Origin of the sequence: uncultured Allobosea sp. (assembly GCF_945957345.1) — a bacterium.
In the GTDB taxonomy this organism is placed as follows: Bacteria; Pseudomonadota; Alphaproteobacteria; order Rhizobiales; family Beijerinckiaceae; genus Allobosea.
This window is the reverse complement of the sequence record NZ_CAMFKW010000026.1, coordinates 1-53,929: the sequence shown is the minus strand read 5'-3', so window position 1 is coordinate 53,929 and position 53,929 is coordinate 1. Positions and strand designations below refer to the sequence as shown.

The window sequence follows — 53,929 nt, the reverse complement described above, 5'->3', positions numbered from 1 at the left end:
ATCGGCCGGCCGGGCCTATTACGAGGGCTTGTACGGGTTCAATCAGGATCTCGTTCTCGTTCCGCTGCTTGCGGAGAGCCATGAGGTTAGCAGCGACGGGCTTGTCTATACCTTCAAGCTGCGCCAGGGCGTGAAGTTCCACGACGGCACCGATTTCAACGCGGATGCGGTCAAGGTCAATTTTGATCGGGCCTCCAATCGCGACAACAGGCTTGCCCGCTACAACCAGTTCAACCGCATCGCGAAGACCGAGGTCGTGGACCCGACGACGGTCAAGGTCACGCTGACCGAGCCCTTCTCCCCCTTCATCAACGCGATCGGCCACCCGTCGGCGATGATGATCTCACCCGCTGCGCTGCAGAAATTCGGCAAGGACATCGGCTTCAACCCGGTCGGCACGGGCCCCTTCCAGTTCGTGGAGTGGAAGCAGACCGACTATCTCAAGGTCAAGAAATTCGACGGCTATTGGCGCAAGGGCTACCCGAAGGTCGATACGCTGACCTTCCGTCCGGTACCGGACGCCAATACCCGCACCGCAATGGTACAGACCGGCGAGGCCCATTTCGGCTTCCCCGTGCCGTTCGAACGCGCGCAGCAGCTCAAGGATGAAGGCAAGGTCGACGTGATCGACGCGCCGTCGATCAGCGTTCGCTATGTCAGCATGAACGTCTTGCAGAAGCCCTTCGACGATGTTCGCGTCCGCCACGCGATCAACTATGCCGTCAACAAGGAAGCGTTCGGCAAGGTCGTCTATGCCGGGCATGCGCAGCTTATGGACGGTGTTGTGCCGAAGGGCGTGGACTTTGCCCATGTCTCCGGCCCATGGCCGTACAACCCCGCCAAGGCGCGCGAGCTCCTGAAGGAGGCCGGCTATCCCAACGGCTTCGAAACCTCCCTGTGGTCGGCCTATAACGACAGCACCTCGGCGAAATCGGTGCAGTTCCTGCAGCAGCAGCTCGCTCAGGTTGGTATCAAGGCCAGCCTCGAAATTTTGGAACCCGGCCAGCGTGTCCAGCGTGTCTCTCAGGCCCCGGACCCGAAACAGGCCGGCGTACGCATGCTCTATGCGACTTGGTCGGCTTCGACGGGCGAAGCGGATTGGGCGCTGCGCCCGTTGCTGGCGTCCGAGGCCTGGCCGCCGCAGCTCAACAACACCGCGTATTACAAGAACGACGTGGTCGATGCGAATATCGCCAAGGCTCTGCGCGTCACGAAGCGTGAGGAGAAGGCCGAAATCTACAAAATTGTTCAGGAGCAGATCTGGAAGGATGCACCGTGGGTCTTCCTGAACACCGCCAACAACGTCTATCTGCGTAACAAGAAGCTCTCGGGCGTCTATGTCATGCCCGATAATGGGCTGTCCTATGCCGACATCGAAATGAAATGATGTCCTTGCTCGCGGGTTTTCTGGTGAGCTGGGGCGCCCGCGAGCGATCCACTTCCGAGTTGCTGAATATCCAAGCTTCTCCACTCTGGAACATGTGATGCCGAGTTATCTCCTTAAGCGCTTGCTGGGCATGCTGCCGACGCTAATGATCGTGGTTCTTGTGGTGTTCCTATTCGTCCACATGATGCCCGGCGATCCCGCGAGGCTTGCGGCCGGCCCGGATGCCAATCTGGAGACGGTCGAGCTGGTGCGCAAACAACTGGGACTCGATCGGCCGCTGCCGGAGCAGTTCCTGACCTATGTCCTGAACCTGGCGCAGGGCAATATGGGCGTCTCGCTGCGCACGAAGCTGCCGGTCACGACCGAGATCAGCACCCGCTTCATGCCGACGATGCTGCTAACCTTGACCAGCATGGCCTGGTCGGTGGTGCTGGGGATGCTGGTCGGCATCATGTCAGCGGTGTTCCGCAACCGGTGGCCGGACCGTGCCGGCATGACGGCTGCGGTGTCGGGTATCTCCTTTCCTAATTTCGCGCTCGGCATGCTGCTGATGCAGATATTCTCGGTGAATCTGGGCTGGCTGCCGACGGTCGGCGCCGATAGCTGGCGCCATTACATCCTGCCCTCGATCACGCTGGGCACGGCTGTCGCGGCGGTGATGGCCCGCTTCACGCGCTCTTCCTTCATCGATGTGATCCACGAGGATTATGTCCGCACCGCGCGGGCCAAGGGCGCGAGCGAACCCAGCGTGGTCGGCCACCACGCATTGCGCAATGCGCTGATACCCGTCGTGACGATGATGGGCCTGCAGTTCGGCTTTCTGCTCGGCGGCTCGATCGTCGTGGAAACGGTGTTCAACTGGCCTGGTCTGGGGCGCTTGCTGGTCGATGCCGTCAACATGCGCGACTATCCCGTCATACAGGGTCTCGTGCTGCTCTTTTCGCTCGAGTTCATCCTGATCAACCTGATCGTCGATGTGCTCTACGGTCTGATCAACCCCACCATTCGCTACAAGTGAGGGTCCGATGACCGCGATGGACACTCCTGTCTCCACCTCCTCCCCCAAGCGCGTTCGTACGCCGCTGAACGAATTCTGGCGTAAATTCCGCAAGCAGCGCATGGCGATGGCGGCTTCGGTCTTTATCGTGCTGCTGATACTGGCCGCTGTCCTGGCTCCTTGGATCGTTCCTTACGATGCCGAGTATTCCTTTGATTACGATGCGCTGAACACGCCGCCCTCTGCAGCGCATTGGTTCGGCGTCGACGCTCTGGGGCGTGACATCTACAGCAGGATCCTGATGGGCGCGCGGATCTCGCTGACGGCGGGGCTGCTTTCGGTCCTGTTGGGGGCCGTGGTCGGCACCGTCTTCGGCTTGCTCGCCGGCTACTATGAAGGCTGGTGGGACCGCATCACGATGCGCCTGTCGGACGTGCTGTTCGCCTTTCCCGGCATGCTGCTTGCGATCGGCATCGTCGCCATCATGGGCTCCAGCATCGTCAATGTCGTCGTCGCGGTCGCCATATTCAGCATCCCGACCTTTGCCCGCCTGGTCCGCGCCACGACGCTGGGGCTGAAGCACAGGACCTATGTCGAGGCTGTGAGCAGCATCGGTGCGTCGGATTTCACCATCATCTGGCGCCATATCCTGCCGGGCACAATCTCGCCCATCGTCGTCTACGCGACGATGCGGATAGGCACCTCGATCCTGACCGCCGCGAGCCTGTCCTTCCTCGGCATGGGCGCACAGCCGCCGATGCCGGAATGGGGCGCCATGCTCAATGAGGCGCGCGCCGACATGGTGACCGCGCCGCATATCGCGCTATTCCCGGCATTGGCGATATTCCTGACCGTGCTCGCATTCAACCTGCTCGGCGACGGCTTGCGCGACGCGCTCGATCCAAAGGTCGACCAGTTGCGGTGAAAACGGCGTCGGCGACCACTGCCCCGGAGGTTTGAAGTTCATGCGGATTCTGATTTCGACCGATATCGAAGGTGTTGCCGGCGTCTTTCACGCCGAGCAGGCGCGGCCCGGCAACCCGGAATACGAACGGGCCCGCGTCTGGATGACGGCGGAGGCGAACGCCGCCGCTATCGGCGCGCTCGATGGTGGCGCGACCGAGGTCATCGTCAATGATTCCCATGGCGGCTTCCGCAATATCCTGTCCCATCAGCTCGACCCGCGGGTGCGCGTCGTGCAGGGCAAGCCGCGCCGGCTCGGCATGATGGGCGGCCTTGAGGAGGGCTGCGACGGTGTCATGCTCGTCGGCTATCACTCGCGGGCGCAGGGGCGCGGTATCCTGGCGCATACGATCAACGGATTCGCATTCTCCCGCGTGTTCATCAACGGACAGGAGCTCGGCGAGGCTGGTCTCTACGGCGCGCTGGCCGGCGAGATGGACGTGCCGGTGCTTATGGCGGCTGGCGACGACGTCTTTATCGCAGAAAACCAGGGGCTTTTGCCCGGCACCCGCTGGGTGCAGACCAAGTCGGCGCACGGTCAGGGCAGCGGCGTCTCCCTGTCTCAGCAGCAATCCTGCGAGGCGATTGCGACGGCCGCGCGCTTGGCGCTCGGTGAGCGAGCCGCCCTGCGGCCCATGCGCATAGCCGCGCCGATCGAGTGCCGGCTGCAGGTCCAGACGACGGCCCTCGCCGATCTGTTTTGCCTGTGGCCGACGCTCGAACGGATCGACGGCGTGACCCTGCGCTTCACGGTCGAGAGCATGGCATCGGCGATCCGCGTCCTGAACAGCCTCTCGGCCATGTCATACATGCTGCGCTGAGGGATTTGGGCGCGGTAGCAGGGAAAGACGACAAAAATGAATCCGGTTCTGGTCGAAGCCTGGCGTGGTCAGCATGTCGAGTCGGCTCATACGGGCGCGGTGGCGATCGTCGATGCCGGCGGCAAGGTCGTGTTTTCCCTGGGAGAAATCCAGCGGCCGATCTTTCCGCGCTCGGCTGTCAAGGTGATGCAGGCGCTGCCCCTGGTGACCAGCGGCGCGGCCGATGCGTTGGCGCTGAGCGACGAGGAACTGGCAATCGCTTGTGCCTCCCATACCGGCGAGCCTCGCCATGTCGCGACCGCTTCCGCCATGCTGGCCAAAGCCGGGGTGGATGTCGGCTCCCTCGAATGCGGCGCGCATTGGCCGAGCAATGAGCCTGCGGCCCGTGCCTTGTCATGCGATGGGGGCGAACCGAGCGCCTTGCACAACAACTGCTCGGGGAAACATGCCGGCTTCGTCTGCCTGGGCTGCATCATGGCGCGTTCGTTGGGGCATGATACGCGCGAGTACCTGCGCGGCTATGTCGGCGCCGATCATCCCGTAATGCGCGAGGTTGGCCATGCCCTGCAAACCGCGACGGGCGTCGATCTGGCGAAGGCGCCGGTCGGCACCGATGGATGCTCGATCCCGACCTATGCGATGCCGCTATCGTCCATTGCGCTGGGCTTTGCCCGTATCGCGACGGGGCAGGGGCTCGGTCCCGACCAGGCGCAGGCAGCCACCCGACTGCGCGAAGCGGTCGCGCGCGCGCCGTTTATGACGGCCGGCACTGGCCGTTTCGGCACGCAGGTCATGGAGCAGTTCGGCCTCCGCGTGTTTTGCAAATCCGGGGCGGAAGGGGTGTTTTGCGCTGCCCTGCCGGAGCTTGGACTGGGTGTTGCCCTGAAGATCGACGATGGCAATTCGCGTGGCGCGCAAGTCGTGACGGCGGCGGTCATCGAAACGTTGGTTCCGATGGACGATGCTGAACGCAGCTTCATTGGAAACCTGCGTGCTCCCTTGCTGAAAAATTGGAACGGCATTGCGGTGGGGCGGCTGGACGCCGCCCCGGCCTTGGTCAAGAAGCTCTCCCTCCGGTTCTCCAAAATGCACTAACCGTTGGGCCTCCAAGAGAGCCGGTTCGGGCGATCTGGCCGCCAACTCTACGTTCACTCTGATCCTTGGACTTGTCTCGCACGACCAAAGATTTCTTCCGAAAGGAAGGAGGAGCATTGCAGAGCAAGCGACTGCGCCGGTTTTGGATTTTGCGGGCTTTCTGCCTGTTGTGCACGGCGGAGAGAAAACCATCCAGGGAAGCGCCGGCGTTTGTGCTGGCGCGGGCGGCATAAAACCCGCCCACTGGATAGGCTGATCCCTTTTCGGGGTCGGCGGGGATGTTTGAGGTCTACGCGGCGGTTCCGGATTTCGTTTTCACTCAGGGGATAAGCCGCCGGGAGGCGGCGCGGGTGTTCGAGCAGAGCAGCGAGACGATCGTGAAGATGTGCCGGTTCTCGAGGCCGCCGGGATATGTGCGGCCGAAGCCGGTCGAGAAGCCGAAGCTGGGCCCGTTGCTGAAGTTGATCAACGCGATCCTGGAGCAGGACCGGACGGCACCTGTGAAGCAGCGCCATACGGCAAAGCGGATTTACGAGAGTCTTCGGGGGCTAGCTCGCTTTGCCGGCGGCTACACGGCTGCGAAGGATCGGCCGGGCGCGTGGTTGCGAGACTGATCCGAATGGACCTTCTGCGCGACCTGTCGCTGACCTCAAGCCTGATCGGGACTGTCAGGATTTCCGTGTGCGGGCGGCCATAATGGACCCGAAGGAGGTTCCCGATGGCACGACGCAAAGCTCCCCGCATTCCTGACGCGCTCCTGGACCAGTTGCTGGCCGGCGCCGATCCCAAGACGGCATTCGATGCCAATGGCCTGCTCGACGATCTGAAGAAGGCCCTGGCCGAGCGGGCCCTGAACGCCGAGATGGATCATCACCTGGCGGGCGATGAGGCCGGCAACAGCCGCAACGGCTACGGCCGCAAGACGGTGACGACCGAGACCGGCCGGATCGAGCTGGAGATCCCGCGCGATCGACAGGCGAGCTTCGATCCACAACTGATCGCAAAATACCAGCGCCGGTTCCCAGGCTTCGACGACAAGATCGTGTCGATGTACGCCCGCGGCATGAGCGCCCGGGAGATCGTCGGGCATCTGCGCGAGCTCTACGGCATCGAAGTCTCGCCCGATCTCATCAGCGCCGTGACCGACGCGGTGCTGGAGGAAATCGCCGCCTGGCAGGCGCGGCCGCTGGAACCGGTCTATCCGCTGGTCTTCTTCGACGCCCTGCGCGTCAAGGTCCGCGACGAGGGCATCGTCCGCAACAAGGCCGTCCACATCGCGCTCGGCGTGCGCGCCGACGGCGCCAAGGAGATTCTCGGCCTCTGGCTGGAGCAAAACGAAGGCGCGAAGTTCTGGCTGCGCGTCATGAACGAGCTGCGCAACCGCGGCGTCGAGGATATCCTGCTCGCCGTCGTCGACGGGCTGAAGGGCTTTCCCGACGCGATCCGGGCCGTGTTCCCGGAGGCCATGGTCCAGACTTGCGTGGTTCACCTGCTGCGCCACAGCCTCGACTTCGTATCCTACAAGGATCGCAAGCCCGTCGCCGCCGCGCTGAAGATGATTTATCGCGCCGTCGACGCCCAAGCTGGCGAAGCTGAGCTAGGCGCCTTCGAGGACGGCCTCTGGGGCCGCCGCTATCCGGCCATCGCCCAGAGCTGGCGGCGCGCCTGGACCGAGGTCGTGCCGTTCTACGCATTTCATTTCGACGTCCGGCGCATCTTATACACTACGAACGCCATAGAAGCCCTGAACGCCAAGCTGCGCCGCGCGGTCCGGGCCAGAGGTCACTTTCCGACCGACGAGGCCGCGATGAAGCTCCTCTTCCTTGTCTTGAACCGCTCGGAAAAGGAGTGGAAGATGGCGCCCCGTGAGTGGGTCATGGCCAAGGCCCAGTTCGCCGTCATCTTCGGCGAGCGCTTCACAAGGGCCATGGCGGCCTGATGTTCAACCCGCCGCCCGCACACGGAAATCCTAACAGTCCCTTGCTGGAGCCACCTGCGCCGGCGCTTCGCCAAGCTCGCGCGCAACACCAAATCGCCGATCGCCGAAGCGGCGATCCGCCAGATCGCGGCGCTCTATGCCATCGAGGCAACGGTTCGCGGGACAGCGCCGCAACTGCGGCTCGCCGCCCGGTGGGAGCATTCCGCGCCGATCATCGCCGCCCTCAAGCCGTGGTTCGAGAAGCAACTCTCGATGATCTCTTCCGGCTCCAGGCTGGCCGAAGACATCCGCTATGGGCTCGCCCACTGGGAAGAGCTCACCCGCTTCCTCGACGATGGCCGCCTCGAGCTCGACACCAACCCGGTCGAAAACGCGATCAGGCCAATCTGCCTGACCCGGAAAATCGCCCTGTTCGCGGACCACGAGGTCGGGGCGGAAAACTGGGCGCTGCTCTCATCCCTCGTCGCCACATGCAGACTCAACGACGTCAATCCCGTCGCCTATATCGCTGAAACCCTCGACGCCATCATCAACGGCCACCCGCAAAGCGGCGTCGAAGATCTCATGCCGTGGCGCTTCCGGAAATCCTCAACCCCTAATCCATAGGGTGCTGGCGTGGCGCTTACCCTCGCGGCGCAGTTCCTTGACCTCGTCAGATGTCGCCGCCCGTGCCGTGTCGCCGGCCAGCCGGCGCTTGCCGGCGTCGAGAAACCCCTTCGACCAGCCGTAATACATCGACGCGGCGATGCCCTCGCGTCGGCACAGTTCGGCGATACTCTCTTCGCCGCGCACCCCTTCCAGCACGATGCGGATCTTCTCTTCCGCCGAAAACTGCCGCCGCGTCGCTCCCTGCTCAGCCGGTGCTTTCTCCGGCCCGGATTTCTGTCTCATCTGCGCTCCTGAATGGCTGCGATGATCTAGAAATCCCCCTTCCCGAAAACCCCTAAACTGTCTCAAGGGCGCTGACGGCGGACACTTCAGAACCTCCTGCGCCACCAGCGCCAACGAGGCGAACCCCTTGCGCATATCGGTGTGGCCCGTCGCCAGCCAAACCTTCACGCCGACAGGGACCGGGATCACCTGAGCGCCTCGAGGCCTCGCGCCAACCTGAGCATCACATCGACATCGACGCCGCCCTCGGCGATGACGCGCCGACCAGCGGACAACACGATCTCGACCCGCTGCGGGCGATCCAGCATTGCTGCTGGACTGTGATCCTGACTGCTCTGATCCAGCACCGGTGCCGGACTGAGCGACACGGAATCTGACGCGATCGACACCGGCAGAAACGCGGTCGCACTTTGCGGCTCACCAATCCGCTTGCGCCCCCGGTAGATCTGCTGAGCCTGGATCCCATGGCGCTTCGCCGTCGCGATCACGTTCCCGCTCGACAGCGCCTCGGCCACGACCACGCGCTTCTCCTCCACACTCCAGCGGCACAGCTTCGACACCGACGATTTCGAGATGCGCGTCATCCCCATGGCCTGCACCAGTTCATCGACCTTGCGGGTCGAGACGCCGTTGATCCAGGCTTCCTGGATGACGGCGACCAGCGCCTTCTCCACCTTCTTTCTCGGCTCCAGGAAGCCGGGGAAGTAGGCTCCGCTGCGCATCTTCGGGATTTTCAGGTTCAGCTTGCCCAGCCTGGTGTCGAGCGTCCGGTCTCGGTAGCCATTGCGCCAGGCCTGCCGGGCCTCGCCGCGCTCGTAGCGCCCGGCCCCGATCAGGCCATCGACATCGGCCTCCATGATCAGTTGCAGCACGCTCTCGGCAATCGTCCGCAGAAAATCAGGGTCGCCGCTCTTCGCGGAAAGCTCGGCAAGCGCTAATCTGTCCTCGGTCATCGGTTCTCCGTTTCGGTCAGGTCGAAGTCTCGCAACTCCACCTTCTCAAACGGGCCCGGTGCCCACACCGGCTCAGGCCAAAAACGCAGCGGATTCTCCACTGCCGTTTCCACGGGAAGCGCTCCCCGAAATTACACAACCTGCGCGGACGCGAACTTCGGCAGCCATAGGCCTTAGATGAACTTCGTACCGATCTCATATATCCAGGTATGATGACGACGGGTTGGCATGAACGTGGCGAGGCGACATTGGCTGCGGTTTCTGTTGCGCGTTATGGCGAGCGTGACGGGGTGATTGCGGGGCTTTCCGCGACGCTTGGCGTTGCGGCGCAGACATTGCGGCGCGAAGCGGCTGCGGTGCGTTTTCTGCGCGACGACTTCGACGGCCCCGGCGAACTGGGCTCGCGGCTTAGGCTCGCGCCGATGGCGTCGGTCGAGTTCATCGCGCGCTGGCAACGGCACGATCGGCAGGGCGCGCTGGTGGCGGCGCGGCGTGTGGCGGATGGCGAGCTCAGCGTGCGCGCGATCGCGCAGGCGGAGCGGGCGGCGCGTTCGAGCGGCGCCGATCAGCCGAGCCCGGACAGGCGAGCTGACCAGGTTTTTCGGGAGGCGGTCGCTGCGAGCTTTGCGGCGATCGGCGGCAAGGTCGAACGCTATGTCGTCGGCGGGTTCGCGGTCCCGTTCGATCTTTGCTGGTGGGTTCATCCACGATGGCCGGTCTTCGTCATCATCGTCGGCCCCTACGGCGACCGCGAGCGCTACGATGGGCGGCGGGTCGACTGGTGCCTGCGGGCCCATTTTCACAGCCGGCAGAGCGAGGCGCTGATGGTCCTGGCGGAGCCCGGCGCGCTGGCGTCCTACGAGGCGTTCAGGGATCGCAACGGGCTGAGCTTCGATGTCATCGCATCGACCACGGGACGTTTCGGGATCGGCGCCGGCCAGGATGTCAGGTCGGTCTCGCGCGGACGGTGGAGCCAGGCCATTGTCCCTTGCGCCGTCTGATTCGATGATAACGACCGTCCGATAATAAGGGGCGCCCAGCGGCGTCGGTCGAGGTCAGCCATGACGAGCCTTGTCGAAACCCATGCCCGGATGGAGCGTCTGCTGGCGCTGCTGCCCGAGAGAACCCCCTCCGAAGGGACGATGCGCCAGTACCGTGGCGTGCATGAGCGGATGCGCCGGGCGGGCTGCTACGACCCGATGGCCTGCGCCTGTCCGGCGAGCTACAACCGGGCACGGGCTGCGCTGCACTTCTGCGCCCGCGAGACCCTGCTGCGGCTGAAGGCCGACCTCGAAGCGCGGTCGCGCGCCGGAGAGCGTAAGGCTGCGAGCCTGACCGCGGAGGCGCTGGCGCTCTACCTCGATCGGGTCGAACCGGCGATCCTGGCGCACCCGCCCTGCGCCGATCCGGACTACCGCGCCGCCTCGCCGTTCCGCGCCAAGCCGGACGCGCCCCGCCGTGGCGCCGGCTCGAAGAAGCACAGCCTGAAAGACAAGCCGGCCGACTGGCGCGAGCAGGTCTTCGCCGCGACGCCGGAAACCAGCCCCTACAAGGCCGCGATCGCGGCGATGTGCCTGTCGACCTGCCGCGTCGGCGAGTATGCCGAGACCATCCGGGACCAGCAGTACTCGCCCGGCGTCAGGGTCATCAAGCGCGACGGGCTCTTGGAGATATTCACGATCGCGCAGAAGAGCCATGGCGGCAAATACGGGCTGAGCATGTCGGGCGTGACGGTCGCCATCGCGCAGGGTGGGGCGCCGGCGGCGCATCTTGCAACGATGTGCGACGAGGCCGGCGGCGCGATCGAGATCGCGGTCGAGAGCACGGAGGGCTTGCGCAAGGCGGTCGGCCGGATCGCGGCGAGGCTCGGCTTCAGCAATGTCTCGCCGAACTCGTTTCGCGCGCAGTGCATCGCGGACGGGAAGGTGACGCTTCCCAACGCTGAGATGGTCGCCGCCGGCGCAGGCCACTGCAGCATCCGCAGCCAGTCGCGCTATGGCCGCGCCGAGCATGGCAGGCGCGGCGGCGGCGGGCTGGTCGGAACCTTCAGCGAGCGGCAGCCGCGGCCGGCATCGGTCGAGCGCATGGTTCGGTTCGAGGCGATGCGGCTGACGCGCGCGATCGAGCGCGGCCGCGCGCCGCCGCGCTTCGCGGCCTGATCGTCACGGACTGCCGGCAGCCCCGGCATCGCCCGCGCCGGCCGAAAGCTGCAGGCGCTCCATCAGCGGGCGCAGCACCTTGAGCTCGCCCTCGCAACGGACGATCTTGTCGCGCAGTTCGGTTTGCTGGTGATGGGCGGCGCGCAGCTTGCCGGCCGCCTCCTCGAGCTTGCCGCGCGCCTCGGCAAGCCTCGCCTCGCCGACCTCGACCTGCGCTTCGAGCGCGCGGATCGCGCCTTGCGCCTCGTCAAGCATCTCCCTGGCCGCCTTGCGCTCCTGCACCAGCTGGCCGTTAGCCAAAAGCACCGCCTCGCGCCAGAACTCGGCCGCGAAGGAATGTCCGGTCTCGATCAGTTTCTCCGGCAAGGGTGGCGCAAGATCGAGCGACTTCGGCCGCCAGGTCGCGCGGAACGCGGTGATGGTGGTGTAGGAGCCCTTGCCCAAGAGCTCGCGGATGCCGTCATGGGTCGGCTTCTTGCCCTGCGCGTTCAACGCGTCGCAGGCGGCATGAACGTGGCGCTCCTCGACGCGCTCGTCCTCGGTGGGACCCTCGGTGAAGGGCGGCGGGTTGATCTCGGGCTGGTCGTCGTCGGTCGGCATGGCGGTTGTGGCTCGCGTTTGAGGAATGTATAACACACATTACCACGATTCACGCCGCCGTCCAAGTTCGACTGACGGCGCGCCCGATCGAGCGGTTAACTCACCGCTCCAGCCCCCTCCGATCCATGTAGCGCCTGTAGGGTGTAGGCTACATGCTACAGGCTACAGAGCTGAATCCGCGGCGGGCCGGCTGCAGCGCGCGCAAGCGGTGGTAAAATCAGCTGGCTCGGCCCGGCCTCCACCTGTCGGCGGTGGCCTGCAACGCGCTGCGGCCGCTGCATGGTTCCAGGAAGCGAGATCGAGCTTTATTCTGCCTCTCAACGCTCCGCGACACTGATCTTGGCGATGCTGTCTGCGGCCCTGTCGTAGGTGATCTCGAAGAGGCCAAAGCGATCCTTGATTCGACGCTTTGGGGACCTCTCCCCGACTGTCCGGGGATAGCCGCTTTGATGATAATCGCACTTGACGGCGAGCCAGGCGGATTGACCAAGGGTCGACCTCATCCGCCCGGCTGCGCCGCATTCGTCGCAGGTGCATTCGGAACGCAACTCGGCGAGCAGGATCGCCTGATCGATCGCTGCTTCGGTCTCAGGCCCTACGGGGGCGAAGATTTCAACACGAAGTTCGCCATATTTTTCCTTGATGTCGATGATGACGATTTTGGTCGATGATGGCTCGCCGGCGAGCGCCTGAGAAATCCGATCGAACAACCTTGAGACGACATCCGCCCAGCCGTCGCCGATTGCCATATGCGGCCGGGTGCCGGCGAGCCAGCCGGCGTGCTTGTCATAAATCTCGGCCTGCCAGTCGGCATGCTTGCGGCGTGACATCAGCGTCTCCATCGGGAGGGACAGTTCGCGCCATGGCGCGGCAATCGCGAATGTGTGGATGTGCGACGGTGTGCCAGCTCGCCCGCCACTGGGATGTCCGGGCGGTCACGAGCAGGTATTCGGCTCGGGCGCCTACGGCAACGCGCGTGGTTGCTGACCAACATGTCGTCAGGGCCTTGCAGTCGCTACCGCCGGCGAGGCGGCAGAGCCAAGCCCGTCCGCATCGCCGTCTCTGCGATTGGCGATCGCCGCGAGCTCATCGCCATCGACGACCTGCTGGCGCATCAGGGCCTCCGTGATCGCCTCGATCAGGGTGCGCTCGCTGGCGACGAGCTGATGCGCCTGCCGCATCAGGCTCTTGAGCCGGACGTCGACGGTACTGGCGAGCGCAAGATCGCGCCCGACCAGTGCGAGTGCGCCGTCCGGGCTGGTGCGGGCAACGAGCCCGTCGCCGAGCCCGAAGCTGACCTGGGCTGCGGTGAGCAGCCTCGTCGCTTCGCTGATATCACTGGCGGCGCCGGTGTCGGGCGCGGCGCCGGCCGCCATGTTGGCGGCGCGGCCGGCGAGCAGGACGAGGACGCGGCGCTCGATGTCGGCGAGCGTCGAGACGCTCGGGATCGCGTGTTCGGTTACGCCGCCTGCCGTGCCCTCGCTGCGGATCGAGACCCGCGCGACCTCGAACCCGAGCGCGAGCGCGACTGCGGTATGGCCGGCCTCATGGATCGCGACATGGCGGCGCTCGGTCTCGCTGCGCCCGTCCGCCGGCAGGATGGCGCGGTGGAGATCGGCGAGGTTGAGCGGGCGCCCTTCGCTGCGGGCGAGGCGACGCGCCGCCTTGACGATCGCGGTGATGTCGGCGCCGGTCGCGCCCGGCATCAGGCGGGCGAGCGGAAGAAGATCGGCTTGCGCCAAATCACCCTTTAGATGGGAACGAAGGATGGCGGCGAGGCCTGCGGTGTCGGGTGGCGGGACGTGCAGCTTGCGGTCGAAGCGGCCTGGCCGCGTCAGCGCCGCGTCGAGATGCGACAGGAAATTGGTCGCGGCCAGGAGCACGACCCCGCGCTTGGCGGCACGGCATCCATCGATCCGGGTGAGAAGCGCCGACACGACGCTTGCCCACCACTCCCGCGACCGGGCATCGGCGACGGCACGATCTGGCAAGGCGTCGATCTCATCGAGGAAGAGGACGCTCGGCGCTAGCGAGAGCGCCTGGGCAAAGACTTCGTCGATCTGCTGAATGACATCCCCGAGATGACCGGTCTTGCGCATGAACCAGTCGGGCACGCTGGTCGCGACGAGGGGAACCCTCGCACTCCTGGCGAGCGAGCGGGCGAGCAGGGTCTTGCCGGTGCCGGGCGGCCCGTAGAAGATGCCGCTTTCGATCTCGCCGTAAGAGATCGTGCCGGCGCGAGCCTCATCGAGCGCGGCGCAGAGATCGAGACACCAATCCTTTGCTTCGCCGAGGCCTGAGAGTTCGGAAAGCAAGGGCGTGTCGTCGATCGCGTCGGGCGCGGCCTTGCGCGCGCTCGCCTGTCGCAGCCGGCGCAGGCTCGCCTGCGGACTGGAGGACGGCCGGATCGCGGCGGCGATCTCGATCAGGTCGAGGCCGGCGATGTCGTCCGGCTTCACGACCGGGCTGCGCTTGCCAAAAAATCCGGCGATCGCCCGGCGGACCAAAGCGGGGCTCAGCGCCGGGATGATCAGCTCGGCATCGGCGCTGGTGCGCAGCAGCGGCGGCAGCAGGCCGGCATCGACACTGAGGCCGACTACGCCACGCCCGTCCTGCAGGAGATCGACGACGAAGGCATCGCTCGGCTTCTTGTCGCCGCCCTTGCGCTTGCCCTCGAAGACGATCGCGCCGGTCTTCTCGCGATCGACGATCGCCTTGATCGGATCATACCAGATCTCGGAGGGGGTCTTGATCAAGACCGCCTGGCCACGCTTCATCCGCGAGATCAGGCGCGGGCCTCCGGCCTCGTGCCAGGCGATCAGCGCGAGCAGGTCGAGCGGAATCAATGGCGTCGTGGCGACATCCCTGCCGTTATCCGACAGGCTGTCGATACCGGTGATGAACGCGTCGTCGTCGGCAGTGGTGTCGGCGCTCATGACAGGGCCTCCATGAGAGCCTTGATGGAGGCGCGGCGGATCGCGGAGCGGTCGCTCCTGCGCCAGGAAGCGATCAGCCGCTCGACATCCTCGCCGAGATAGCGCCGGCGCTGCAACACGAAGGCGAGCGTCGTGCGCGCTGCATCCGAGCCGGCAAGCGCGTGCAGCAGGACCAAGGACATCACGAGGTCGTGGCGCGGGGTGTCGAGCACGTCGAGCCCGGACAGCTTCAGCGCCGCAGCGACGGCGGCGGCCGGGTCGCCGGCGAGCGCCTCGCGCCAGTGCTCGACCCGAAGCGGCGTGACGGCGCAAATCAGAGCGCGCAGCTCGACCCGGTCGCGATCGGCGATCGCGTCGGCAGGCACGCTGCGCCAGAGCCGCAGCAGCGGGGCCGAGCCGCCAACCTCGCAAGCCGAGGCGGCGATGGCTACGTGCGGCATGGTTCGGGTCGTGGCGGGATGGGCAAGGATGGCGGCGGTCATTGGGGCGAGCTCCAGCGATCGCCGGCACGGGGCCGGCGTCGGGTCAAAGGTGAGGTAAAGACGAAGGCCGGCGGCGGCGAGCGCCGCCGTCAGATCAGGCGGGCGGGCTCAGCGCGAGGGCCGGACCAGCCTGGCGCCCGCTCAGAATTGCCAGCGCGCCGCGGCCGGCGCGGCGGGGCACGGGTTCGGCCGTGCGGTCGGCGAGCCGCTCCTGCGCGATCTGCAGCATCGGCGGCACGCGCGCGACCATCCTGGCCTCGAGCGCGGAAAGCGCCGCGTCGATGGTCGGGATCACCGGCACGCCGAACAGGTTGTCGAGCCCCTCGCGGGTCACGGTCAGCTCGTCGCGGAACCCCGACCGGCCGTAGAAGTCGATGACGTGGCAGCGATAGTGCTTCAACTTGATGCCCAGAAGCGTGCGCAGATAGGAGGCGAGCTGGAGCCTGGCGCAGGCGAGATCGCGCTCGGTCGCCTTGCGCTTCTTGCTCTCGGTAATGCCGGAGCCCCTCTTGATCTCGATCACCATCGCGACCGAGCGCTGCTGGTCGATCACGATCATGTCGAAATGCCCGACCCGGACGGTCGCGCCGTCGCTGGCGAGCGCGAGCTCGCCGACGCGTCCGGGACCGTTCTCCTGGACATACATCTCGGCCGCCCTGGTGATCGGGATGCGCACCTGCTGCATCACCAGGAAACGGCGATTGCGCACCAGTGCGGCATAGAGCGCGTCCTCGATCACCGCGCCCGAGCGCTTGACCACCGAGGTCAGGAACGACGTCACAGCGCTGAGGCTGTGGCCGAGCAGCGGATCGACCGCGAACTCGGCCGAACCCGCGCCCGACACCGCCTTCTCGATCCGGGCGAGCAGATTGGCCGGCAAGGCGCGCGGCGGCGAGACCGGCATGGCCGTGGGGATGGCGGGGACGACGGCGGAAACAGGGCTGGAGGCTGCATGATGCATGGCGTAAGGTTCCTCTCGTGGACGGCGTGTCCACGGGAATCATTGTGCTCATAAAATGCACAATTGCAATTTTGAAGTACAACTGTGGTTAATAGGCAGCAAATAAGCGCTGCGCGGGGTTGGCTGGGTCTGTCGCAACAGGATCTTGCCGATCTGACAGGCGTATCGAAGCGCACGATCAGCCATTTTGAAGGAGGCGACCGCCTCCCCCACGACCGCACGCTTCGCGACTTGCAAACCGCCCTCGAACAGCAAGGCGTCGAGTTCCTGTTCGAGAACGGGCGCGGCGTCGGTATCCGCGCAAAACCAAAGACCGACAGCGGCGACGGCGAGTAGAGTGCCCACCATTGCGGGCTTCGAGCCGGCAATGCGCAGCCGGTCTCGGGTAGATCGGCTCAGTTTATGCCGTTAGAGCACATCGGCAATGCGGATTTGCAGCGTCGCCGCTAACGGTCTGGACCGGCGAAACTTGTGCTCGAGGTCGAGCCGTCGGTGTGGGTCACGACAAATCCGTTCGGGCCGAGTACAACGTGATCGACCAGCAGCTTAAGGCGCTGCTGAAAGGCGGCGCGGATGGCTAAATCGTCGGGATCGGCGCTGAGCCTGTCGTAGACCGCCTGCAGTCCCTCGGTCGCGCTATCGACATCGGCGGATTGTGATTGTCGGAAAGCTCGGTCCAGCGCCACGATCTCATCGTCGGCCGCGTCGACTGCGGCTTCGAGCGCCTGGACCTGTTTGCCGAGGCGGCTGCCGCCACCGGACGCCTGAACGAGTTGGATCAGATTGTCGAGCTGACGCTCAAGGTCGTCGCGGCGGGCTTGCGCCGCCGAGAGCGCGGCTTTTGCTTGGCTCTGCCGGTCGGTGGCTGCCGCGATCAGGCCTTTGCGGCGCTGGCCCAGACCGAACACCACCGCGAGCTCGACGCGCTTGTAGTCGTACATCGTCCGGTGATCGCAGCCGGCGCTCGCATGTGCACGGCCGCATTTGAGCTTGTGACCGCCGCCGCGAACCGTTTTGTCGATGAAGACAAGGTTGTTGCTGCACGCCTCGCAGCGCACGAGCTTCGACAGAAGGTTCTTGCGGCGACCTGGCGTGCCCTTGCCGAAGCCGCGAGATTTTGAGGCAGCCTGTGCCGCCCAAAAGGTCGCCTCGTCGATGATTGCCGGAAAATACCCGTCGATCGGCGCCTCCGCCGTAGCATCCGAACCACCGGCGAGTTTGCCGCGCGGGACATAGCGTCCATAGGCGGCCGGGTTCGACAAGATCTTTGCGATATAGCTGTCATGCCAGAACTGGCTGCGCTTCCTGCCGATGCCCCAGGTCGGCACCTCCTTGTCGTTCAGCTCTTTTTGAATCGTGCGGCGTCCGATACCGGCGATCGTGTCCGCAAACATCTTTCGGACGATCTCGACGCGCTTGAGGATCTCGACATAGCGCCCGGATCTCGGCCCACCGACGAGCTCGAGCCAGGCGGGGCAGCGCGCCGTCATCGCCTGCCGCTCATCGGCGGCACGTTGGCGTTTGGCTGCCCAGGCATCGGAGACGCGCTTGGACTTCATCGCACTCTCTTCGTGAGCGCGCGACATCACAACGATGCTGATGATCAGTTGCGTCTGGTCGGCACGCAGGCTCGCTCGCGAATAGACCCGCTGGTCGGCCAGTGTGACGATGACGATGCCGTTCCGGGTCAGGCCCAGAAACAGCTCCAGCGCATCGACGACCTCTTCGCGTGACAAGCGATCGAGACTCTCGACAAGGAGATACGACCCCTTAGCGACGTCGCCACTTTCCACGCGCCTTAGGAAAGCGCCCAACGCTGCGCGCTCATCGCGGTGGCGGCCTTTGAAGGCGGACACACCCTCGTCGCGGAAGCTCTCGTCAAGATGCAGGCCATGCTTGGCCGCATAGGCGCGCGCCAGCTCAATCTGCCGGCGAAAGCTCTCGCCCCGAGCCTGCTCCGGCGTCGAAAAGCGCACGTATGAATACGCGAGAGGCTTGCTCGGTGGCGGCTGTAGATTGGTCCTGGATCGTGCCATTGGTTTGCTCGGGTTCAGACATTGTTCATTAACTCGCACCCACTGACAATAATAAAGCTGATATTAGGAGGTTATGCCCGCCGGCCGCGGCGATCTCGAGCACGCGCCGCGCGCTTTCCTGGCCCTTGACGTCGGCGAGATCCGGCAAGGGGCCGACCTGGCGCGCGACCGCCGGCTCAGGCCGGGCCATGACCTGCGTGCCCTTGAAATGATTGGCGAGCTGGATCAGAGAGCGTGGCGCCAGGATATCGATATCGGCGGCAGCCCAGGCCGCCTCCGGGCCGGACGCGGCTGGGCAGATCAACCCCTGCCCCTTCGCATAGGCCGCGATCGCCGCGGGCAGGACGCCCGCGACCGGTGCGATCGAACCGTCGAGCGCCAATTCGCCAAGTACGGCGTAACCGGAGAGAGCGTCGGCGGGAAGCGCCCCGATCGCGGCCATCACGGCGAGCGCGATCGGTAGATCGTAATGGCTGCCTTCCTTGGGCAGATCGGCCGGAGCCAGATTGACGGTGACGCGCTTGGCCGGCAGCGCGAGCCCCGAGGCGAGCAGCGCGGCGCGGACCCGCTCGCGGCTTTCGGCAACCGCCTTGTCGGGCAATCCGACCAGCACGAAGGCGACGCCGCCCGGCGCGATCTGGACCTGAACGTCGACGGCGCGCGCCTCGATGCCCTCGAACGCCACGGTCGCTACTCGCGCCACCATCTCCGGCCCCGCTCCTTACCCCTTGGGAAAGCTAGCGAAGCTTTTACGTCGACGCAAGAACATATCAGGAACCCAGCACGTCAAAAAGAAGGGGAGGCGATGCCTCCCCTTTTCGTCAGGCCTCGACGCCGAGGCCGATCTGGCAGGCGACGCCGGTGCCGCCCAGGCCGCAATAGCCGCCCGGATTCTTCGCCAGGTATTGCTGGTGGTAGTCCTCGGCGAAATAGAGCGCCGGTGCCTCGCGAATCTCCGTCGTGATCGGGCCGTAGCCGCCCGCGGCCAGCGCCTTGCCGTATTCGGCACGCGAACGCTCGGCTGCCGCCTGCTGCTCGGCATCATAGGTGTAGATCGCCGAACGGTACTGCGTGCCGATATCGCCGCCCTGCCGCATGCCCTGGGTCGGATCGTGATTCTCCCAGAAGATCTTCAGCAGGTCCTCATAGGCGATTTTGGCGAGGTCGAAGACGACGAGGACGACCTCGGTGTGGCCGGTCATACCGCTACAGACCTCTTCATAGGTCGGGTTGGGCGTCGAGCCGCCGGCATAGCCCACGGCCGTGACCCAGATGCCTTCGCCGCTCTGCCAGAACTTGCGCTCGGCGCCCCAGAAGCAGCCGAGGCCGAACAGGGCCTTGCGGGTTCCCTCCGGGTAAGGCCCGGCCAACGGGCGGCCATTGACGAAATGGGTTTCGGCGGTCGGAATCGCCGCAGGGCGGCCGGGCAGCGCCTCGGCCGCAGTCGGAATCTCGGTCTTCTTGCGCAGGGAGAACATCATTGGCTCCGTTTCGTTCGGGCTCGACGCTTATGTAAGCGCCCGCGAGCGGTTCGGACAGGGGCGGGAACGCAGGCGTGCCATCACCGACGCGTTACGATGCCGATGACCTCCTGCGGGCGCCGCCCCAGCCAGAGCAGCGCGAAGCCGAGCAGGAGCGCGACCGCCGCCACCGGGGCGTGCAGTACGGTGACGACGACCGGATCCCAGAGCAAGGGATGGATATTGCGTTCGACCGCCGGCTGGATGAGCTGATAGCGCTCTTGAATGACGGCAATCAGCACCTCGCCAAGCGACGTAAAGCGCAATCCGGCATTGGCGATCGAGCGGGCACCATCGATCACGAGCGCGACGAATCCCGCCGCGACAGAGAGATAACCGATCAACCGGAGAAGAAACCGCACCATCCGCTCCCGTCGCCATCCGCCGCACAGGTCCGTGCCGTGGCTCCGCCGGCCAACCCGACTCTGCCGACGACCAGATGTGACCATGCCCGCCACAGATCGCAACCGATTGCGCATGATTTAGCGGGATTGTGCAAAACACTGCATCTCGGCCCTTGAAAGATGGCGGGCCGGCAGTCATAAGCAGCGCGCCGGACAGGTGGCCGAGTGGTTGAAGGCGCACGCCTGGAAAGTGTGTATACGGGAAACCGTATCGCGGGTTCGAATCCCGCCCTGTCCGCCATTATGTCGATCCTAACTAATTGTATGGATTGATAAATTATACCTTGCAGGCGACCTCCGCCCCAACACTCTCGACCGCCCGTAACGGTTTTGGATGGTGATGCACGCGTCGTGCATTGAGCAATGCTCTTCTGCCTGGCGCCATAAGCTGACCTTGGAGTATGCGCCGGAAGCCGACATTCAACGTTGATCGTCATCGCGTCCCAGCAGGAGACGCTCCAGTCCGAACAGCCTGTCCATGACGATCAGCATCGCGATCGTCAGGCCGATGACACAGGCCGAAACAGATGCGACCAGCGGATCGATGTTGTCCTGGATGTAGAGGAAGGTCCGCACCGGCAAGGTTTCGGTTCCCGGCGTCGCGATAAAGACCGTCATCGTCACCTCGTCGAAGGACTGGATGAAGGCCAACGCCCAGCCGCTGACGACGCCGGGCAGGATCAGCGGCCAGGTCACGCGCCGGAAAACGCGCCACCGTGTCGCTCCGAGGGAGATGGCGGCCTGTTCGATGCGTGGGTCCAGCCCCATCGCGGAGGCCAGGGTCAGCCGAAGCGCGAAGGGCAGGACGATGACCAGATGCGCAAGAACGAGGCCGGTCATGCTTCCGGCTAGCCCGATCTGGGTGAAAAAGCGCAGGAAGGCGATGCCGAGAACCGCATGAGGGATCATCAGCGGGGAAAGGAACAGCGTCGCCATGGCGTCGCGGCCGGGGAAACGATGGCGCGCGATCGAGAGCGCCGCCGGCACGGCGAAGACGAGTACAATCGTCGCTGACATAAGGCCGAGGGACAGGCTCGTCCAGCCGGCGCGCAGGAACTCCGGATAGTCTGCGATCGCCCTGAACCAGCGCAGCGAGAGCCCGTTCACCGGCAGGCTGAGATAGCCTTCGGGCGTGAAGGCCACCACGCAGACGACAAGGATCGGCGCGAGCATGAAGATCAGGAAGGCGCAGTGAAACGCCAAGGCGAGCCGGCCGTTGCGGCTCATGAGAAGGCCTCGGCATAGCGGCGCTCGACGATGCGGTTGCTGCCGGCGACGATGGCGACGAGCGCCAGCAGCAGAATCATCGCGATCACCGCGCCTAGCGGCCAGTTCAGCGAGTTCAGGAATTCGTCATAGATCAGCGTCGAGGCGACCTTCAGCCTGCGACCGCCGATGATAGCCGGGGTCGCAAAGGAGCTCGCGGCCAACGCGAAGACGATGATGGCGCCCGAAAGTAGGCCCGGCATTACCTGCGGCAGCACGATCCTGAAGACGACCGTCGCCGGCCGCGCGCCCAGCGACGCGGCGGCATGCTCGATCTTGGGATCGACCTTCTGCAGTGAGGCGGAAACGGCGAGCACCATGAAGGGCATCAGCACATGGGCGAGAGCGATCGCGACGCCGGTTTCCGTGAACATGAATGGCAGCGGAGCGGAAATGATCCCGAGCTTGATCAGCGCCTGGTTGACCACGCCGTTGGCGCCGCCGAACAGCAGGGCCCAGCCGAGCGTACGCGCGACCACCGAGATCAGCAGCGGCCCCAGGATCACGAGCAGGCAGACGCCCTTCCAGCGCGACGTCATGCGGTGAAGGATATAGGCTTCCGGGGCGCCGATGACCGCGGTCAGAACCGTGACGATCACCGAAAGCCGCAAGGTCCGCAAGAACATCTCGGCAAAGTATCCATCCGACAGCACCTCGCGCCAGTGAGCGAGCACCAGCACGTCGCCGATGCCCTTGACCCGGTCCCAGCTCTGGAAGGACAGCAGGGCCGTCATCGCAATCGGAGCGACCACGACGCCGATGAAGAGCAGGAGCGCCGGGCCGCTGAGCAGATAGGGCGCCCAGTTTCGCGAACGCCCGTCTCCGGAAACCGCTGCGCTCATGGGGCGCTCCGCCGCTCGGGCTCGACCAGACAATGCTCGACTGCCCAGCGCAGGCCGACCGACGCGCCTTCGGCGGGGCCGCCGCTGCCATCGTTCTGGCGGATGACAACGACCGCCCCGTCAGGCGTCTCGAGCTGATAGAGCCAGTGCGTCCCCTGGAAGACCTTCGCCGTCACGACGGCGTTGACGAAGCCAGCGCCCGCTTCCGTGAAGCCGACCTTTTCGGGCCTGACCGAAAGCGAGACCGGCCCCGGCGCGAGCTTCGCCATCGGGATCGCGACGCCCCTCAGCCGGACCGTACCCTCGCCATCGACCTGCGCCGTCAAGGTGTTCGTGCGGCCGAGGAAATCCGAGACGAAGGCCGAAGCGGGCCGTTCATAGGTCTCTTCCGGCGGCCCGACTTGCTCGGCGCGGCCCTTGTTCATCACGACGATCCGGTCCGACAGCGCCATCGCCTCGGCCTGATCATGGGTGACGAGCACCGTCGTGGTGCCGAGCTGGCGCTGGATCTGCCGCAGTTCCACCTGCATGCCCTCGCGCAGCTTGGCATCGAGATTGGACAGGGGTTCGTCGAGCAGGAGGATGCTCGGCCGGATGACCAGCGCGCGTGCGAGGGCGACGCGCTGTTGCTGCCCGCCCGACATCCGGCGCGGGAACCGGTCGGCGAAGCCGCTGAGCCCGACCAGTTCGAGCATGTCGCCGGCCCTGCGCCGCCTTTCGTCGCGGCCGACGCCCGCCATCTCCAGGCCGAAGGCGACGTTCTCCGCTGCCGTCATATGCGGGAACAGCGCATAGCTTTGAAAGACGATGCCGAGGCCGCGTTTATAGGGCGGCACGGCGAGCAGGTCCTTGCCGCCGAGCACGACGCTGCCGGCGCTGGGCTCGACGAAGCCGGCGATCATCTGGAGCGTCGTGGTCTTCCCGCAACCCGATGGGCCGAGCAGGGAGACGAATTCGCCCTTCTCGATCGTCAGCGTCAGCCCCTCGACGGCCCTGTAGCTGCCGAATTCCTTTGTGAGCTGCTCGATCCGCAGATAGCTCATCGGCCGTCCCCGCCTGTTTCGGGGTAGAGCGGCAGCGGCGCCATCAAGGCGGCCGCGCGGAGTTTTATCTCCGCCTCGCGAGTTGCCATGGCCTTGTCGCCGGAGGCGTGGCCGTGGAGGATTTCGGCGATCCAGCGCGCAACCTGACGGGAGCCCTCAGTCTCGAGGCCGCGCGTCGTGCAGGCGGACAATCCGAAGCGCAGCCCGGATGTCTGCGCCGGATCCGTCTCGTCGAAGGGGATCTCGCAGCGATTGCAGGTGATGCCGGCGCGGTCGAGGCTCTCGACCATCGCCTGCCCGCGCAGGCCCAGCGACCGCAGATCGGCGATGACCAGCGGCGTGTCGGTGCCGCCGGTCGAGACCGGGATACCCAACGCCTGGAGTTCCTCAGCGAAGGCGCGGGCATTCTCCAGCACGGCCCGGCCATAGGCGGAGAATTCCGGCCGTAGAACTTCGCCGAGGCAGACGGCCTTGGCGGCGATCGCATGCAGCAGGGGGCTGCCCTGGACGCCGGGAGACAGGGCCTTTTCCAGCGCGACCGCGATGTCTTCGTCATTGGTCAGGATCAGCCCGCCGCGTGCGCCGCGCAGGGATTTGTAGGTCGTCGTCGTGACGATGTCGGCGAAGGGGAAGGGGTGCGGATGCGCGCTGGCGACCACGAGACCGGCGAAATGCGCGATATCGACCAGCAGCTTCGCGCCGACCTCGTCGGCGATGGTGCGCAGGGCCGCAAAGTCGATGGCGCGCGGATAGGCTGCTCCGCCCGCGACGATCAGCTTCGGCTTATGGGCGTTCGAGAGGCTGCGGACCTCCTCATAGTCGATCAGGCCGTTCTTGCGCTCGACGCCGTAGAAGCTCGCCTGCGCCATCGAGCCGCTGAGATTGGATCCGCCGCCATGGCTGAAATGCCCGCCGGCCTGGCCGGACATCGAGAGGACGCCGTCTCCCGGCGAGAGCAGCGCCCGGAACACCGCGAGATTGGCCTGGATGCCGGAATGCGGCTGGACATTGGCGAAGCGGCACGAGAACGCCGCGCAGGCCCGCTCGATCGCCAACCGCTCCAACTCGTCGGCCCATTCCGCACCGGCATGGAAGCGCCTTCCGGGATACCCGACCACCGTCTTGTTGGTGAAGGCCGAGCCCTGCGCTGCGAGGACGGCCCGGCTGACGAAATTCTCCGAAGCGACCAGTTCGACAGACTCGCGCTGGCGCGTCTCTTCCAGGGCGATCAGGCGCGCGATCGCCGGATCGGCCAGCACGGGGGCATCCTCGAAGTATCCCGTATGCAGCCAGGAGATGTCGGCAGCGCCGTTCACGATCAGGGGGGCAACATTCATCGTCACAACCTCACGACGGCTTTGTCGGCATGTTCGCCGAACGGCAGGGAGGCCATCTCCGCGACGGTCACGGGCTTGATCGGTGTCCGCAGGCGATAATGGCCGATCTCGGCCGGCGAGACGCCCCGCGCCTGCGCGAACATCTCGGTCACGCTCAGGCCGCAGAGACGGCCCTGGCAGGGCCCCATGCCGCAGCGCATGAAGAACTTCAGCTGGTTGGGACCCAGGATACCCTGCGCGATCGCCGCCTCGATCTTCGAGGCCCGCACCTCCTCGCAGCGGCAAACGATCGTGTCGCCGGTGGGTGCCCGGAACGCTGCGGCCGGCTCGTAGAGCACATCCAGGAAACGCCGTGCCGCGAGATCGCGCTGCAGCGCTGCCAGATCATCCGAGGCCAGCCGATCGCGCTCCGCGCGGTCAATTCGGCCGAGGCGATGCGCGGCATCCCAGGCCGCGAGGCGCCCGCGCCGCGCAGCGGAGCGCGCCCCGCCGATGCCTGCCCCGTCGCCGGCGATGGCGGCATGCGCGACAGAGGTCGCGCCCCACTCGTCAGCTTCCGGCTGGAAGGCGCGCTGCTCCCCGTTCCAGAGGATCCTGCAGCCGAGCGTGTCGGGCATGTGCAGGCTCGGCACTACGCCCTGATGCAGCAGCAGGGCATCGGCTGCGACCGTCACCTCCGCGCTGCCGCAGCGATAAGTGACCTCGCGCAGGCGCTCCCCGCCCGAGGCCCGCAGGAAGGTCACTCCGGAGACCACCTTCACCGAGAGCCGGACCCGCGCCAGCAGCGCCAGCCCCTTGGCGGCATAGGGGGAAGCGAGGAAGCGCGGCAGATGCGGCAGAGCGGCGCGCCAGTTGGCTTTCGGCGTCGTGTCAAGGATCGTCGAGATCGTGCCGCCGGCGCGCAGGATCTGCGCAGCCAGCAACCAGAGCAGAGGGCCGGAGCCCGCGAGCACGACACGGCCTGACGGCACGAGATCGGCCTGCTTGAGCAAGGTCTGCGCGGCGCCCGCGGTCATGACGCCGGGCAGCGTCCAGCCCTCGATGGGAAAGGGCCGTTCCTGCCCGCCGGTTGCGGCGAGGATGCGCTTTGCCGCGAGAAGATGCGTGCGCCCGCCAGCGAGGAACGCAATTTCGCCGGAGGGCGAGACGTCGAAGACGGAGCTGCCGGGGCTATACTTGGTCTTGCTGGCGACGAGCGCTTCGACGAGCGCTTCGCCACGGCGGTAATCGGCCCCGAGCGCGGCGCGCGTCGCAGCGGCCGTCTCGGTGATGCCACGATAAATCTGGCCGCCCGGAGCCGGCTGCTCATCGAGCAGAACCGTGGACAGGCCGAGGGCGGCGGCCGTTGCCGCCGCGGCCATGCCGGATGGGCCGGCGCCGATGACCGCGAGATCGCAGGAATCGGGAAGAGCCTTGTCGATCATCGTCCGATTTCCCGCCGGCCTTTCTGGGTTTCGACGACCATGCCGTCTCGGACCCGCGTCATGCAGCCCTGCCGGCTGCCGATGCCATCGACCACCGCGAGGCAGTCGAAGCAGACACCCATCATGCAATAGGGGCCGCGCGGACGGTCTTCGACGGCAGTGGTTCGGCAGGCGGCGATGCCTGCGGCGAACATGGCGGCCGCGACCGAGTCCGTCGCCTTCGCCACGATCGGGCGACCATCAACCAAAATGGTCACGTTGGATTGCTCGCGATCAGTAAACCGTCGAAACATCAAATCTCTCCGTTCCGAAGGCGGGCAGTTCGGCCGCGACATGCGAGCCTGCAATCAGCGGCGCGAGCGTCAGGGCATGGCGCGGCGCCAGCGTTACGCCGCTGTGACAATTGGCGACGAAGGCGCCGGGATGGCTGCGGGATTCGTCGTAGATCGGGCATCCGTCGCGGGTCATGACCCGCTGGGCTGCCCAGGTCCGCACGACATTGACGTTGGCGAGCCCCGGGAACATCCGGCGGGCGCGGTCGGCCATCTTGGCCAGGACATCGGTTCCGACAGCGAGGCTGGTGTCGCCCTCCTCGATGGCGTCGCCCAGCATTACCGAGCCTTCGTCTGCCTGGCGCACCGTGATGGTCGGATAGTGCAGGAAGGGCTTCATGCGCTCGGTGACCAGCACCTGGCCACGCTGCGGGCGGACCTGGGCGTCAATGCCGACCATCGCGCCGAGCCGGCGGCTGTCGTTGCCGGCGGCGATCACCACCTTGCCGGCGGAGATCGCGCCGGACTCGGTCGTGGCGATGAAACCTCCGTCCCTGGCGGCAAGCGACTGGACGCGATGGCGGCTGCGATAATGGCCGCCGGAGCGGTAGAAGGCCGTGTGCAGACCCCAGAACAGTCGCATCGAATTGCACTGGCCGTCGAGCGGGCAGTAGCTGGCTCCGACGACCTCCGGTCCGATGTCCGGCAGCATCTCGCGCACCGCGTTATGGCCGAGAATTTCGTAGGGGAGCGGCGTCATGCCCGGCTGGGCGTTGATCCGGGACAGATGGGAGCTCCGCGCCTCGACCTCCGCATCCGACAGGCACAGGTGGAATCCGCCCGGCCGGGTGAAGGCGAGATCGATCTCGGTCAGCGCTGCGATCTCGTCCCGGAACTGCGGCCAAAGATCGGCGGCGCCGCGCGACCAGTCGGCGTATTCCGGCATGCCGAGGCCCTTGGTCTGGACCCAGATCAGCGAGAAATTCGCAACCGAGGCGCGCCTGGCCCGGTCGTCCTCGTCCAGCAGAGCGACGCGCTGGCCGGCCTTAGCCAGGCCGTAGGCGATCGCAGTGCCCACCAGGCCGCCGCCGATCACAGCGATATCATAGTCGGATGTCACGGCAAGGCTCCCCGACGCGCCCGCCGAGGCACGTGGCTTCTGAAGGCGCCGGCCCGCCTTGACGAGCCGGCGTGATGTCAAGTGCTGCTCAGCGCTCGATCTCGCGAACCCAGCGCTTGTTCCAGTCGTCGCGCTGGCGGTTGATCTCGACCCAGTCGATGGTCTTGAGTTGCGCGACCTGCTCCGGGCCGTAGGGCATGCCGGCCTGATTCTCCGGCGGCAGCACGGCCTTCTTGTTGACCGGCGCAAGGCCGGAGGCCTTCGACATGGCCACCTGCATGTCAGGCGAGAGCAGATGCGCGATGAACTGCTGCGCCAGCGGGCTCTCCTTGCCGCCTGCGACCGGACAGATGCCGACGCCTATGACCACGCCGCCCTCCTTCGGATAGACGAATTCTGAAGCGAAGCCGCTGTCGGCTAGCGCCTTGGCGCGGCTCGATCCCCAGACGGCGAGCGCCGCCTGCCCGCTCTGTAGGAGCTCGGTCATCTTGCCAGGCGAAGGTTCGTAGGCAAGGACGTTCGGGCCGATCTTGTTTTTGAAGGCAGCAAAGCCCGGATCGACATTCTTCTCGCCGCCGCCATTCGCCTTGGCGACCTGCACTAGGGTGATAACGCCATAGGTGTTGTTCAGCGGCGGAATAACGATCATGCCCTTGAATTTCGGGTCGGACAGATCGTTCCAGGAGGTCGGTGCCGGCCAGTTGTGCTTGGCGAAGGCCTCCTTGCTATAGACGAAGCCGGCGCCGAGCAGGGCGAAGGCCAGCGACTTGCCATCCGGAAAGCGGGCGATGTCATAAAGATCGTTGACAACCGGCCCGAGATCGAGCGGCCGGCAGAAGCCGAGCGCCGCGGCCTGCGCCATCGGACCGTCGTCAATGATGGCGACATCGATCTGCTGGCTGCCCTTCTGGGCCTGGAGCTTGGCGAGGACATCGGTCGAGTTACCGGCGATGTATTCCAGCTTCACGCCGTGCTTGGCGGCGAAGGGCGGAAAGACCTCGCTGCGGATCGCCTTTTCCATCGATCCGCCTGATCCGGCGATGTAAAGCGTCTTGTCTTGAGCCGATGCGGGAATGGCATGGGTCACGCATGCAGCAGCTGCTGCGAGAAGCAGTCCTCTGACCTTCATTTTGATCCCCTCTTGTTGGATTTGGCTTTATTTTCTGCGAGGTTCTCAGTCAGGCTGAAGCTGGTCAAATATAATTCGGGCTTTGGCTAAGAATCCAATGTTATGGGTTTGCGCATGCTCAATCAGCGGCAGATCGAGGCTTTCCGGGCCGTTATGGTCTCAGGGGGGATCACCACGGCGGCCGCTGCCATGCGGATCTCGCAGCCGGCCGTCAGCCGATTGATCCGCGACCTTGAAGCGCGGATCGGCGTCACCCTCTTCGAACGGCGCGCAGGCGGCCGCCTGCGCGCAACCGCGGACGCCGCAGCACTGTTTCAGGACGTGGAGCGCTATTTCATTGGCCTCGAGCAGATCGACCAGTCCGCGGCCGGCCTCAGGCGCCGCAGCCGCGGGACGCTGAGGGTGGCCTCTCTGCCCGCCCTCTATGTCGATCTCTTGCCGCGCTTCATCGGGCGCTTTCTCGCCCAGCGCCCCGATCTCGACATCGAACTGATCGGAAATTCGTCAGAGGCGACCATCGAATTGGTTTCGAGTGGCCGCTGCGACATCGGCTTCGTCGATTCGCCTTTCGACCATCCACGTCTGCGGCGCGAGGAGCTTGCTGGTGTCTCGGCGGTCGCAGTGGTGCCGGCCGCGCATCCGTTGGCCGGCAATCAGATGCTCGCCCCGTCCGATTTCGAAGGGAATCCGTTCGTTTCGATCGCGCGCGCCACGCAGTTGCGCACCCGGATTGATGCCTTCTTCCTGTCACAAGGCGTCCGTCGTCAACTCGGCCCGGAGACCCCACTTTCCCTGATCGCCTGTTCGCTGGTGGCTGCTGGGGGCGGCTTGGCTATCGTCGATCCGTTCACTGCAGCCGCTGTGCGCGACCCGGCAGTCTGCTTCAAATCGCTCGATCCGCGTATCGAGGTCAGTTTCAGCTTGGTGACGACGCAAAATACCCACCTCTCGGGTCCTGCTCAGGACTTTATAGCAGGCATTCAGCGTGAGTTCGCGCAATTGGTGTAACGCGCCAGAAACGGGAATAGGGTTCAGCAGACAGCCGTGCAAGGTTATTTACTTCAGCCTTCAACTTCGTGGCGCACACGCCCGAGGCTGACGAGCGCGGCGAGGCCGGCGAAGATCGCGGCCAGCACCAGTGCGACCTCCGGCGCCACCGCGAGCGGGATGATCTCGAAGATGGCGGCCATCGCAACTGCGCCGAGGGTCTGCCCGGTCAGCCGTGCAGTGCCCTGCATGGCGCCGGCTGCGCCGCTGCGCGCCTTAGGCGCTGACAAGAGCAGGATGCGGTTGTTCGGGGTTTGGAAAAGCCCGAAGCCCAGGCCGGCGATCACCGTGCCGACGATGAAGGTCGCTCCGTGCGGCCCGGCCGGCAACAGGCCGATACCTGCGAGTCCGATGACCAGCAGCGCGCCGCCCGCGGCGCAGAGCCAGGCCGTCTTCACGCGATTGGCCAGCCATCCGGACAGGGGCGCGATCAGCGCCACCGCCGCGGGCCAGGGCATCATGTAAAGGCCCGTCTCTGTCGCCCTCATGCCGAGCCTGTGCTGGAGATAGAAGGGCAAGGCGAGCAGGCCCAGCATCTGGCCGGTGAAGCAGCAGACCGATGCGATGGCGGAGAAGCGGAAGGCGGCTACGGCGAAAAGATCGGTCGGCACGAGCGGCGCCGCGCTTCGGCGCTCGATCCGCAGCAGCAGGACGAAGCAGGCGACCGATGCGGTGATCAGGAGGCCGCCCGTCACCGGCGACTGCGCGACGCGGTCCGCGCCGAGGAAAAACAGGATGAACATCAGGCTGTTGGCGGCCATCGCCCTGCCATCGAGCCGGCGTGGCACACCCGTCGTCCGGACCAGAACGGCGCCCGCTGCCAGCACGGCGATGCCGAGCGGTACGTTGACGGCGAAGAGCCACGGCCAGTCCGCCACTGCGAGGATGGCGCCGGCGATGCCCGGCCCTGCGGCCGAGGCGATGGCGATCGTCATCGCATTGACCCCGATGATCGCGCCGAGGAGGCGGTGCGGCACGCAGAGCCGCAAATTCGTCACGCCCAGGGCCATCACCGCGCCGCCGCCGAGACCTTGCACGAACCGCGCCGCCACCAACATGGACAGGGCGCTCGAGAAGGCGCAGGCCGCCGAGGCCAGGGTGAAGAGCGCGACGCCCGCGAGGAAGACCCGCCGGGGCCCGACCATCTCGCCGATGGCGCCGCAGGGCAGCAGCGCGACCAGGACCGCGAGCTGATAGCTCGAAACGACCCAGACCGCATCGCTCGGGCCGGCATGGAGTGAAGCAGCGATCGAGGGCAGGGCGACATTGGCGATGGCGCCATCGAGCACGACGAGCACCAGGGTCAGGAGGAGGACGGCTATCGCGAAGTAGCGGCGTGGCGCCGGCAGGCCGTCGGCATGGGGATGAAGAGCAGATTGCGGCATGGGGACTTTCCGTGGTGACCCCATTCTGGTATGCCGCAGCCAGGGTTTGCACCAGACGCAACGAATTCAACTGACGTTTGCGCAGAGCGCCATGCGTGACATCGACCTGAACCTGTTGAACGCTCTCGATGTCCTGCTTCAGGAACGCAGCGTGACGCGGGCTGCGCTCAGGCTCCGGCTCAGCACCTCCGCGATGAGTCGCACCCTGTCACGGCTCAGGGAGGCGCTCGGCGATCCGATCCTGGCGCCGGCCGGCCGTGCACTGGTACTTACACCCCATGCCGAGGCCATTGCCGAACAGGTCCACACGCTGCGCCTGGGCGCGCAGGCGGTGTTGCGGCCGCCGCAGCCGATCGACCCCCGGAGCATGGAGCGCGAGTTCACTGTCCGCGCCAACGACGCCTTCACGCAGCTCTATGCGGCAAAGCTGAGCGCGGCAGTGGCCGCCCTGGCCCCCGGCGTGCGGCTGCGCTTCGTGACGAAGCCCGACAAGGATATCGGGCCTCTGCGGGACGGTACGGTCGATCTCGAGATCGGCGTGATCTCCGAGAATGGCGGAGAGCTTCGCGCCCAGACGCTCTATCGCGATGCCTATGTCGGGGTGGCCCGGGCCGGCCATCCGCTCCTCGATGCGCCGGTCACACCGGAGCGCCTCTGCGCCTGGGGCCATGTGGTGTTCGCGCGGCGGCGGGGTCGCTCCAGCCCGGCAGACGAGGCGCTGGCCCTCCAGGGGCTCTCACGCCGCGTGGTCGTCATCGTTCCGGGCTTTCCGGCGGTGATCGCAGTGGTTTCGGCCTCAAACCTCCTGGGGCTCGTCCCGCGTTCAGCTTGCCTGGCCTTGGCGGGATACGACACCGTGCTGTTCGATCTGCCGATCCCGATGCCGGAGATCGTCGTGTCGCAGATCTGGCATCCGCGGATGGATGCCGATGCCGGCCATCGCTGGCTCCGTGCGCTGGTGTTCGAGGCGTTCCGCAGGGGTCCCTGACCGCACGCGAAGCTGGCAGCCGCGGGCAGGTGACCTTGTGCCCGACGATCAACGTCCGCGCTTCTTGCAATTCTCCCAGAACGCTAAGTGCCAGCCGCGGACATTCGGACATTGCCAGGAAGCGGACGCTGGGCGTGGTGATCGGCGTAAACTCTTTCGGCCACCGGGCTGTCGCGTTCGGTTTGATGGCGCCTGCCGTCTTTGCCGGCCGCACGCCGCCCATCAAGATCGCAGTGGAGCGCGCCGAGTCAGGCTTCGGATGTGCAGAAACGCTCTTCTGCCTCCTCCATCGGCTCGGTTTGCGGTCGCTCTCTGCGCCCGAGGAAAGCAAAGACGACGACAGCCGTGACGATGGTGATGGCGCAGAGCATCAGGAGCAGTGTCGAGAAGGCGTCGCCATAGCTCTGGACGATCGCGGCACGGCTCATCTGCGGCAACCCAGCCGCAGCGCTCCCGATATCGCCCGTGACGAGCCGCTGGGCGGCCGGGCCTGCATGCACTGCGGACCCGCCAGCCGCGAGATGCCCGGCCGTCAGCTCTGACAGCACGGCGCTGACCACGGCGAGCGCCACGCCTTCGCCCGCTACGCGCGTCGTGCTGAAGATGCCGGTCGCCATGCCGGCGCGCTCCTTGGGCACGACGCTGACGGCAAGCCCGTCCATCAGTCCCCAGGGCAGGCTGATGCCGATGCCGATCAATGCCATGGGCATGGCGACGCTGATTGTCTCGCCCCCGAGCGGGAGACGGCTCAGCCAGAATAGGCCAGCGGCGCAGATCAAGAGGCCCGAGCCGCAGATCGCCGCCGGTGGGAACCAGCGCGTCAGCAGTCCGGCCGCGATCGGCAGAACCAGCAGCGGCGCGGAGAGCGCAATCATCAGCCGGCCGGCCGCAATCTCGCTCAGGCCCTCGATGCCGATGAAGCGCACGGGCAGGAGGATCAGTAGCACGACGAAGGCATAGGCCGGCGCAGCCGCCAGCAGTTGCACCCCGACGAAGCGGGGGTAGCGGAACAAGGTGAGGTCGAGCATCGGCCGCATGACACGCCGCTCGATCACGCCGAAGGCGATGAAGAGCGCGACGGAGCCCGCCAGCACGCTGATCACGGCCGGCTCGGACCAGCCGCGTTCCGGCGCCAGCAGGATGCCATAGGTAAAGAGCGCCAGGGCCAGGGTGAAGCTGAGCGCGCCCGGCCAGTCGAGGCCGGCGGCACCCGGGTCGCGCGTCTCGTGCAGAAAGCGTGCGCCCAACGCCAGGGCAAGCGCCCCCAGAACGACCACGAGTGCAAAGATGCTGCGCCAGCCGAAGGCGTCGATCATCAGCCCTGACGCGATCGGCCCGAAGGCGAGGCCGACGCCGAAGCTCGTGCCGACGATGCTGAAGGCACGGATGCGCGAACCCCCCTCGAACTCCTGCGCGAGCGCCGCCATGCCACCGGAAAAGGCGGCCGCTGCCGCGACGCCCTGCGCCGCTCGCCCCAGATCGAACCACAGGATATCGGGCGCAGCCGCCAGTGCCATAGAGAGCAGGGCGAACGCGCCAACGCCGACGAGGAAGACGCGCTTGCGGCCATAGGCATCCGCCAGCCCACCCGCCGCCATCAGACTCGATCCGAAGGTCAGCATGAAGGCGTTGGTGACCCAGTTGAGCGCGATCGGGCTGCCGCCCAGCGCTTTGCCGATGGCTGGAAGCGCCACTGCCGGGCCGGTGAAGGTCAGCGGCATCGCGGCAGCGGCGAGGCAGATGGAGAGGAGCACGAGTGTCTGTTCGGCCGCGCGCGGCCGCGTGATGGTTTGCGTCATTGATTGAAGACCCTGTTCGAGCGGCGCCGCGACCTCAGCTGGTGCTCGCCTTTCCGTCGAAACAGGATATTCTCGATGGGATACCTGCCAATGAGGCAGTAATTCCAATCTTATCGGAACAGTACGCTCGAATGATCCTGCATCGAGAGGGGCGGGGATGGATTCACTGAATGGTCTGATGGCCTTCGTACGGACGGCTGACCTCGGTAGCTTCGTCGCGGCCGGGCGCATGCTCGGGCTCTCTGCGTCGGCGGTCGGCAAGGCCGTGACCAAGCTCGAACAGCAGCTCGGCATCCGCCTGTTCCAGCGCTCCACCCGCAGCCTACGGCTGACCGAGGAGGGCCGCGCCTTCTACGAGCGTTGCCGGGGCATCCTCGATGATCTCGACGATGCCCGAGCCATGCTGGCCCGCACGATGGACGCGCCGCGCGGGCGCCTGCGCATCAGCACGCCGATCGTCAGCTATCACCTGCTCTTGCCGGTCCTGCCGGAATTCATGGCGCGCTATCCGGAGATCGAGGTCGATCTCGACTTCAATGACCGCATCGTCGATCTGATCGACGAGGGCGTCGATGTCGCGATCCGCAGCGGCGAGCTTCCGGATTCGCGCCTGATGACGCGGACCTTGCGCCCGTTCCAGATGCTGCTCTGCGCCGCGCCATCCTATCTGGAGCGCCACGGCAGGCCGGAGTGTCCGCGCGACCTCGACCGGCATCTCGGCATCCGCTTCCGCTATCCCAACAGCGGCAAGATCCAGGCATGGCCACTCACGCTGCCGGTCGGCGAACCGGATCTGCGCACGCGCACGGTGTTGACCTGCAACAATATGGAGGCGTTGCGCGGCGCCACCATCGCCGGCCTCGGCATCGGCTGCATGCCGGATTTCCTGGCGCGCGATCCGCTGGCGAAAGGAGAGCTTCGCACCCTGCTCGACGACCGGATTGATGCTCCCGGCCATTTCAGCCTGATCTGGCCCTCCAACCGCAACCTCTCGCCGAAGGTCAGGGTCTTCGTCGATTTTGTCGGGGAACGTCTGTTTTCGGCCCGCTGCGAAACGCTTCCCCAGATAGCCGTCACTCCGGATTGAGCCGACCTCCATACCTGCTGCTGCGCGCCATAAGCGGACGCTGTTCACTTGCCAGAAAGCAGACATTTGAAACGGTTGATCGGCTCATCGAACGTCAGGCGAGAAACGATCGAGACGCCCGCCGGATGGCGAGCGTCCGAAAAATGCGGAGTAGGCCTACATAGCAGGAAGGACCGCGATATCCCTGGCGGCAGCGCCCAGGCCTGAAATCTTGCCGATCGCAGTCGCCTTGCCCGTCGCAAGATCGACCTTGTGCAGCGCGCCGTCGGCGAGCAGCCAGCCCGTATTGGTTCCATCGGCGGCCGTCTCGATGTCGAAGGCGATCGCCTTCGGCATGATCCCGAGCTTGCCGACTGCGCCGAGGACGCCGTCATTGGGCGGCGCCTGCTTGATCAGGCCGCCGATCTTGCCGTCGATGTCGTAGAGCGCCGTCTCCTTCGTGCCTTTGACGGAGTTGGTATAGGCGCCGGCCACGATCATCGGCGCCTCGCCCTTGTGCATGTCGGTCTCGGCGAATTTCAGCTTGCCGTCGACCGTGGTCTTGCCGTCATCGACATTCACCCGAAGGTTGGTGCCGTCCGAGCCGATCACGCGGAGCCGATCCGCAGCCGGGTTGAAATCGACGGTTGCCATGGCGCCGGCAGGCAGCACGGTGTCCATCTTGGACTTCATCGTCGCCTTGCCGGCCTTGTCGATCGTGTAGATCGTGCCATCGACACCAAGCGCGTAGAGCATGCCGTCTGCCGGCCGGACATCGATGCCGGCGATCTTGCCGCCAATGCCGGTGACCTTCATCTGCTTGCCGGCCTTGAGAGTCGTGGTATCGACCATGGTGAGGGTGTCGTCGCCGGTGAGAGCCGCCAGCATGGCGGCCTGCGCGGCGATTCCGCTGCCGAGAAACGTGGAAACGACGAGGGCGAAACGGATCGTCTTGGTCATCTTGTCCTCCGGTTCTGTCACGCGCCGTGGCCTGGATGCCTGCTGGCGGCGCTCGTGCCGGATAGCGTTGAGGCAAAGCATTGGATGCACTCGAAAAAATAAAGCCACCTGGGTGCATCCATCATGGCGCTGGCAGCGTATCCTCCCGTCGTGCCGCCCATTCGGGGCTGCCGAGTGCAGGGATTCCGCATGGCCGTCACTGGCGCGCAATCGCAGGAAGCAGGCATCGAGCAGGCGCTGATGGCCTGCGCTGGCGGCGATAAAAACGCACTCCGGCGCATCTACGACCAGGAATGCCCGCGTATGATCGGTGTGGCACAGCGCATGCTGAAGCGCCGGGCCCTGGCGGAGGAAGCGGTGCAGGACAGTTTCATCCTGATCTGGCGGCATGCGGGACGCTTCGATCCGCAACGCGGTTCGGGGCTGACCTGGATCTACGCCATCCTGCGCAACCGCACGCTGTCGATCCTGCGTGACGAGCGGCGCATGGAGACCGACGAGAGCCCGATCGGCCAGGAGGCCGCCAGCGAGGAGGATGATCCCGAGACCGTCATGGCGAAGCTCTCCGATGCCAAGGCCTTGCGCGGCTGCCTGGAGACCCTGCCGGCTCAGCGGCGCGGGATGGTGCTGCTCGCCTTCGTGCAGGGGCTGAGCCATGGCGAGATCGCCGGCAAGCTCGGCATGCCGCTCGGGACGGTGAAATCATGGATCCGCCGTTCGTTGATCGCACTCAAGGAGTGCTTGGGATGACGCAGGAACCGGATCGCGAGAGTGCCGCGGGCGAATATGTGCTGGGCCTGCTCGACGGCGCCGACAAGGAAGCGTTCGAGGGGCGGATGGCGGGTGACGCGAAGCTGGATGCCGCGGTCGCCCGCTGGCAGGCATGGCTGGCGCCGATCGATGCCACCGCCCGGCCGGTCGAGCCGTCGACAGGCCTCTGGCGGCGCATCGAAAGCGGCCTCGACCAAGCTCCCGCTCGAAGCCAAGCCGTGGCTTCGCAATCCGGGCGCGGCGCGCGACTCTCGCAGTGGTGGGATAGCCTTTGGCTTTGGCGCGGGACCGCGTTTGCCGGTGCCGCCGCTGCGCTTCTGCTCGCCTTCGGGCTCTTCGCGGCCCTCGATCATGCGAACCGCCAGCCCGCAATGGTCGCCGTTCTGCTGACCGACACAAATGTCGCCGCGGCGGTGGTCAACACGTTCGCGGACGGACGCGTCGAGTTGCTCCCGCTTCAGGATATCGCCGTGCCGCAGGGGCGTGCGCTGGAAATCTGGACGCTGTGGGACCGCGCCGCCGGGCCGCGTTCGATCGGCCTCATCGACCGGGCTCGCGCCGTTCCCTTGCGATTGGACAACCTGCCGCTGGGCACCGGCCAGCTCTTCGAGATCACGGTCGAACCGGCCGGTGGTTCTCCCATCGGACGCCCGACGGGCCCGATCGTCGCGAAGGGGCTGACCGCGCGACGCCTCTAGGAGATCCGCGCAAGCGGGTGCGGTGGGAAACGCCGCGCCCGTCAGCGGCCTTGCAGGGCGATCAGGTTGACGTCGATCGTCCGGGCGCGGAAGCCGGCTTCGCAGTAGCAGAGATAGAACTCCCAGAGCCGGCGAAACGGCTCGTCGAAGCCCAGCGGCGCGATCTCGCTCCAGTTCTCCAGGAAGCGCCGGCGCCACTCCTTCAGGGTCAAGGCGTAGCTGTCGCCGAAGTCGAGTTGCTCGACGACTGCGAGAGCGGCTGCGTCGGCACTGTTCTTCAAAGCCGGGACCGATGGCAGGCTGCCTCCGGGGAAGATGTAGCGCTGGATGAAATCGGTGCCCTGCTGGTAGCTCTCGAACAGCGCATCGTCGATCGTGATCGCTTGCAATACGGCCCGCCCGCCAGGTCCGAGCGAGCGGTTCAGCGTATCGAAATAGGACGGCCAGTAGGCGCGGCCGACCGCCTCGATCATCTCGATCGAAACGATGCGGTCGAACTGCCCGGCAATGTCGCGATAGTCCCGGAGTTCAATGGTGACGCGCTCGGACAGGCCTGCGTTTGCGATACGCTTCTGCGCCGCTTCGAGCTGGGCCGGCGACAGAGTAATCGCCGTCACGCGACAGCCTTCGCGGGCAAGCCGCTCCGCCAACGCACCCCAGCCGCAACCGATCTCAAGGATGTGCTCGCCGCCCGAAAGGTCGAGCATGGCGACGATCCGGTCGAGCCGGCGCTGCTGCGCGGTTTCGAGCGTCTCCGTCGGCGTCTCGTAGAGCGCCGAGGAATACATCATGCTGGCGTCGAGCCAGTGGCCGTAGAAATCATTGCCGAGATCGTAATGCGCGGTGATGTTGCGACGGCTGCCGCGACGCGTATTGGCGTTGAGAACGTGCCGCAGGCGGTTCAGCAGCCGCGCCGGCCAGGCGCCCGAAACCAGCTTGCGCAGCGTCGCGTCGTTGCGCGCGCCGAGCTCGATCAAGGCCGTCAGGTCCGGCGTGTGAAGGTCACCGTCGCGATAGGCCTCGGCCAAGCCGATATCGCCATCGAGCAGAAGGTGGCGCATCGACCGCCAGTTGTTCAGGATCATCGTCGCCTGTGGACCGGGCAGGCCGGGCGCGCTGCAAAGCCGTTCGCCATCCGGCGTGAACACCGTCAGATGGCCGATCGTGATCCGGGAAAGCACGCGGCGCAGGAACCAGCGCGACAGGCCCATGCCGCTCGGCGGCGCGAAGGCCTGTTCCGGTATGCGAAAATGCTGTTCCACATCGGGCCGGCTCATGACTGCATGGGTCCTTTCGCATGACCCGTCGCGGCTCTGCCGAGACTGAAGGGGCGCTCGGGCGCAGCCGGATGGGGCCGCCAGGAAATCCGCTTCGCCAGCAGGCGCAGCGCGTGCCAGTGGATGGCGGCGGTGACCTTCAGCGTGAGCAGCGGATGGGTCGCGAGCAGCCGCAACAAGGCCGCGTCGCTGAGCTCTGCTCTCTTGCCGCTCAACACGGCGGTGATCAGGCGTCCTTCCGTGTCGCTGCCCTCGATGGCGACGGAGACGCGCTCTCCCGGCGGGGCGACCGTGAAGGCGTAGCGCATGTCGAGATTCATGAACGGCGAGACGTGGAAGACCTTGTCTGCTTCCTGCCTCAATGCGCCTTCGGAACGATCGGCCGGTGCCACATAGCTATGGATCTCGCCGAAGGTGTTGTGCACCTCGTAAACGATGGCGCAGAGGGTGCCGTCGCGGCGATAGCAGAAATAGGTGCTGAGCGGGTTGAAGGCGTAGCCCAGGATACGCGGCATGGTCAGCAATCGGATCGGGCCGCCGTCATGTGCGATCCCGGCTTTCGCCAAGGTCTCTTCGATCTGCGGCCTCAAGGGCCGCCCGCTGCGATCCCCGTAATCCGTGTCGCGAAAGGCGTAGAGATTGAAGCCGTGGCGCGAAAAGAAGCGAAGCTTCGTCGCAAGCTGTTCGATCTCGTCGAGGTCGAGCAGCAGCCAGAACACGCGATAGGCCAGCGCATGCGGTCGCGGCCGGAACCGATGATGCCTGACGCGGCCAACATAGAGGGCGGATTGCAAGGTCATGCGGCCTGCTCCAGCCGGGGCAGGATCGGAATGCGCCCGGATTCATCGCGAACGCTCCATGGCCGGCGGATGCCGCCAAGCGCTTCGGCGACGGCGAGCCCGGCTTGCAGGCCATCTTCATGGAACCCGGATCCGAAATAGGCGCCGCAGAACCAGCTCCGACGCGCGCCTTGCAACGACCAGAGCCGTTCCTGCGCATCGAGCGCCGCAGTATCGAACAGCGGGTGTTCGTAGATCTCCTCGTGGAAAATGGTCTCGTCGCGCAGCGTACCCGGCGGGTTGAGCGTGACGAAGAAAGCCTGAGCCTCCGGCAAGCCCTGGAGTCGGTTCATCCAATAGGTCACAGCGCAGGCAGCATCCGGTTGGGCGCGATCACCGATATGGTTCCAACTCGCCCAGGCACGGCGGCGCTTCGGCATTAGCGCTTCGTCGCCATGCAGCACGGCGCGGTTGCGGCTGTAGCGGAAGGCGCCGAGGGCCTCGGCTTCGGCCGATCCCGGATCGTCGAGCATGGCGAGCGTCTGGTCGGCATGGCTGGCGAAGACGACTTGGTCAAAGGTCTCGGTCCAGCCATCGCCCGTCAGAACCACCTCGTCTGCCTCACGTCGAACCCGCCGCACCGGCGAGCCGGTCCTGACGTCGCCCGAAAAAGCGGCGCGCAGCTTCTGCACATAAGTGCTGCTGCCGCCGGTCACGGTGCGCCAGACTGGCCTGTCGCTGAGTTGGAGCAGTCCGTGATTGTGATGGAAACGCAGGAAGGCGGCGGCGGGATAGGATAGGATCTCCGCGCAGGGAGCTGACCAGATCGCCGCGGCCATCGGCAGGAGATGATCGTCCCGGAATGCGGCGCCGTAGCCGCCGGCCACGAGATATTCGCCCAGCGAGATGCCGGCCGCGCCGCGCGCGAGCACGTCCCTCGACGCGTTCCGATAGAAGCGGGTGATATCCTGAAGCATCGCCCAGAAGCGTGGGCGCACCAGATTACTACGCTGGGCGAACAACCCGGCCACGCTGGTGCCGCTATATTCGAGCCGGCCGCCATCGAGCGACACGGCGAAGGACATCTCCGTCGGCTGCGTGGCGACGCGCAGATGCTCCATCAGCGCGATGAAGTTCGGGTATGTCGCCTCGTTATAGACGATGAAACCGGTATCGACCGCCGTCTCGCCGCCGGTGCCGGCGACGCGAACCGTATTGGCGTGACCGCCGAGGCGAGGCGCAGCCTCGAACAGCACCACATCATGCGCCTGCCCCAGCAGCCATGCCGCCGAGAGGCCTGATATGCCACCACCGATCACGGCGAGGCGCATCGCCTTGCCCTGTGCTCGTTCTATCGCCGCTGTTTCATTTGCCATGACGGGTATACGCGGCGGGGGCCAGACTGGATTTGCCGCCGCGCGACCAAAAGCGCACCGGCCAGGTGACCCGTTACAGCCCCTGCTGCGTAAACGAGGAAAGGCCTGGGCTTTCCGCGAGGGGTGACGATGCCAATGAGCCGATTGAAGCGAGTGGTCGCAGCGATCCGCGCCTATGCCGCGCATCCCGATCCGCGGGCGGCGATCGCCAGTACCGTTGCGCTCGTGATCGTCTCCAACCAGCCCTTCTACCCGCTCTATCTTCATTGGGCGGTGTCGCCCGTGGTCACGCCATCTTATGTCACCTTCCTCTCGACGCCGCTCTTCGCGGCCGTGCCGGCCGCCATGCGGCGCAGCACCCGGTTCGGGCGGTCCCTGCTTCTCGTGGCCGGTATCGGCAACACCTTGCTCTGCCGTGTCGCCTTCGGAACCGGCTCAGGGGTCGAGGTCTTCCTGTTTCCCTGCCTGATGCTTGCGCTGATGCTGTTCCGCCGCCCGGAGCGCGCCTTCGCGTTGAGCTTCGCGGTGCTCGTCTTCGTCACGTATCTGCTGCCGCCGGCACTGCTGGGTACGCCGCTATATCTCTACGAGCCCGGCGAATATGCAGCCTTGCAGCGCCTCAACCTCTTGAGCGCACTCTCCCTGACCGCCCTCATCGGATGGCTCTTCGCCGGACGCCTCGACACAATTTCGCGTGCGGATGAAACCACCGGGACAAGCTGAGCGTAGACGAGATGCACGCACCGAAAGGACAACGCCATGATGCGTCTTCTGCTTGCTTCCGCCCTCGCTGCGGCTGTGATTGGCAGCGCGGCCGCCAACGATCTCGACGGGACATGGTTGCGCGATGACGGCAACGCGCGTGTGCGGATTGCGCCCTGCGGCGACAAGATCTGCGCCACCAATCTCTGGATCGGCGACACGAGCAAGGGCGAGGCGGCCGGCGACAAGCTGGTCATGACATTGGTGCGCAAGCCTGACGGCACCTTTGCCGGCAGCGCCTATGATGCCAAGCGTGACTGGACCTACGCGATGACGATCACCGCCAGCGCCGGCGCGCTGACCACGCGCGGCTGCGTCGTAGGTGGCCTGATCTGCCGCGACGTCACCTGGAAGGCTGCCGAGTGATGGCGTCCGATCTCATCCGGGTGATCCGCTGCAGCGACGCCCGCGTATCTCACATATGGTTCCCGCACTCGCCCTGACTGTCGACGGCATGCGCAAGGCGGGAGCTGGCGCGCAAGGAGGTCGTTTCATCGCTTTGTTCGACCCCAACCGACTGATCGCAGCCATCGCGCACTCGGGGGACCGGGACGCTTTCGCCGCGCTGTTCGACCATTTCGCGCCGCGCGTGAAGGGATTGCTGATGCGTGGCGGCGCCCCGGCGGAACTGGCCGAGGAGGTCGCGCAGGAAACGCTGTTGGCCGTCTGGCGCAAGGCTGGCCTGTTCGACCCGGCAAAGGCCAGCGCTTCGACATGGATCGCTACGATCGCGCGCAACCTGCGCATCGACATCGCCCGTCGCGAAACGCGCTCGCGGCTGTCGCAAGTTTACGAGATCTTGGATGAAGAAGCCCCCGAACAGCCCGATGCGACACTCTCCGGTGCCGAACGCGATGCGCGCGTGCGTGCCGCGATGACCCAGCTTTCACCCGACCAGTATCGCGTGGTTGAGCTCGCGTTCATCGAAGGCTTCAGTCATCAGGATGTCGCCGATCGCCTCGCCATTCCGCTGGGCACGGTGAAGTCTCGCCTGCGCCTGGCACTGTCGCATCTACGCGGCCGGCTGGAGGATCTGCGATGAACATTGTGCATCGCCCGTCCGACGAGACGCTCGCCGCCTTCGCCGCAGGACAGCTCGACGAAGGCCTGGCGGTCGTCGTCGCCTGCCATATCGAGGCAGATCAGGAGAGCCGGCGCCGCCTGCAGAATCTTGAGGCCGTGCAAGGCGCACTGCTGGATAAGATCGAGCCCGTCGCGATGAGGTCCGGCCCCTGTGATCCGAATGCCGACGTACAAACGGGATCGGCCTCCGACATCTCCGAAGCGGCCCACGAAACCGGGATGCCGCAGGTGCTGCGCCCCTATGGCTTCGGTCCTTGGCGCCCGATCGGCATCCGCATCGCCATGCGGCGCGTCGATGTTCCGGGTGCGTCGGCGCGCGTCTTCATGCTGCGCGCCGGGCCGGGCATTGCCTTGCCGCACCACAAGCATACCGGGGTCGAATGGACCACGATCCTCGCCGGTGCCTATGAGCATGAATACGGGCGCTATGCCGCCGGGGATTTCGACGAGGCCGATTCCGAGCATGATCACACGCCGCGCGTCGACCCTGTCGAGGGCTGCACCTGCATCGTCGCGATGACGGGGAGCGTGCAGTTGCAGGGCTGGCTCGGCCGGCTGCTGCAGCCTCTGGTACGGTTTTGACGACCGCGTCCTTCATCGCGGCCCTTGTCTTCGTGGCCGTGGCCATGTCCGCCTTCATGGCCTTGGCGACGTTGGTCGAGCGCCGCACTGGCAATTCCGGCTGGATCGATGTGGTCTGGACTTTCGGGCTGGGCCTGACGGGCATCGCCGGCGCACTGCTGCCCCTTGGCGCGGGGCCGACATCGCGAAGGCTGCTCGTGGCCGCACTTGCACTGGCCTGGGCGCTTCGGCTCGGCCTGCACATCGCGCGGCGCACGCGCGGCATCGCGGAAGACCCCCGCTATGCCAAGCTGAAGCGCGACTGGGGCGGCGACGCGCCGCGGCAACTGGCCCGGCTGCTGCAGATGCAGGCGCTGGTCAGCATTCCCCTGGGATTGGGGATCATCGTCGCGGCGCATAGCCCCGCGCCATTGCTGGGTTGGCGGGATTGCGCCGGTATCGCCCTATTCGCTGCTGGCCTTGCAGGCGGCGCCATCGCCGACGGCCAATTGCGTGCCTTCGCGCGCTCGGGAGCGGGTGGCGTCTGCGACCGGGGCCTGTGGCGCTGGTCGCGGCATCCCAACTACTTCTTCGAGTGCCTGCTCTGGTCCTCCTATGCGCTGATCGCGCCCGCTTCCGGCTATCCCTGGGGCTGGCTCGCCTTGCTGGCGCCAGCCTGCATCACGCTGCTGCTCACGCGCATCTCCGGCATACCGCCTCTGGAAGAGCACATGCTGGCCAAGCACGGCGAGGCCTATCGTGCATACCAGCATCGAACCAGCGCCCTGATCCCGCTGCCGCCGAAAGGAGCGACGTGATGACGATCATGCAGAGGCTCTCGACCTGGGGCGAAGGCCTCCCCGTTCCCGATGCCGTCAGCCGCATGGTGATCGCGTCACTGGTCGGGCGCACGGATCGTTCTCTCGCCGCGCAGCCGGCCGATCCCGCAGCCTTCGCTCGCAACATGGTGGAGTTTCCGATCGCGGTTCATACCGATGCCGCCAACGCCCAGCATTACGAGGTGCCGGCCGCCTTCTTCGATCAGGTGCTCGGCCCGCGGCGCAAGTATTCCTGCTGCTATTTCGCCGATCCCGGCGACACGTTGGCGACCGCGGAAGAGAAGGCGCTGGAACTGACAGCCGAGCATGCCGGTCTCGCCGACGGTCAGGACATCCTCGAACTCGGCTGCGGCTGGGGCTCGCTGTCGTTATGGATGGCCGAGCATTATCCGAAAGCGCGGATCGTCTCGGTCTCCAACTCGGCCTCGCAACGTACCTTCATCGAAGAGCGGGCGCTGCGGCGCAACCTCAGGAATCTGACGGTCGTCACGGCCGATATGAACGACTTTGCGACAGGAGACCGTTTTGATCGCGTCGTCTCCGTCGAGATGTTCGAGCATATGGCGAACTGGCGCGCGCTGCTCAGGCGGATTCGCGGCTGGCTGAAGCCTGATGGCCGGCTCTTCATCCATGTCTTCGCCCACCGGCAGGGCTGCTACCGCTTCGATGCCACCGATACCGGCGACTGGATCGCGCAGCATTTTTTCACCGGCGGCCTGATGCCGAGTGCTGCGCTCGCGCACCAGTTTCCCGATCTCTTCGCCGTCGAAGACGAGTGGCGCTGGGGCGGCGAGCACTACCGGGCGACGGCGGAGGACTGGCTGGCGAATTTCGACCGCAACCTGGCACAGATCGATCCGATCCTGCGTGAGACCTATGGTGCGGACGCACCGCTCTGGCGCCGTCGCTGGCGCCTGTTCTTCCTGGCGACGAGCGGGCTGTTCGGCCATGCCGGCGGTGACGCCTGGGGTGTCCATCACTATAGGCTGCGCGCGACCTGACGGATCGGCCGGCTCTGGGGCTAGAACCAGCCCCAGTCGGCGGCCCGGCGGACGACGCCATAGGCGATCCAGGTGCAGAGGCCGACGACGACCGTGCCGTAGACGAGATCGACGAGCGTGATCGTCAGCGTCCAGGGACGCAGCGTGGCGTAGTTGGTCAGGTCATAGGTCGCATAGGCGAGCAGGCCGATGAGCGCACCATTCAGCAGCGCGGTGCCGGCGCTGCCGTCACGCAGGGCCGGCATCAGCGCGAAATAGACCACGCCGAGCGGGAAGCCGAAATAGAATAGCGCCGCCGGCCAGTAGCGCACCTGCTCGACGATCAGATCGCCGAGCGCGGGCCGATAGAGCCGCGCCGTCATCGTGCCCAGCCAGAGAGCGTCACAGATACCGAAGGCGACGATAAAGGCGATGTAACCGGCGACGAAGCGCATGGCGACCTCCAGGATTCTACGGGGAGATACGTGCGGCGGGCCGGCGCGGTTCAGTATCGCCATGGATATTGCGCGGCCGCGGCGCTGATCCACCGCAGTGCAGAGGACGTATAGACTGCGATGCTTCTCCGGCCCCTGGCGACGATGACGACCCGAATTGCCCGACGCACGATCCTGCCGCTGCTGGCCGGCCTGACCCTTCCCGCATGCGCAGCCCTGCGTCCCGGCCGCCTGACGGACGGCGCACGCGACGTAGCTTATGGCCCACATCCCCGACAGCGAATGGATATCTACGTGCCTTCCGGCGGCGGGAGCGCGGCGAAGCCGGTGGTCTTCTTCATCTATGGCGGGTCCTGGGCCAACGGCGCCAAGGAAACCTACTCTTTCGTGGGGGACGCGCTCGCTGCTCGCGGCTTTGTCACGGTGATCGCGGATTACCGCCTGGTCCCGGAGGTCCGCTTCCCGGTCTTCATCGAAGACGGTGCGCTGGCGCTGCGTTTTGTGCGAGACAACATCGCCCGCTTTGGCGGCGACCCAGGGGCAATCCACCTGTTGGGACATTCGGCGGGCGCCTACAACGCGATGATGCTGACGCTGGACCGGCGTTATCTTGCCGCCGTGGGAATGCGTGCCGGCGATATTCGCTCCACCGTAGGTCTTTCCGGCCCCTACGACTTTCTGCCGTTCGATATCGATGTGACGAAGGCGGCGTTTGGAAACGCGCGCGAACCCGCCCAGACGCAGCCGATCAACTTTGCAAGGCGCGACGCCCCACCGATTTTTCTGGCGACCGGATCGGAGGATACGACGGTCCTCCCACGCAACAGCGAGCGCCTCGCGCAGACGCTTAGAAGGGCCGGCGCCCAAGCGGTTTCTCTCAAGATCTACCCAGGACTAGGCCATGCCAACACAGCCACGACACTATCCAGGCTTCTGCAATGGCAAGCACCAATTCTCGACGACGTCGTCATATTTCTTAGAAACAGCGCAGCGTAATTTGTCTGCCGGATCACGTTAGTTTCGGACTATAGATACTTCCCTGGAAGCTGACATTCGAAGTCTTGAGTTTCATTTCGGTCGACATCGGAACGCGATCGCTCATGATTGGCCGGCTTCTTGGAGAAGCATTCCGCTCTATCTAGCAGCAGTTTCGAACACCTATCTGGCGTCCGCCGTTGATCCCTGGCCGTTCATTGCTGCCATGCAGGACACAACGGAGCTTCTCCACCCCTGGTCTCAACCCCGGCCTTTCCAGGACAAGAGAAATTCCGCTGCACGCTCCGCATTGGGCACGGCAAAGCAGTCACCAACGTTTGGCGTCGCGACATAAGCCGGCGAAGTGAACCAATGCGCCGGCATGAGCGCCATGCGCGGCAGCCCCTAGAACGTTCCGATTGAAGGCTACGAGTCGAGCTGCCGGAAACCTTGGAAGCGCCGCGCGCGTTTACATGTCCGTCTATCGCGGAGCTTCTTATGCTCCATCCTTCCATCGACTATTCGGTTGATCAACGAAGCTGCGAACTTCTGGTGCTGGCCGGATGATACAAGCGGGAACTGCTTACGCTGCGGGCAGTTAGCTGCTGATCAGATGGAGATCCAGCTATGCCATTCGAACAGGTTCCGGTCCCGATGCCTTTGCAGAGCACCGTCTTCAGTATTGGTTCGATTGGCGAGTACGAGGAAGCGAAGAAGCGAGCGAGAGAGCTGGGTGAATATCCCAACGGCTCCGATCACGCGGATGAACTTGCCTCGCTCATGGAAGCGATCATTGCGTGGGAAAAGTGCCACGCCGACGCTGCCGCCTCGAACTAAGCGTCGGACACGTTCATGCCCACCTATCGCTTCATCACCGACAATGGCAGCTCGCATTACGTTGACCTCGACCTGCCGAACGACAGGGCTGCCAGGGCGGAAGGCAGAAGGGCGTTCTCGGAGGCGGCCCATGATATTCTTACCGATGGTGACCACGGCGAGTTAACTTTTCAGGTCCAAAACGCCGAGCGCATTATCTATCGGGGCCATATCACATTCCTGAGCACGGACATCGGACCGCTCGTGAATGATGGTCGGCGAGAAGATTAGAGCCTCTTCGCCTTTCACTGACCGGCGGCCGAACGAGAGGGCAAACCGGCGGCAGCACCCAACGCCAAGTATCTCCGGGGCTGTGGAATTTTCCTTCTGGAACATTACAAGCCGGCCCTTGTTCGTCCTTCGAACTGGGGCCGATAAAATGGTGCAGAAGCTGACGATCCACCGGACTGCGGGGGAGTGGGTTGCCCGCGACGTGACCGGGTCGAATTATGGTCGGTCGTCTGATCTCTTCGAAACGATCGAGGCCGCGGAGCGTCTAGCAAAGCGCATCGGTGCAACGGTCAATCTCAGTCGAGAAGCGCAAAATCATCTGTTCGCGCTGAGTTCTAAAAAGGGTGCCGACCGTTAGGTCGCTCCTGAAAGCGAAAGCCGATCCTGTCATTTGCTGTTGACCAGGCGGGCATAGCGGCGCCCCATCCAAAAGAGCCGACTACCCCCGATTGGGCGGTTAGCACCCTCCGTTTCCGCGTCGCACGCGGACGATCGGCCGAAACAGTGAAACCGACAGTTGAGACGTACACGGTCGCGCTACCATGGTACGAGCGCGCTGATTTTCTCCGCCTTTGGGAATTGGCGCATGATCAAGACGACATGCCGAGTGATTATGATGTTTGGCACGCCTCCGCGGTAAGCGCCGTCAATGCTTGGCTGGCGCGTGGGCGAGCTCTTCAGATCGTTACGATACGGCCTGAAGAATTTTTGGCCTGGCTTCAAGCAAGAGGATTACCGAATTCGGCCGCGACCCGTCTCAAATTCGTGGAGGGGAAGGCGAAGGGAGCGGGCAGCGAAACGAGCGGGGTTGGTGTCGCAGCCGATGCTGACGTTCTCTTTCATTCGGACGCCTAGCCTTGGAGGAACGCGCGCGACCAATGCGCCGTTGATCGACGCAGCATGGAGTGGGAGAAATTTCTATCCTGGTTTTGAGAAAGTCGGCAGAACTCCCGCCTCGCCGCAAGAGCGCGATCAGACGTGAGGCTCATCTGGAGCAACCCAAAGACAAAAGCGGAAAGCTGCCCACCGCATAACGATACAATTCTGCTCCCTTTAAGGCTGCGAATACTGCGACGTAAAGCTACATCTCGTGATTTGTCGCGCGATCCTTCAAGTCTTCCTTGGTCAGCGTCGTTTCTGCCCGAATGGAGCCATCATCGGCCCTGCTGAAGACGATCTCACTCTCGTAGAGAGCAATGGGTCTCGCGCCTATCCCGAGAAACCCTCCGAATTCCACGATAATCTGCAACGATTGGCCAGCTCCCTGGATCTGCAGCACAGTCCCCATCTTCTTGCCGGCCGAGTCAAAGACAGGGGCGCCGTATAGCTTGTCTGCAGGCTCGTCACGCTGGATCACCGATTGCTGGGCAACATCCCGTTGGCCGTCACGAAGACGGTTGAGTTCGTTGGTGATCGGATTGTGAGAGCTTGGATGGCGCTGAGACCTCGATGCGTTACTCGGGTGGGCAATCTGGCCTTCTCCGATCACGCGCTCCCGATCGTCACTGCCCTTGATCCGATACTGCGGCTCGCCATCGGGCCGCGTCGGAAGCTGCGCAGTGATTTCATAGAGCCCGCTAGCATCCTGATCGTGGAAGCCAAACGCTAGACCGACGCGTTCGCCCAACTTGAATCGATGCGGCATGTGTTGTCCCTGACGATGTCCCCGGAGCCGCCGACAACGTTATCAGGTCAATGCCGGCTCGATCTTAGCTTATGACAACTTCGGAGCTGATTACGCGGGCATCCTCCCGGCTGCTCGTGGGGCGGCGTGAAGTTTTGTCGTAGGCACCTGGCTTTCGTGGTGCGACAGGCCTCTGGGGAACGATGTATCGCGCCGCCGTACTGCTTGGAACGGTATACTTCACCCCGCGTTAAACCCGCTCACGGCGAAATCGGCTGCGAGGACAAGAGATGATCAGAGGCGCATTATCCGGGGTAGCTGGCGCGTGGATCGCACGGAATGTCGAACGCGGCGATATCCCCGAGAAGTTCGCTGTTCCCTTGGCATTTCTGGCCGCGCGCATCCCGACGCCGATTCTTCTCGCAGGAGCCATCGGGTACGGGTTTTATCGGTGGAAGCAGGAGATCCGTGCAACGACAGCGCGGGATGTTACACCAGACGCTCCGACGCCGTCCGCCAAGAGGGCGCGGCCTTCGACTCGGCGCACAGCGGCTAGCCGCGGGACCGCGAAGCCTGTCCCGACTGAAGGCAAAGCCGATGTTTAAGCTCTTCCTTGAGATGTCGATGTTGGCATTCGAGGCGCAGCAGGCAATCTGGCTCAGGGGGATGAAGCTGGCAGCAGGCGGCTCTGCCGCCGAGCGGGAAGCGGGTCTGATGGTGAGCGAAAAGGTCTCGGCTGGCCAAGACGCCTTCTTTAAAGCTGCCACTGGAAAGGCTCCTCTCGGCATTGTTCGTGGCTATCGCCGTAAGGTGCGCGCCAATGTCAGGCGCCTCTCGAAGATGCGCTAGGACCGCCGGTGGGCTGATTGAGCCTACTGTTGGCGCTCGTACCCGCGAGCCTGCACCCCGCTCGCTTCGACATCGGTGAAGCTCGAACATGACTGTCGGCAACAATCGCGCAGGCGCCCGGATCAGTGCTAAGGCACCAGGAAACTCATCACCGGGAACACCATGAGCCTGTTCAATGCATACCAAATCGAGGTGACGTCGCCGGCCTCGGCCGATCGCCAGGTGTTCTTCGTTGCCGCAGCGTCTCAGGAGGAGGCTATAGCAGCGCTCGCCGGCAACAGTGAGTTATTGCCGCAACCGGTGCTTAAACCGGAACGCCGGCTCAGCGACGCTGAGATCGATATGTATCAGATTGGTCCTGAAACGGTTATGCGGTGGCTTTAGAAGGCTGCCCCGTTTCGATGTCGAGATGTGACGCGCGAAGCATCGGGTCTAAGTTGGCCGCTGCAGCGGCCCTTCCTGTAAAAACCGCTTTATGGAGCGATGAGCCAGTTCGTGCACATCGTCGGTTTCTAACGCCGTCGAGGCCACGATGAATATCATGCGCTGGCTCTGGCGCTCTCGTTCCTCTTCCTTCAGACTTTGCTCGACGTAGCTCCATGCCGTGGCCCAGGCTGCTTCGGCTCGCGCCATGACGACCGGGTCATCGAGGATTGCGAAGGGGTTCGGCTCCGTCACGCTTCGCCACATGGACGTCAGATGTCCCAAACTTGAGAGGCGTACCAGGCGAGTACGGCCACTGCCACCATTCCGACCGCAACGAAAACTGGCTCTTCCATGGCCTGACCCGAGGTTTGCAGGCGTTCTACGCGCAACATGCAAAGAGGTTCCCCAAAGCTTGGGCTGTTGGCGGACGGTCAGTTCGCGGTCAGGGCAACCCGGACCATGTGGCCAATGCCGACGGCAGATAAAATCCAAGGAATGCGAAGGCCAAGAGCGTCCCCAACAGAACGAGCAGGGCCGCGAAACGCCCGGTTGCAGAGCGCGAAGAACTGGCCCGCACCAGTATTTTTAGCACCCCCCGAACGGGCGCCGTTGCAGGGGAGGCCAGGGAAGAGCCTTGACCACCTTTTTTGCTTTCGGGCTTACCGACGTTTTCGACAGCAGCCATATAATCCTATTCCTTGGGGCTATATCCGAATTGCGCCACCGCAACGGCGAACAGGCGAGCGAAAATCAATCCGCAAAGTGCGCAAAATGCGAATTCAATGACCGAACAGAACGGTACGGGCCAGCAACGCTCAGATCGGCGACCTCTCTGCAAGTTGGTCTGACGTGAGCTGTGTCATCGCGCGGATACTGCCATCCTCGCCACGCTCGAATTGCAGATCGCCTCGTCCAAGGACTGCGATTTTCGCGCCAATGCCGAGAATGCCACCCAAGCTGACGATCACCTGCATAGCCTCGCCCTTGCCGTGAATCTGAGCGACCGTTCCGATCTTGCTTTTGTCTGGGCCGAAGAGCGGCGCGCCATCTAGAACGCTACCAACAAAGTCGTCTTGCTCCATCCGCTTCGGATCATTCATTAGGTAACCGCGCACGGAAATCGTGTGACTTGTCTCCGCAAAACAGAAGCGGCCCCGGTTTCCCGAGGCCGCAGATCTATAGGCACTCACACGATAGGCGGGCGGTAAGGGCCAGCGTTCTCGTCGAAACGTTCCCAGCCGCCGGCACGATACTCAGCCTCGCGGACCACCCGGTCGATCGGGGTCGCACCATCGAGAATGGCCTGAACCGTGGCTTCATGCTCGGGCTCGGTTCGAACCGAAATCACGGAGCCTCCGCGCCGGACCGTCTCGGCGTAGTAATGCGCCTCTTCTTGGTCATGGCCTTCCTTGACGAAGGAGCCGACGAGGCCGCCAGCGGCAGCGCCGGCAACGGCGCCAGCAGCGGTCGACGCAAGCCAGCCGGCTGCAACAACAGGGCCGATACCAGGGATGGCAAGCATGCCGATGCCAGCCAGAAGACCGGCAGCACCGCCGATGCCTGCGCCAATACCGGCGCCTTCAGTCGCGTTGGTCTCGTCGGCCGAGCCGGCGCGGCCCACCACGCTGATGTCGTTACTGGAAACACCGGCAGATTCCAGTTGCTCCACGACGGAGCGAGCCGTTTCGTAATTGTCATAGGTGCGGGTCAGGGTGCGGGTCATATTTGCCTCCAATGATTGGGCTCGAGCGCCGAGATCAGTTGCGGGTGATGTTGCCGCGATAGTCGACGGAGACATTCACTTGAGCGCCGGCATGCGTGGCCGTTCCCTTCCAGACGCCGCTGTCGTCCTTCTTCAGAGCGCCAACATTCGAATAGCCGTTCGCTTCGAGACGGCTCTTGGCTTGACCTTCGGTGAAGCTGTTGGCGCCCGGCAGTGGTGCGTTCTTGTCGGCGTCGGCCTTTGGCGCCGGCATCGGAGACGTTGTGCTCGTCTGAGCCACCGCACCGAAGGAAACGCTGGCCGCCACGAGTGACACGAGGATGGTTGTCTTCATTGTCCGACACTCCTGATGAGAAGCGGCTGAGGCCGCTGAATGGGAATCGAACGGCCCGGACCGCGATTCTGTTCCACGCTCGTCGCGGCATGTCAGGACTGCCAGCAAAGTAATTTATGCGGCTAAATTGTTGAGGCTCAGGCGATGTGAGATCAATCCTCGAGGATGATCGCAGGGCTGGGGAACATCGGGCGCTCGAGGAGGTTCACCAAGTCTGCGGCTGGGGTCCCCTCACATCAGGAGGCTCCCAATGGGATGGTTCACCAAAGACATCGAAACGATGGACGATCTCTTCGTCCACACGCTCCAGGACATTTATTACGCCGAGAACCAAATCCGGAAATCGCTGCCGGATATGATCGACAAGGCGACGAGCCCCGAGCTGAAATCCGGCTTCGAGCAGCACCTCCGGCAGACGGAAGGCCATATCGAGCGCCTGAAGCAGGTGTTCAAGCAGCATGGCGCGGAAGAAAAGGGCGTAACCTGTCCAGCGATCGACGGCATTCTATCCGAAGCGAGCGATGTTGCAGGCGACGTCGCCGACAAGCAGGTTCTGGATGCGGCTCTGATTGCTGCAGCGCAAGCCGTCGAGCACTACGAGATCACGCGCTATGGCACACTTGTCGCTTGGGCGAAGCAACTCGGCCGCGAGGACTGCGCGGCGCTCCTGAAGCAAAATCTCGATGAAGAGGCGGAAACCGACGCAAAGCTCACCAAGCTTGCGACGAGCGTCATCAATCGCAAGGCGGCGTGACCCCACTGGGCTTCGACCATCGCGAACGGAGTGAGGACAAGGAGCAGCCATGCCCGCCCGTGATCCGATGATTCATGAAGATGGTCTTCCAGGTCATGAATCGGCCTTGCAGCCGAAGCCCGAGTGGCGTCCTCGCTATGCGGGCTCCGGCCGTCTCGATGGCAAGGTGGCACTCGTCACGGGTGGCGATAGCGGTATCGGTCGCGCTGTCGCTGCCCTCTTTGCTCGCGAAGGGGCTGACGTGGCCATCGTCTACCTGAGTGAGCACGACGACGCCAAAGCGACGGTGAGCATCGTTGAGAAGGAGGGGCGTCGTGCCATCTCAATCGCTGGAGATGTCGGCGATAAGGCATTTTGCACCGAGGCCGTAGCCCGGACGATCGAACAATTCGGCAAGATTGACATCCTGGTCAATAACGCGGGCGAGCAACATCCAGACAAGGACATAACCGACATCACAGAGGAGCAGCTTCGCCGCACCTTTCAGACCAACATCTTCGGCATTTTCTTTATGACGCAAGCGGCTCGGCCGCACCTTAATAGCGGCATTAGGTAGCAAAAACCACCAGACCTGATCCGATCAGTTTGATAGCTTCCGGCTCCCATTGACGGAGCGGGAGCAGGTGAGGTTCGACGAAGAACTGAAGCGGAAGCGCGCCGAGCTGATCGGCGAAGTCGAGGTGTGCACGGCGGTGAGAAAACCATCCAGTGGAGCGCCTGCGTTTGTGCCGGCG

57 protein-coding genes, 1 tRNA gene and 4 pseudogenes (1 of these 62 cut by a window edge) are annotated in these 53,929 nt (G+C 64.9%); 31 read left to right on the top strand and 31 right to left on the bottom strand.

Going from position 1 to position 53,929, the window contains the following annotated elements; genetic code table 11:
* The 8 genes and pseudogenes from gsiB to Q0Q36_RS14305 all read left to right on the top strand — a co-directional run.
* Window positions 1–1,387: the 3' portion of a glutathione ABC transporter substrate-binding protein GsiB gene (gene gsiB, locus Q0Q36_RS14340; RefSeq protein WP_293798870.1), read on the top strand. Its footprint begins 170 nt before the window's first position; the window shows 1,387 of its 1,557 coding nt (coding positions 171–1,557); the start codon falls outside the window, past its left edge; it ends in the stop codon at window positions 1,385–1,387.
* A 97-nt stretch (window positions 1,388–1,484) separates the two neighbouring features.
* Window positions 1,485–2,405: a glutathione ABC transporter permease GsiC gene (gene gsiC / locus Q0Q36_RS14335; RefSeq protein WP_293798869.1), complete on the top strand. Its 921-nt coding sequence runs from the start codon at window positions 1,485–1,487 to the stop codon at window positions 2,403–2,405.
* Window positions 2,406–2,412: 7 nt separating this feature from the next.
* Window positions 2,413–3,309 (top strand): glutathione ABC transporter permease GsiD, encoded by an 897-nt coding sequence (gene gsiD, locus Q0Q36_RS14330; RefSeq protein ID WP_293798868.1) that lies wholly within the window; start codon window positions 2,413–2,415, stop codon window positions 3,307–3,309.
* Between the two features lie 40 nt (window positions 3,310–3,349).
* Window positions 3,350–4,168: a M55 family metallopeptidase gene (locus Q0Q36_RS14325; protein WP_293798867.1), complete on the top strand. Its 819-nt coding sequence runs from the start codon at window positions 3,350–3,352 to the stop codon at window positions 4,166–4,168.
* 36 nt (window positions 4,169–4,204) lie between these two features.
* Window positions 4,205–5,263 (top strand): asparaginase, encoded by a 1,059-nt coding sequence (locus Q0Q36_RS14320; RefSeq protein ID WP_293798865.1) that lies wholly within the window; start codon window positions 4,205–4,207, stop codon window positions 5,261–5,263.
* Between the two features lie 278 nt (window positions 5,264–5,541).
* Window positions 5,542–5,875 (top strand): annotated as a pseudogene (locus Q0Q36_RS14315) (IS21 family transposase); the annotation flags it as partial.
* A gap of 106 nt (window positions 5,876–5,981) precedes the next feature.
* Window positions 5,982–7,202, top strand: a complete 1,221-nt coding sequence (locus tag Q0Q36_RS14310) for an IS256 family transposase (RefSeq protein WP_293798864.1) — start codon at window positions 5,982–5,984, stop codon at window positions 7,200–7,202.
* Between the two features lie 27 nt (window positions 7,203–7,229).
* Window positions 7,230–7,808 (top strand): transposase, encoded by a 579-nt coding sequence (locus Q0Q36_RS14305; protein ID WP_293798887.1) that lies wholly within the window; start codon window positions 7,230–7,232, stop codon window positions 7,806–7,808.
* Window positions 7,809–7,829: 21 nt separating this feature from the next.
* Here the strand turns inward: Q0Q36_RS14305 and Q0Q36_RS14300 are convergent.
* Together Q0Q36_RS14300 and Q0Q36_RS14295 are read right to left on the bottom strand one after the other, a co-directional pair.
* Window positions 7,830–8,093, bottom strand: a pseudogene (locus Q0Q36_RS14300) (transposase); the annotation flags it as partial.
* 542 nt (window positions 8,094–8,635) lie between these two features.
* Window positions 8,636–9,046: pseudogene (locus Q0Q36_RS14295) on the bottom strand (transposase); the annotation flags it as partial.
* A 248-nt stretch (window positions 9,047–9,294) separates the two neighbouring features.
* Between Q0Q36_RS14295 and Q0Q36_RS14290 the strand changes: the two are divergent.
* Complete coding sequence (locus tag Q0Q36_RS14290; protein ID WP_293798863.1) at window positions 9,295–10,047, top strand: hypothetical protein; 753 nt, start codon at window positions 9,295–9,297, stop codon at window positions 10,045–10,047.
* Window positions 10,048–10,107: 60 nt separating this feature from the next.
* On the top strand, window positions 10,108–11,205 hold the full coding sequence (locus tag Q0Q36_RS14285) for a hypothetical protein (RefSeq protein ID WP_293798862.1): 1,098 nt from the start codon (window positions 10,108–10,110) through the stop codon (window positions 11,203–11,205).
* Between the two features lie 3 nt (window positions 11,206–11,208).
* On the opposite strand, the gene Q0Q36_RS14280 is transcribed toward Q0Q36_RS14285, so the two are convergent.
* The 5 genes from Q0Q36_RS14280 to Q0Q36_RS14260 all read right to left on the bottom strand — a co-directional run bounded on the left by Q0Q36_RS14280 (window position 11,209) and on the right by Q0Q36_RS14260 (window position 16,184).
* Window positions 11,209–11,805 carry a DNA-binding protein gene (locus Q0Q36_RS14280; protein ID WP_293798861.1) on the bottom strand — a complete coding sequence of 199 codons (597 nt, stop codon included), beginning with the start codon at window positions 11,803–11,805 and terminating at the stop codon, window positions 11,209–11,211.
* Window positions 11,806–12,122: 317 nt separating this feature from the next.
* Window positions 12,123–12,635, bottom strand: coding sequence for a hypothetical protein (locus tag Q0Q36_RS14275; protein ID WP_293798859.1), 513 nt, complete (start codon window positions 12,633–12,635; stop codon window positions 12,123–12,125).
* Window positions 12,636–12,803: 168 nt separating this feature from the next.
* Entirely contained in the window at window positions 12,804–14,741 is a 1,938-nt protein-coding gene (locus Q0Q36_RS14270) for an AAA family ATPase (protein WP_293798858.1), read from the bottom strand.
* Window positions 14,738–15,223 carry a hypothetical protein gene (locus Q0Q36_RS14265; protein WP_293798856.1) on the bottom strand — a complete coding sequence of 162 codons (486 nt, stop codon included), beginning with the start codon at window positions 15,221–15,223 and terminating at the stop codon, window positions 14,738–14,740. The genes Q0Q36_RS14270 and Q0Q36_RS14265 overlap by 4 nt, the downstream gene beginning before the upstream one ends.
* Before the next feature lie 94 nt (window positions 15,224–15,317).
* Window positions 15,318–16,184, bottom strand: coding sequence for a hypothetical protein (locus Q0Q36_RS14260; protein ID WP_293798855.1), 867 nt, complete (start codon window positions 16,182–16,184; stop codon window positions 15,318–15,320).
* 84 nt (window positions 16,185–16,268) lie between these two features.
* On the opposite strand from Q0Q36_RS14260, the gene Q0Q36_RS14255 reads away from it, so the two are divergent.
* Window positions 16,269–16,520 (top strand): helix-turn-helix transcriptional regulator, encoded by a 252-nt coding sequence (locus tag Q0Q36_RS14255; RefSeq protein WP_293798854.1) that lies wholly within the window; start codon window positions 16,269–16,271, stop codon window positions 16,518–16,520.
* Between the two features lie 110 nt (window positions 16,521–16,630).
* On the opposite strand, the gene Q0Q36_RS14250 is transcribed toward Q0Q36_RS14255, so the two are convergent.
* From Q0Q36_RS14250 to Q0Q36_RS14235, 4 genes and pseudogenes are all read right to left on the bottom strand, one after another.
* Entirely contained in the window at window positions 16,631–18,160 is a 1,530-nt protein-coding gene (locus Q0Q36_RS14250; RefSeq protein WP_293798853.1) for a recombinase family protein, read from the bottom strand.
* A 118-nt stretch (window positions 18,161–18,278) separates the two neighbouring features.
* A pseudogene (locus Q0Q36_RS14245) lies at window positions 18,279–18,926 on the bottom strand (magnesium chelatase domain-containing protein); the annotation flags it as partial.
* 115 nt (window positions 18,927–19,041) lie between these two features.
* Complete coding sequence (msrA, locus tag Q0Q36_RS14240; protein ID WP_293798886.1) at window positions 19,042–19,698, bottom strand: peptide-methionine (S)-S-oxide reductase MsrA; 657 nt, start codon at window positions 19,696–19,698, stop codon at window positions 19,042–19,044.
* An 83-nt stretch (window positions 19,699–19,781) separates the two neighbouring features.
* Complete coding sequence (locus Q0Q36_RS14235; RefSeq protein ID WP_293798852.1) at window positions 19,782–20,105, bottom strand: hypothetical protein; 324 nt, start codon at window positions 20,103–20,105, stop codon at window positions 19,782–19,784.
* 190 nt (window positions 20,106–20,295) lie between these two features.
* Between Q0Q36_RS14235 and Q0Q36_RS14230 the strand changes: the two genes are divergently transcribed.
* Window positions 20,296–20,385 (top strand) — tRNA-Ser (locus tag Q0Q36_RS14230).
* Between the two features lie 179 nt (window positions 20,386–20,564).
* Here the strand turns inward: Q0Q36_RS14230 and Q0Q36_RS14225 are convergent.
* From Q0Q36_RS14225 to Q0Q36_RS14190, 8 genes are all read right to left on the bottom strand, one after another.
* Window positions 20,565–21,371, bottom strand: coding sequence for an ABC transporter permease (locus Q0Q36_RS14225; RefSeq protein WP_293798851.1), 807 nt, complete (start codon window positions 21,369–21,371; stop codon window positions 20,565–20,567).
* Entirely contained in the window at window positions 21,368–22,252 is an 885-nt protein-coding gene (locus Q0Q36_RS14220; RefSeq protein ID WP_293798850.1) for an ABC transporter permease, read from the bottom strand. Before Q0Q36_RS14220 ends, Q0Q36_RS14225 begins: the two co-directional genes overlap by 4 nt.
* On the bottom strand, window positions 22,249–23,295 hold the full coding sequence (locus tag Q0Q36_RS14215) for an ABC transporter ATP-binding protein (RefSeq protein ID WP_293798849.1): 1,047 nt from the start codon (window positions 23,293–23,295) through the stop codon (window positions 22,249–22,251). Before Q0Q36_RS14215 ends, Q0Q36_RS14220 begins: the two co-directional genes overlap by 4 nt.
* Complete coding sequence (gene glyA / locus Q0Q36_RS14210; protein ID WP_293798847.1) at window positions 23,292–24,632, bottom strand: serine hydroxymethyltransferase; 1,341 nt, start codon at window positions 24,630–24,632, stop codon at window positions 23,292–23,294. The genes Q0Q36_RS14215 and glyA overlap by 4 nt, the downstream gene beginning before the upstream one ends.
* Window positions 24,633–24,634: 2 nt before the next feature.
* Window positions 24,635–26,056 (bottom strand): NAD(P)/FAD-dependent oxidoreductase, encoded by a 1,422-nt coding sequence (locus Q0Q36_RS14205; RefSeq protein WP_293798846.1) that lies wholly within the window; start codon window positions 26,054–26,056, stop codon window positions 24,635–24,637.
* Entirely contained in the window at window positions 26,053–26,349 is a 297-nt protein-coding gene (locus tag Q0Q36_RS14200) for a (2Fe-2S)-binding protein (protein WP_293798845.1), read from the bottom strand. The genes Q0Q36_RS14205 and Q0Q36_RS14200 overlap by 4 nt, the downstream gene beginning before the upstream one ends.
* The gene (locus Q0Q36_RS14195) at window positions 26,330–27,448 is read right to left on the bottom strand and encodes an FAD-binding oxidoreductase (protein ID WP_293798844.1); all 1,119 of its coding nucleotides are present in this window, start codon (window positions 27,446–27,448) and stop codon (window positions 26,330–26,332) included. Before Q0Q36_RS14195 ends, Q0Q36_RS14200 begins: the two co-directional genes overlap by 20 nt.
* Before the next feature lie 88 nt (window positions 27,449–27,536).
* Window positions 27,537–28,577, bottom strand: a complete 1,041-nt coding sequence (locus tag Q0Q36_RS14190) for an ABC transporter substrate-binding protein (protein ID WP_293798842.1) — start codon at window positions 28,575–28,577, stop codon at window positions 27,537–27,539.
* 102 nt (window positions 28,578–28,679) lie between these two features.
* Between Q0Q36_RS14190 and Q0Q36_RS14185 the strand changes: the two genes are divergently transcribed.
* A complete protein-coding gene (locus Q0Q36_RS14185; protein ID WP_293798841.1) occupies window positions 28,680–29,585 on the top strand; it encodes a LysR substrate-binding domain-containing protein in 906 nt (301 codons plus the stop codon).
* 53 nt (window positions 29,586–29,638) lie between these two features.
* Here Q0Q36_RS14185 and Q0Q36_RS14180 read toward each other — a convergent pair whose 3' ends face one another.
* On the bottom strand, window positions 29,639–31,009 hold the full coding sequence (locus Q0Q36_RS14180; RefSeq protein WP_293798840.1) for an MFS transporter: 1,371 nt from the start codon (window positions 31,007–31,009) through the stop codon (window positions 29,639–29,641).
* A gap of 91 nt (window positions 31,010–31,100) precedes the next feature.
* Between Q0Q36_RS14180 and Q0Q36_RS14175 the strand changes: the two genes are divergently transcribed.
* Complete coding sequence (locus Q0Q36_RS14175; protein WP_293798839.1) at window positions 31,101–31,997, top strand: LysR family transcriptional regulator; 897 nt, start codon at window positions 31,101–31,103, stop codon at window positions 31,995–31,997.
* Between the two features lie 248 nt (window positions 31,998–32,245).
* On the opposite strand, the gene Q0Q36_RS14170 is transcribed toward Q0Q36_RS14175, so the two are convergent.
* Window positions 32,246–33,796, bottom strand: coding sequence for an MFS transporter (locus tag Q0Q36_RS14170; protein WP_293798837.1), 1,551 nt, complete (start codon window positions 33,794–33,796; stop codon window positions 32,246–32,248).
* A 157-nt stretch (window positions 33,797–33,953) separates the two neighbouring features.
* Between Q0Q36_RS14170 and Q0Q36_RS14165 the strand changes: the two genes are divergently transcribed.
* Entirely contained in the window at window positions 33,954–34,883 is a 930-nt protein-coding gene (locus Q0Q36_RS14165; protein ID WP_293798836.1) for a LysR family transcriptional regulator, read from the top strand.
* A 156-nt stretch (window positions 34,884–35,039) separates the two neighbouring features.
* Here Q0Q36_RS14165 and Q0Q36_RS14160 read toward each other — a convergent pair whose 3' ends face one another.
* Window positions 35,040–35,822: a DUF4394 domain-containing protein gene (locus Q0Q36_RS14160; RefSeq protein ID WP_293798835.1), complete on the bottom strand. Its 783-nt coding sequence runs from the start codon at window positions 35,820–35,822 to the stop codon at window positions 35,040–35,042.
* Window positions 35,823–36,011: 189 nt separating this feature from the next.
* Between Q0Q36_RS14160 and Q0Q36_RS14155 the strand changes: the two genes are divergently transcribed.
* Window positions 36,012–36,572: a sigma-70 family RNA polymerase sigma factor gene (locus Q0Q36_RS14155; protein ID WP_293798833.1), complete on the top strand. Its 561-nt coding sequence runs from the start codon at window positions 36,012–36,014 to the stop codon at window positions 36,570–36,572.
* Window positions 36,527–37,291: an anti-sigma factor gene (locus tag Q0Q36_RS14150; RefSeq protein ID WP_293798832.1), complete on the top strand. Its 765-nt coding sequence runs from the start codon at window positions 36,527–36,529 to the stop codon at window positions 37,289–37,291. Before Q0Q36_RS14155 ends, Q0Q36_RS14150 begins: the two co-directional genes overlap by 46 nt.
* 41 nt (window positions 37,292–37,332) lie before the next feature.
* Here the strand turns inward: Q0Q36_RS14150 and Q0Q36_RS14145 are convergent, their stop codons facing one another.
* The 3 genes from Q0Q36_RS14145 to Q0Q36_RS14135 are packed head-to-tail and all read right to left on the bottom strand — an operon-like array spanning window position 37,333 to window position 40,723.
* Window positions 37,333–38,568: a cyclopropane-fatty-acyl-phospholipid synthase family protein gene (locus Q0Q36_RS14145; protein ID WP_293798831.1), complete on the bottom strand. Its 1,236-nt coding sequence runs from the start codon at window positions 38,566–38,568 to the stop codon at window positions 37,333–37,335.
* On the bottom strand, window positions 38,565–39,368 hold the full coding sequence (locus Q0Q36_RS14140) for a DUF1365 domain-containing protein (RefSeq protein ID WP_293798830.1): 804 nt from the start codon (window positions 39,366–39,368) through the stop codon (window positions 38,565–38,567). Before Q0Q36_RS14140 ends, Q0Q36_RS14145 begins: the two co-directional genes overlap by 4 nt.
* Complete coding sequence (locus Q0Q36_RS14135; protein WP_293798829.1) at window positions 39,365–40,723, bottom strand: FAD-dependent oxidoreductase; 1,359 nt, start codon at window positions 40,721–40,723, stop codon at window positions 39,365–39,367. The genes Q0Q36_RS14140 and Q0Q36_RS14135 overlap by 4 nt, the downstream gene beginning before the upstream one ends.
* Before the next feature lie 135 nt (window positions 40,724–40,858).
* Between Q0Q36_RS14135 and Q0Q36_RS14130 the strand changes: the two genes are divergently transcribed.
* From Q0Q36_RS14130 to Q0Q36_RS14105, 6 genes are read left to right on the top strand one after another with little or no spacing between them, the layout of a single operon-like run.
* Window positions 40,859–41,446: a hypothetical protein gene (locus Q0Q36_RS14130; protein WP_293798828.1), complete on the top strand. Its 588-nt coding sequence runs from the start codon at window positions 40,859–40,861 to the stop codon at window positions 41,444–41,446.
* A 36-nt stretch (window positions 41,447–41,482) separates the two neighbouring features.
* Complete coding sequence (locus Q0Q36_RS14125) at window positions 41,483–41,851, top strand: DUF2147 domain-containing protein (RefSeq protein WP_293798827.1); 369 nt, start codon at window positions 41,483–41,485, stop codon at window positions 41,849–41,851.
* Window positions 41,852–41,906: 55 nt separating this feature from the next.
* A complete protein-coding gene (locus Q0Q36_RS14120; protein ID WP_293798826.1) occupies window positions 41,907–42,527 on the top strand; it encodes a sigma-70 family RNA polymerase sigma factor in 621 nt (206 codons plus the stop codon).
* Window positions 42,524–43,150: a ChrR family anti-sigma-E factor gene (locus Q0Q36_RS14115; RefSeq protein ID WP_293798825.1), complete on the top strand. Its 627-nt coding sequence runs from the start codon at window positions 42,524–42,526 to the stop codon at window positions 43,148–43,150. Before Q0Q36_RS14120 ends, Q0Q36_RS14115 begins: the two co-directional genes overlap by 4 nt.
* Before the next feature lie 44 nt (window positions 43,151–43,194).
* Window positions 43,195–43,947 carry a DUF1295 domain-containing protein gene (locus tag Q0Q36_RS14110; protein ID WP_293798824.1) on the top strand — a complete coding sequence of 251 codons (753 nt, stop codon included), beginning with the start codon at window positions 43,195–43,197 and terminating at the stop codon, window positions 43,945–43,947.
* Window positions 43,947–44,969: a cyclopropane-fatty-acyl-phospholipid synthase family protein gene (locus Q0Q36_RS14105; RefSeq protein WP_293798823.1), complete on the top strand. Its 1,023-nt coding sequence runs from the start codon at window positions 43,947–43,949 to the stop codon at window positions 44,967–44,969. Before Q0Q36_RS14110 ends, Q0Q36_RS14105 begins: the two co-directional genes overlap by 1 nt.
* A gap of 20 nt (window positions 44,970–44,989) precedes the next feature.
* Here the strand turns inward: Q0Q36_RS14105 and Q0Q36_RS14100 are convergent, their stop codons facing one another.
* Window positions 44,990–45,403, bottom strand: a complete 414-nt coding sequence (locus Q0Q36_RS14100; protein WP_293798822.1) for a DUF2177 family protein — start codon at window positions 45,401–45,403, stop codon at window positions 44,990–44,992.
* Between the two features lie 144 nt (window positions 45,404–45,547).
* Here Q0Q36_RS14100 and Q0Q36_RS14095 point away from each other — a divergent pair, with 144 nt between their 5' ends.
* The 4 genes from Q0Q36_RS14095 to Q0Q36_RS14080 all read left to right on the top strand — a co-directional run bounded on the left by Q0Q36_RS14095 (window position 45,548) and on the right by Q0Q36_RS14080 (window position 47,843).
* Window positions 45,548–46,399, top strand: coding sequence for an alpha/beta hydrolase (locus tag Q0Q36_RS14095; RefSeq protein ID WP_293798821.1), 852 nt, complete (start codon window positions 45,548–45,550; stop codon window positions 46,397–46,399).
* Window positions 46,400–47,005: 606 nt separating this feature from the next.
* Window positions 47,006–47,215 (top strand): hypothetical protein, encoded by a 210-nt coding sequence (locus Q0Q36_RS14090; protein WP_293798820.1) that lies wholly within the window; start codon window positions 47,006–47,008, stop codon window positions 47,213–47,215.
* Window positions 47,216–47,230: 15 nt separating this feature from the next.
* Entirely contained in the window at window positions 47,231–47,485 is a 255-nt protein-coding gene (locus Q0Q36_RS14085) for a hypothetical protein (protein WP_293798819.1), read from the top strand.
* Between the two features lie 148 nt (window positions 47,486–47,633).
* The gene (locus tag Q0Q36_RS14080) at window positions 47,634–47,843 is read left to right on the top strand and encodes a hypothetical protein (RefSeq protein ID WP_293798818.1); all 210 of its coding nucleotides are present in this window, start codon (window positions 47,634–47,636) and stop codon (window positions 47,841–47,843) included.
* A gap of 723 nt (window positions 47,844–48,566) precedes the next feature.
* On the opposite strand, the gene Q0Q36_RS14075 is transcribed toward Q0Q36_RS14080, so the two are convergent.
* Entirely contained in the window at window positions 48,567–49,130 is a 564-nt protein-coding gene (locus Q0Q36_RS14075) for a PRC-barrel domain-containing protein (RefSeq protein ID WP_293798817.1), read from the bottom strand.
* Window positions 49,131–49,706: 576 nt separating this feature from the next.
* On the opposite strand from Q0Q36_RS14075, the gene Q0Q36_RS14070 reads away from it, so the two are divergent.
* Together Q0Q36_RS14070 and Q0Q36_RS14065 are read left to right on the top strand one after the other, a co-directional pair.
* Window positions 49,707–49,958, top strand: a complete 252-nt coding sequence (locus Q0Q36_RS14070; RefSeq protein ID WP_293798816.1) for a hypothetical protein — start codon at window positions 49,707–49,709, stop codon at window positions 49,956–49,958.
* A gap of 162 nt (window positions 49,959–50,120) precedes the next feature.
* Window positions 50,121–50,342 (top strand): hypothetical protein, encoded by a 222-nt coding sequence (locus Q0Q36_RS14065; protein WP_293798815.1) that lies wholly within the window; start codon window positions 50,121–50,123, stop codon window positions 50,340–50,342.
* A 48-nt stretch (window positions 50,343–50,390) separates the two neighbouring features.
* On the opposite strand, the gene Q0Q36_RS14060 is transcribed toward Q0Q36_RS14065, so the two are convergent.
* The 4 genes from Q0Q36_RS14060 to Q0Q36_RS14045 form a co-directional block, all read right to left on the bottom strand.
* Window positions 50,391–50,636 (bottom strand): hypothetical protein, encoded by a 246-nt coding sequence (locus tag Q0Q36_RS14060; RefSeq protein WP_293798814.1) that lies wholly within the window; start codon window positions 50,634–50,636, stop codon window positions 50,391–50,393.
* 563 nt (window positions 50,637–51,199) lie between these two features.
* Window positions 51,200–51,484 carry a PRC-barrel domain containing protein gene (locus Q0Q36_RS14055; protein WP_293798813.1) on the bottom strand — a complete coding sequence of 95 codons (285 nt, stop codon included), beginning with the start codon at window positions 51,482–51,484 and terminating at the stop codon, window positions 51,200–51,202.
* A gap of 86 nt (window positions 51,485–51,570) precedes the next feature.
* Window positions 51,571–52,107 (bottom strand): hypothetical protein, encoded by a 537-nt coding sequence (locus Q0Q36_RS14050; protein WP_293798812.1) that lies wholly within the window; start codon window positions 52,105–52,107, stop codon window positions 51,571–51,573.
* 34 nt (window positions 52,108–52,141) lie between these two features.
* Window positions 52,142–52,441, bottom strand: a complete 300-nt coding sequence (locus Q0Q36_RS14045) for a PepSY domain-containing protein (protein WP_293798811.1) — start codon at window positions 52,439–52,441, stop codon at window positions 52,142–52,144.
* Window positions 52,442–52,691: 250 nt separating this feature from the next.
* Here Q0Q36_RS14045 and Q0Q36_RS14040 point away from each other — a divergent pair, with 250 nt between their 5' ends.
* Window positions 52,692–53,195, top strand: coding sequence for a ferritin-like domain-containing protein (locus tag Q0Q36_RS14040; RefSeq protein ID WP_293798810.1), 504 nt, complete (start codon window positions 52,692–52,694; stop codon window positions 53,193–53,195).
* Between the two features lie 49 nt (window positions 53,196–53,244).
* Entirely contained in the window at window positions 53,245–53,751 is a 507-nt protein-coding gene (locus tag Q0Q36_RS14035) for an SDR family NAD(P)-dependent oxidoreductase (protein WP_293798809.1), read from the top strand.
* The last annotated feature ends 178 nt before the right edge of the window (window positions 53,752–53,929 follow it).

Excerpts from the sequence above, each read along its gene's own strand:
- Q0Q36_RS14140 (WP_293798830.1), bottom strand. The coding sequence starts at position 39,368 with ATGACCTTGCAATCCGCCCTCTATGTTGGCCGCGTCAGGCATCATCGG.
- Q0Q36_RS14180 (WP_293798840.1), bottom strand. The coding sequence starts at position 31,009 with ATGCCGCAATCTGCTCTTCATCCCCATGCCGACGGCCTGCCGGCGCCA.
- Q0Q36_RS14280 (WP_293798861.1), bottom strand. The coding sequence starts at position 11,805 with ATGCCGACCGACGACGACCAGCCCGAGATCAACCCGCCGCCCTTCACC.
- Q0Q36_RS14155 (WP_293798833.1), top strand. The coding sequence starts at position 36,012 with ATGGCCGTCACTGGCGCGCAATCGCAGGAAGCAGGCATCGAGCAGGCG.
- Q0Q36_RS14115 (WP_293798825.1), top strand. The coding sequence starts at position 42,524 with ATGAACATTGTGCATCGCCCGTCCGACGAGACGCTCGCCGCCTTCGCC.
- Q0Q36_RS14235 (WP_293798852.1), bottom strand. The coding sequence starts at position 20,105 with ATGGTGCGGTTTCTTCTCCGGTTGATCGGTTATCTCTCTGTCGCGGCG.
- Q0Q36_RS14285 (WP_293798862.1), top strand. The coding sequence starts at position 10,108 with ATGACGAGCCTTGTCGAAACCCATGCCCGGATGGAGCGTCTGCTGGCG.
- Q0Q36_RS14320 (WP_293798865.1), top strand. The coding sequence starts at position 4,205 with ATGAATCCGGTTCTGGTCGAAGCCTGGCGTGGTCAGCATGTCGAGTCG.
- Q0Q36_RS14260 (WP_293798855.1), bottom strand. The coding sequence starts at position 16,184 with ATGCATCATGCAGCCTCCAGCCCTGTTTCCGCCGTCGTCCCCGCCATC.
- Q0Q36_RS14205 (WP_293798846.1), bottom strand. The coding sequence starts at position 26,056 with ATGATCGACAAGGCTCTTCCCGATTCCTGCGATCTCGCGGTCATCGGC.
- Q0Q36_RS14045 (WP_293798811.1), bottom strand. The coding sequence starts at position 52,441 with ATGAAGACAACCATCCTCGTGTCACTCGTGGCGGCCAGCGTTTCCTTC.
- glyA (WP_293798847.1), bottom strand. The coding sequence starts at position 24,632 with ATGAATGTTGCCCCCCTGATCGTGAACGGCGCTGCCGACATCTCCTGG.
- Q0Q36_RS14075 (WP_293798817.1), bottom strand. The coding sequence starts at position 49,130 with ATGCCGCATCGATTCAAGTTGGGCGAACGCGTCGGTCTAGCGTTTGGC.
- Q0Q36_RS14145 (WP_293798831.1), bottom strand. The coding sequence starts at position 38,568 with ATGAGCCGGCCCGATGTGGAACAGCATTTTCGCATACCGGAACAGGCC.
- Q0Q36_RS14085 (WP_293798819.1), top strand. The coding sequence starts at position 47,231 with ATGCCCACCTATCGCTTCATCACCGACAATGGCAGCTCGCATTACGTT.
- Q0Q36_RS14105 (WP_293798823.1), top strand. The coding sequence starts at position 43,947 with ATGACGATCATGCAGAGGCTCTCGACCTGGGGCGAAGGCCTCCCCGTT.
- Q0Q36_RS14270 (WP_293798858.1), bottom strand. The coding sequence starts at position 14,741 with ATGAGCGCCGACACCACTGCCGACGACGACGCGTTCATCACCGGTATC.
- Q0Q36_RS14165 (WP_293798836.1), top strand. The coding sequence starts at position 33,954 with ATGGATTCACTGAATGGTCTGATGGCCTTCGTACGGACGGCTGACCTC.
- Q0Q36_RS14035 (WP_293798809.1), top strand. The coding sequence starts at position 53,245 with ATGCCCGCCCGTGATCCGATGATTCATGAAGATGGTCTTCCAGGTCAT.
- Q0Q36_RS14040 (WP_293798810.1), top strand. The coding sequence starts at position 52,692 with ATGGGATGGTTCACCAAAGACATCGAAACGATGGACGATCTCTTCGTC.
- Q0Q36_RS14135 (WP_293798829.1), bottom strand. The coding sequence starts at position 40,723 with ATGGCAAATGAAACAGCGGCGATAGAACGAGCACAGGGCAAGGCGATG.
- Q0Q36_RS14055 (WP_293798813.1), bottom strand. The coding sequence starts at position 51,484 with ATGAATGATCCGAAGCGGATGGAGCAAGACGACTTTGTTGGTAGCGTT.
- Q0Q36_RS14050 (WP_293798812.1), bottom strand. The coding sequence starts at position 52,107 with ATGACCCGCACCCTGACCCGCACCTATGACAATTACGAAACGGCTCGC.
- Q0Q36_RS14225 (WP_293798851.1), bottom strand. The coding sequence starts at position 21,371 with ATGAGCCGCAACGGCCGGCTCGCCTTGGCGTTTCACTGCGCCTTCCTG.
- Q0Q36_RS14070 (WP_293798816.1), top strand. The coding sequence starts at position 49,707 with ATGTTTAAGCTCTTCCTTGAGATGTCGATGTTGGCATTCGAGGCGCAG.
- gsiD (WP_293798868.1), top strand. The coding sequence starts at position 2,413 with ATGACCGCGATGGACACTCCTGTCTCCACCTCCTCCCCCAAGCGCGTT.
- Q0Q36_RS14130 (WP_293798828.1), top strand. The coding sequence starts at position 40,859 with ATGAGCCGATTGAAGCGAGTGGTCGCAGCGATCCGCGCCTATGCCGCG.
- Q0Q36_RS14220 (WP_293798850.1), bottom strand. The coding sequence starts at position 22,252 with ATGAGCGCAGCGGTTTCCGGAGACGGGCGTTCGCGAAACTGGGCGCCC.
- Q0Q36_RS14095 (WP_293798821.1), top strand. The coding sequence starts at position 45,548 with ATGACGACCCGAATTGCCCGACGCACGATCCTGCCGCTGCTGGCCGGC.
- Q0Q36_RS14125 (WP_293798827.1), top strand. The coding sequence starts at position 41,483 with ATGATGCGTCTTCTGCTTGCTTCCGCCCTCGCTGCGGCTGTGATTGGC.
- Q0Q36_RS14265 (WP_293798856.1), bottom strand. The coding sequence starts at position 15,223 with ATGACCGCCGCCATCCTTGCCCATCCCGCCACGACCCGAACCATGCCG.
- Q0Q36_RS14215 (WP_293798849.1), bottom strand. The coding sequence starts at position 23,295 with ATGAGCTATCTGCGGATCGAGCAGCTCACAAAGGAATTCGGCAGCTAC.
- Q0Q36_RS14185 (WP_293798841.1), top strand. The coding sequence starts at position 28,680 with ATGGGTTTGCGCATGCTCAATCAGCGGCAGATCGAGGCTTTCCGGGCC.
- msrA (WP_293798886.1), bottom strand. The coding sequence starts at position 19,698 with ATGTTCTCCCTGCGCAAGAAGACCGAGATTCCGACTGCGGCCGAGGCG.
- Q0Q36_RS14275 (WP_293798859.1), bottom strand. The coding sequence starts at position 12,635 with ATGTCACGCCGCAAGCATGCCGACTGGCAGGCCGAGATTTATGACAAG.
- Q0Q36_RS14175 (WP_293798839.1), top strand. The coding sequence starts at position 31,101 with ATGCGTGACATCGACCTGAACCTGTTGAACGCTCTCGATGTCCTGCTT.
- Q0Q36_RS14065 (WP_293798815.1), top strand. The coding sequence starts at position 50,121 with ATGAGCCTGTTCAATGCATACCAAATCGAGGTGACGTCGCCGGCCTCG.
- gsiC (WP_293798869.1), top strand. The coding sequence starts at position 1,485 with ATGCCGAGTTATCTCCTTAAGCGCTTGCTGGGCATGCTGCCGACGCTA.
- Q0Q36_RS14170 (WP_293798837.1), bottom strand. The coding sequence starts at position 33,796 with ATGACGCAAACCATCACGCGGCCGCGCGCGGCCGAACAGACACTCGTG.
- Q0Q36_RS14110 (WP_293798824.1), top strand. The coding sequence starts at position 43,195 with ATGTCCGCCTTCATGGCCTTGGCGACGTTGGTCGAGCGCCGCACTGGC.
- Q0Q36_RS14310 (WP_293798864.1), top strand. The coding sequence starts at position 5,982 with ATGGCACGACGCAAAGCTCCCCGCATTCCTGACGCGCTCCTGGACCAG.
- Q0Q36_RS14120 (WP_293798826.1), top strand. The coding sequence starts at position 41,907 with ATGGTTCCCGCACTCGCCCTGACTGTCGACGGCATGCGCAAGGCGGGA.
- Q0Q36_RS14325 (WP_293798867.1), top strand. The coding sequence starts at position 3,350 with ATGCGGATTCTGATTTCGACCGATATCGAAGGTGTTGCCGGCGTCTTT.
- Q0Q36_RS14200 (WP_293798845.1), bottom strand. The coding sequence starts at position 26,349 with ATGTTTCGACGGTTTACTGATCGCGAGCAATCCAACGTGACCATTTTG.
- Q0Q36_RS14150 (WP_293798832.1), top strand. The coding sequence starts at position 36,527 with ATGGATCCGCCGTTCGTTGATCGCACTCAAGGAGTGCTTGGGATGACG.
- Q0Q36_RS14160 (WP_293798835.1), bottom strand. The coding sequence starts at position 35,822 with ATGACCAAGACGATCCGTTTCGCCCTCGTCGTTTCCACGTTTCTCGGC.
- Q0Q36_RS14090 (WP_293798820.1), top strand. The coding sequence starts at position 47,006 with ATGCCATTCGAACAGGTTCCGGTCCCGATGCCTTTGCAGAGCACCGTC.
- Q0Q36_RS14080 (WP_293798818.1), top strand. The coding sequence starts at position 47,634 with ATGGTGCAGAAGCTGACGATCCACCGGACTGCGGGGGAGTGGGTTGCC.
- Q0Q36_RS14100 (WP_293798822.1), bottom strand. The coding sequence starts at position 45,403 with ATGCGCTTCGTCGCCGGTTACATCGCCTTTATCGTCGCCTTCGGTATC.
- Q0Q36_RS14190 (WP_293798842.1), bottom strand. The coding sequence starts at position 28,577 with ATGAAGGTCAGAGGACTGCTTCTCGCAGCAGCTGCTGCATGCGTGACC.